This is a genomic window from Klebsiella sp. ZJOU C1, assembly GCF_035620215.1.
In the GTDB taxonomy this organism is placed as follows: domain Bacteria; phylum Pseudomonadota; class Gammaproteobacteria; order Enterobacterales; family Enterobacteriaceae; genus Klebsiella; species Klebsiella variicola.
Map to the genome: position 1 here is coordinate 4852107 of NZ_CP141644.1, position 56572 is coordinate 4908678.

Genomic DNA, 56572 nt, shown 5'->3' on the forward strand with positions numbered 1-56572 from the left:
GCCCGGGGTGTCCAGGAAGGTGATCATGCCGTTGTCGGTTTCTACGTGGTAAGCACCGATGTGCTGGGTAATACCACCCGCTTCGCCGGAGGCAACCTTAGTAGAACGAATATAGTCCAGCAGCGAGGTTTTACCGTGGTCAACGTGACCCATGATGGTCACGACCGGTGCGCGCGGTTCAGCCGCAGCGCCGGTGTCACGGTCGCTCATTACCGCTTCTTCCAGTTCGTTTTCACGACGCAGGATAACTTTGTGGCCCATCTCTTCGGCAACCAGCTGCGCGGTTTCCTGGTCGATGACCTGGTTAATGGTCGCCATGGCGCCCAGTTTCATCATCGCTTTGATGACCTGAGAACCTTTCACCGCCATCTTGTTAGCCAGTTCACCAACGGTGATGGTTTCGCCGATGATAACGTCACGGTTAACGGCCTGCGCCGGCTTCTGGAAGCCCTGCTGCAGAGCGGAACCTTTACGGTGCTTACCGCCTTTACCGCCGCGAACGGCCGCACGGGCTTCTTCACGATCAGCTTTAGATTCAGCGTGTTTGTTGCCTTTCTTCGCCGGACGCGCCGCTTTGCTGCTACGGCTACGGCCGCGACCGCCTTCAACTTCACGATCGTTATCATCTTCAGCCTGACGAGCATGCTGTGAAGTAGTGACGTGATAGTCGCTGCTATCTTCCGGGCTGTCTGAGGTTTCAGACCAATTTTTTTCGTTTTCTTCTGCCATACGGCGTGCTTCTTCCGCTACACGGCGCGCTTCTTCTTCAAGTTTGCGGCGTGCTTCTTCTTCCGATTTGCGCTTCAGTTCCGCGGCTTCGTTCTCACGGCGGATCTTTTCAGCCTGGGCGGTTTTGGTCATTTCGTCGGTATGTTGATTGCTCACTTTGTCTTTTTCCGCAGCTTCACGTTTCGCTTTATCAGCGACTTCACGTTTAGCTTGTTCTGCGGCCTCACGTTCAGCTTTTAATTGCGCCTCGCGTTTCGCTGCTTCTTCAGCTTCACGACGGGCCTGCTCTTCCGCTTCACGCTGCGCCTGCTCTTCCGCGGCCAGACGTTCAGCCTCTTGCGGATCGCGTTTCACAAAGGTGCGTTTCTTGCGGACTTCGATTTGTACCGATTTACTCTTTCCACCGGTACCTGGAATATTCAACGTGCTGCGGGTTTTACGCTGCAACGTCAGCTTGTCGGGCGCCGAGCCGTGTTCACGGTTCAGGTGCGTCAACAAAGTTTGTTTCTCTTGCGCGGTCACAGAATCATCAGCCGATTTGCGGATGCCTGCGTCAGCAAATTGCTGTATCAGGCGATCCACAGAGGTCTGAATCTCTGAGGCCAGCGCTTTAATAGTCACATCTGTCATGCTGTTCCTTCCTGCTACAGTTTATTACGCTTCGTCGCCGAACCAACAAATGTTGCGAGCGGCCATGATGAGCTCGCCAGCTTTCTCGTCGGTCATCCCTTCGATATCAGCCAGGTCATCAACGCCCTGCTCGGCGAGATCTTCCAGCGTACAAACACCACGGGCAGCCAGTTTGAATGCCAGGGCACGATCCAGACCTTCCAGATTCAACAAATCATCGGCAGGTTTGTTATCTCCCAGGCTTTCTTCCTGAGCCAGCGCCAGCGTAGTCAGTGCGTTTTTCGCACGCTCACGAAGTGCTTCAACGGTGGCTTCATCCAGACCGTCGATTTCCAGCAGTTCTTTCATCGGCACATAGGCCAGCTCTTCCAGCGAGGAGAAGCCTTCTTCAACCAGCACTGTCGCGAAATCTTCATCAATATCGAGATATTTGGTGAAGGTATCGATAGCGGCATGCGCTTCCGCCTGGTGCTTAGCCTGCAGGTCGTCAACGGTCATCACGTTGAGTTCCCAGCCGCTGAGCTGCGAAGCCAGACGAACGTTCTGACCGTTACGGCCAATCGCCTGCGCCAGGTTGCCCGCTTCTACCGCGATATCCATGGTGTGTTTATCTTCATCCACCACGATAGACGCGACGTCTGCCGGCGCCATGGCGTTGATCACGAACTGCGCCGGGTTATCATCCCACAGGACGATATCGATGCGTTCGCCGCCCAGCTCAGTAGAGACGGCCTGCACGCGCGCACCGCGCATACCGACGCAAGCGCCAACCGGGTCGATGCGCTTGTCGTTGGTTTTCACCGCGATTTTGGCACGAGAGCCCGGATCGCGAGCCGCCGCTTTGATCTCCAGCACTTCTTCACCGATTTCCGGTACTTCAATGCGGAACAATTCGATCAGCATCTCAGGTTTGGAACGGGTCACGAACAGCTGGGCGCCACGCGCTTCCGGACGGACAGCGTACAGTACGCCGCGGATGCGGTCGCCCGGACGGAAGTTTTCACGCGGCAGCATATCTTCACGCAGGATCACGGCTTCAGCGTTGTTGCCCAGATCCAGGGTGATGTTGTCGCGGTTCACTTTTTTCACCACGCCGGTGATGATCTCACCTTCGTGCTCGCGGAACTGATCGACCACCATCGCGCGCTCGGCTTCGCGGACTTTCTGCACGATAACCTGTTTAGCGGTCTGCGTGGTGATACGGTCGAAGGTAACAGATTCAATCTGATCTTCGACATAGTCGCCGACGTTCATGCTTTCATCTTCGTAACGCGCTGCTTCCAGCGTGATCTCGCGCGTCGGCTGAGTCACCTCTTCAACAACCAGCCAGCGACGGAAGGTGTCGAAATCGCCGCTCTTACGGTCGATTTCTACGCGAACGTCGATCTCTTGTTCGTATTTTTTCTTGGTGGCCGTTGCCAGCGCGCTTTCCAGCGCTTCGAAAATTTTCTCGCGCGGCAGCGCTTTTTCGTTGGAAACGGCTTCAACAACAGCCAAAATTTCTTTGTTCATCGGGGCCTTTCACCTCAATCCAGACTGTTAAAAGTGGGGAACCAGGTTCGCCTTCTGGATGTTACTCAGCGCGAACACTTCATCTTTGCCTTCGACGGTTACCGTGATCATTTCACCGTCTACCGCTTTGATAATGCCCTGCCATTTGCGACGGTTCTGAACCGCCATGCGCAGCACCAGCGCAACTTCTTCGCCAGTGAAACGTTGGTAGTGTTCGGCGGTGAACATCGGACGGTCGAGACCAGGCGAAGAGACTTCCAGGTTGTAAGCGACAGTGATCGGGTCTTCAACATCCATGACGGCGCTTACCTGGTGGCTCACATCAGCACAATCATCAACGTTGATGCCATCTTCACTATCAATATAGATGCGCAGTGTGGATGTGCGACCGCGAATAAATTCGATGCCGACCAGCTCAAAGCCAAGCGCTTCAACCGGCGCTGTGAGCATCTCTGTCAATTTTTGCTCTAATGTGGACAAACCCACCCCCAAGACATAAAAAAAGGGCGTATAGCCCAGTTATTCTGAAGTCAGATAACAAAAAACCCCGATAAATCGGGGCTTTAGATAACTGAACCCTGAGATCGCCATGGCGATCTGGAACACCTTCCGCAAGAATTCTTTCAAATTCGGCTACGAAGGACACTTAGTCCTCACAGTATATTTGAAAAAGTACTTAATGGGAAAGTGGTTGCGGGGGCCGGATTTGAACCGACGACCTTCGGGTTATGAGCCCGACGAGCTACCAGGCTGCTCCACCCCGCGCCTGAAACGTGGCATATTTTACTCTTATTGAGCAAAAGACGCAAATACTGCTGGGATTTGGTACCGAAGACGGGACATAAAATCGGGGTGAATTGTATCGGCAATTAGTATATTTTGTCAACATGCTTTTTATCGCCCCCGATTGCCGTTTGTGCTGGTATTTCAGGCTTTTTTAGCAAAAAGATGATGAAGCCCTTCCTGTCGCCAGTAAAAGATGGTTAAATGAATACTCACAATTAATGCATAAAAATGCAGTTAAGGTTGTTGAGTCGAACTCACCACAGTCTATCGAGCAGGGTTTTATTTTATGACGACGATTCTCAAGCATCTCCCGGTTGGTCAACGTATTGGTATCGCTTTCTCTGGTGGACTGGATACCAGCGCCGCGCTGTTATGGATGCGCAAAAAAGGCGCCGTGCCTTATGCATATACCGCTAACCTGGGTCAACCGGACGAAGACGACTACGATGCTATTCCGCGCCGCGCGAAAGAGTATGGCGCTGAAGGTGCCCGTCTGATCGACTGCCGCAAACAGCTGGTCGCAGAAGGGATCGCGGCGATTCAGTGTGGCGCTTTCCATAACACCACCGGTGGGTTGACCTACTTCAACACCACGCCGCTGGGCCGCGCGGTCACCGGCACCATGCTGGTGGCGGCAATGAAAGAAGATGGCGTCAACATCTGGGGCGATGGCAGCACCTATAAAGGCAACGATATCGAACGTTTCTATCGTTACGGCCTGCTGACCAATGCTGAACTGCAGATTTACAAGCCGTGGCTGGACAGTGATTTCATCGATGAGCTCGGCGGCCGTCACGAAATGTCCGAATTTATGATCGCCTGCGGCTTTGACTACAAGATGTCGGTTGAAAAAGCCTATTCCACCGACTCCAACATGCTCGGCGCGACGCACGAAGCGAAAGACCTCGAATTCCTCAATTCCAGCGTGAAAATCGTCAACCCGATTATGGGCGTGAAGTTCTGGGACGAAAACGTGAAGATCCCAGCGGAAGAGGTAACCGTACGCTTTGAGCAAGGCCATCCGGTGGCGCTGAATGGTAAAACCTTCGCCGATGACGTCGAGATGATGCTGGAAGCCAACCGCATCGGCGGCCGCCACGGTCTGGGGATGAGCGATCAGATTGAAAACCGCATTATCGAAGCGAAAAGCCGCGGTATTTATGAAGCCCCCGGGATGGCGCTGCTGCATATCGCCTACGAGCGTCTGCTGACCGGTATCCATAACGAAGACACAATCGAGCAATACCACGCCCACGGTCGTCAGCTGGGCCGCCTGCTGTATCAGGGACGCTGGTTCGATTCCCAGGCGCTGATGCTGCGTGATTCTCTGCAGCGCTGGGTCGCGAGCCAGATCACCGGCGAAGTTACCCTTGAGCTGCGTCGCGGTAACGACTACTCGATCCTCAATACCGTTTCAGACAACCTGACCTATAAAGCAGAGCGTCTGACCATGGAAAAAGGCGATTCCATGTTTACCGCCGAAGACCGTATCGGTCAGCTGACCATGCGTAATCTGGATATTACCGATACCCGCGAGAAGCTGTTCGGCTATGCCCAGTCAGGCCTGCTGAGCGCCTCCTCGGCAACCGGTTTACCGCAGGTTGAGAATCTGGAAAACAAAGGCAAATAATCGCCTGACGATGTTTGCTCCCCGCCGGCGGCCCTCCGCCGGCTTTTTATTTTTTGTTCCCTGTCAGCGCCAGAAAAATTGAAAAGAGGCATTTTTTCCTTATCGCCCGGTCAGCAAAATTGTTGACTATAATAGCCTCAATTGATTAATTCATATCTGGTGATAAACATCATGAATATTAAACCGCCGATCAGGCCGCAAAAGGCCATTGACCGACTGATCGATGTGCTTGAGCCACACGCGACGCCCGTTAACGCGATCGCCAGAAAAAGACTCACCTGGGAATATAAAGGCAAAACCCAGCTCTTTATTTTTAAAAAAGGCGAGCTATCGATTATTCGGAATTCCGACAAGCTATTGATGGTGACCGTCTATGAGCCCCACCTTTTCGGCGTGGCGGAAATGCTACAGCCCAGCCGCAGCCATAGCCTGCGAGCGGAAGTCTCTTCCGAACTGCTACGCATCGACTATGACCTGGCTTCCGCGCTCTTTCGTCAGCATAACCTGTGGGAGGAGGTGACCAGCCTGCTGGCCTATCATACTTCTTACCTGGTATATCGTGACGATCTGGTCCTGCAACAGCGAACCTATTCAGTGATCCGTAACCATCTGCTGGAAATGATGCTATTAACCGCAGAGACCCGACTGCGCGTGTCTATTCTTGAATATATTCAGGACAGGACCCACCTGTCGCGCAGCAGTATTCTCAATGTCTTGTCAGCATTAAAGAAAGGCGGTTATATTGCTTTCGCCCGCGGCGGTTATTTGCAAAGCATCACCTCACTTCCTGAAAAATTTTGACCGCGTCAGTCACCTTTATTTGTTGTTACTCGCCTCAATGTTGAAAATGTTTAAATTTAAATTAATAAACGCTAACGGTAAAAAAAGAAAAATTTTATGCTGAGCACCTGAATTTACCGGCGGACAACATGTCCCTGGGCTCGACCAGCAGGCAACCACTCACGGCGTTAACCGCCGGGCCTGCACCGGCTCAGGATATGCCCCGGAAATCGGCCAGGCGTGAGCAGCGGTAGCGGGAGTTGACCCCCTCGCCTGCCGTCTGCAGCGACCATAACGATGAGATCCAAGAACCCGTTAATTTTGCCCGAACGCCCGTATCGGGCTTTTTTTTATCTGAAGGAATTCAACAATGAAGTCGATTACTCCAAAATTGTTTGCCGTGATGATCGCCCTGGGGGCCAGCAGCGCCGTCTGCGCATCCGTTAACCTGCATGGTGAAGCCGGTGCCGAGTTCACCAATCTGTCCGCCAGCTTTGGCGCCGGGGAACCGGGTATGACGTTCAATACCCAGTGGGCTCACAGCGACAATGACGGGGACAGCGTAGGGCTGGGAATGGGCTACAACTTTAACCTTGGACCTTTTCTGATGACGCTGGGCGGTAAAGGCGTCTATCTGAATCCCAAAGATGGTGATGAAGGCTATGCCATCGCCGCTGGCGGCGGCGCAGAGCTGCCCCTCGGCCAGTACTTCACGCTCTTCGGTGAGGGGTATTACTCGCCGGACTCAATGTCCAGCGGCGTCGATGATTATGTGGAGGTCAATGCCGGATTACGTATTAACGTACTCCCGTCTCTGAATATCGAAGCAGGCTATCGTTATATCGATATGGCGGGGAAAGATGGCAATCGTGACAATACCCTTGCCGACGGGGCCTATGCCGGGGTTAATTTCCGCTTTTAATCCTTACACAGGGATTGCTGTCCGGCAGTCCCTGTCTTCTCTCAGCTGGCCAACGGCACGCTTTTCAGCACGCGGTTGATCTCCTGCAGACCGGCAACATTATTCTCTTTACGGTAAACATCATTCATGGACGCCATCTGCTCCAGACGGGTCAGGGCGCCATACACCTGGTACGCCTCACTATGTCTGTCAAACACATCGCGGCGCTCCACATCCTGCAAATAATGATTTTTCAACGAATGGTTAAGGCGACCAATCAGTGCCGTATTATCCTGGAAATAGCGCGTCACCGCCTGGGCATTATTCGCTGTCGCCCCAGGCTCACTGTGCGATACCGGTACCGTTAGCGCATTAATCGTCTCCACCGTTTGGGAGGGTGATGTTGAACTGCACCCTGCTAAACCGAGCACACCGGCGACGATAAGCAACCCGATCTTGTTCATTATGTCACTTCACCTCTGTTAATTTGACGAGGCGACTTTAACGACAGTAAAAGAAGGGAACCAGCAAAGAGATGTTTATAATTAAATGGCCGGAGGGGACAAAAACAAAAAAAGACGCTTTTCAGCGTCTTTTTTCTGGAATATTGGTACCGAGGATGGGACTCGAACCCACAAGCCCGTTAGGGCACTACCACCTCAAGGTAGCGTGTCTACCAATTCCACCACCTCGGTACAGAATACTTAGTGCGGGATGTCGCTGGTCGGCTGAGCCGGCGCAGTTGGCTGAGTTTGCTCCGTTTTCGGTGCACTCAGGTTATCCCACTCACTTCCTTTACTGGTCTTGTTGCTGTTGATATTACCCAGCGCCAGACTGATGATGAAGAACAGCGCAGCCAGGATGCCGGTCATACGGGTCATGAAGTTGCCAGAACCGCTGGACCCAAACAGTGTGCCGGAAGCGCCTGCACCGAAGGAGGCTCCCATATCAGCGCCTTTACCTTGCTGCAGCATAACCAGACCAACAAGGCCAATCGCTACAATAAGGAAAACAACCAAAAGAGCTTCGTACATAATCAACCTGTTCCTTGCGGATTTGCCGCATACCAAGTGCTTCGACCAATAAAGCGGGACGTTTTAACGTTTCCCACTGAAGCGGGTGTGAATACTAACCAAAGCGAATGACCTTCGCAAGGGCAATTTCGACACATTGTATCAACTGCAGAAAAAAACAGCAAAAAGCCGGTATTCGATCATAAAAAAGGCGGCAAGCGCCGCCTTTTTAACCACTTAGCCGGCAAGCTTAGACGCTTTTTACCGCTTCGGCGATGCGATGCGCAAACTCGTGCACCTGATCTTCATGCTCGCCTTCTACCATGACGCGGATCAGCGGCTCCGTTCCGGATTTACGCAGCAGGACACGGCCGCGTTTCCCTAACGCTGCTTCCACTTCTGCGGTCACCGCTTTGACATGCTCGTTCTCCAGTGGGTTACCGCTGCCTTCGGTAAAACGCACATTCACCAGTAACTGAGGGAACATCTTCATGCCACTGCAAAGGTCATGCAGACTCATATGGTTACGTACCATCGCCGCGACCACCTGCAGACTGGCGACGATGCCATCGCCGGTGGTGGTTTTATCCAGCAGGATCACGTGGCCTGAGTTTTCCGCACCAATGCGCCAGCCTTTTTCCTGCAGCATCTCCAGTACATAACGGTCACCGACCTTCGCGCGGGCAAACGGGATGCCTAACTGCTTGAGCGCCAGCTCCAGTCCCATATTACTCATCAGGGTACCAACGGCGCCGCCGCGCAGCTGCCCCTGACGCAGCCCTTCCCGGGCGATGATGTAGAGGATCTGGTCGCCATCGACTTTATTGCCTTCATGGTCAACCATGATCACCCGATCGCCATCGCCGTCGTAGGCAATACCCAGATCGGCTTTCTCCGCCAGCACGCGCGCCTGCAGCGCACGCACGTCGGTGGCGCCGACCTCTTCGTTGATGTTGAGGCCATCAGGCTCGCAGCCCATCGCGATAACCTGGGCGCCCAGCTCGCGGAAGACATTGGGGGCAATGTGATAGGTCGCACCGTGCGCGCAATCCACCACCACTTTCAGCGTGCCGAGGCTCAGTTCGTTGGGAAAGGTGCCTTTACAAAATTCAATGTAGCGCCCGGCGGCATCAACGATACGGCTGGCTTTGCCCAGCTCTGCCGAATCCACGCAGGTGAGTTCTTTCTCCATTTCGGCTTCAATCGCCTCTTCCACATCATCCGGCAGCTTGGTGCCCTCAATGGAGAAGAATTTAATACCGTTGTCGTAGAAAGGGTTATGCGAAGCTGAAATAACGATCCCCGCCTCGGCGCGGAATGCGCGCGTCAGGTAGGCGATGGCCGGTGTCGGCATTGGCCCGGTGAACGACGCAGAGAGCCCCGCGGCCGCCAGCCCAGCTTCCAGCGCGGACTCCAGCATATAGCCCGAAATACGGGTATCCTTGCCGATGATAATTTTACGCGAGCCGTGGCGCGCTAACACTTTCCCCGCCGCCCAGCCCAGCTTAAGCACAAATTCCGGAGTGATCGGCGCATCGCCGACGCGGCCACGAATACCATCGGTGCCAAAATACTTGCGGTTACTCATAACGTTTTTTTCCCTTAGCGGCGAGGGTGGCTTCCACCACGCGCAGCGCTTCTACCGTTTCTTTGACATCATGGACGCGGATTATCTGCGCGCCCTGCATTGCTGCAATGACGGCACACGCCAGGCTGCCGTTCAGCCGTTCCGACGGCCCGACGTTCAGCAACTGACCTACCATCGACTTACGCGACATACCGACCAGCAGAGGCAGCCCAAAGTGGTGAAATTCACCCAGCCTGGCCAGCAGTTGATAATTATGGGAGAGATTTTTACCGAAACCGAATCCCGGGTCGAGCAGCAATTTTTCTTTTGCGATCCCCGCCTGCTCGCAGCGCACAATATGTTCTGCAAAAAAACGCTCGACATCGGCGAAGACATCCTCATATTTCGGCGCCTCCTGCATGGTTTTCGGCTGACCCTGCATGTGCATCAGACACACCGGCAGCCCGGTTTCCGCAGCGGCCTGCAGCGCGCCAGGTTCGGTCAGCGAACGAATATCGTTAATGATATGCGCCCCGGCCCGGGCTGATTCGCGGATAACCTCCGGTTTGGACGTATCCACCGAGATCCACACTTCAAAGCGCTGAGCGATCGCTTCGACAACCGGGATCACCCGCGCGAGTTCCTCTTCTACGCTCACCTCAGCCGCCCCTGGCCGCGTGGATTCACCGCCGATATCAATGATGGTCGCCCCGGCGTTAATCATCAGATTGGCATGCTTCACCGCCTCAACCAGCGAGTTGTGAGCGCCGCCATCGGAGAAGGAGTCGGGAGTCACATTAAGAATGCCCATCACATGCGGATGAGAGAGATCGAGGGTTGAGCCCTGGGCTACAAGTTTCATCACAAAATCCCTGAGACTGAAGAGGTTAAAAAAAGAAAAACCCCGGAGCGGGCGCCCCGGGGTTTTTAAGGTTAAAACAAGACATCAACAGCGGTAGCTTACTTGTCGCCCAGCTGCTCTGACATGGTGTTGCCCGGGTTCGGCGTACGCGGTTCATCAACCGGACGCGGCGCACGAGGCGTGCCATTGTTGTCAGAGTTATTCGAAGAACCCGGTTCTTCCCAACCCGCCGGCGGACGAACATCGCGACGAGCCATCAGGTCGTCAATCTGCGGCGCATCGATGGTCTCATATTTCATGAGCGCATCTTTCATCGCGTGCAGGATATCCATGTTGTCGTTCAGCAGCTGGCGAGCACGACCGTAGTTACGCTCGATCAGCGATTTCACTTCCTGGTCGATAATACGCGCGGTTTCATCGGACATATGCTTCGCTTTCGCTACGCTACGGCCGAGGAAGACTTCGCCTTCTTCTTCCGCATACAGCAGCGGACCGAGTTTGTCGGAGAAGCCCCACTGGGTCACCATGTTACGCGCCAGGTTCGTCGCCACTTTAATGTCGTTGGACGCGCCGGTAGAAACATGTTCCGGACCGTAGATAATCTCTTCCGCCAGACGACCGCCGTACAGGGTGGAGATCTGACTTTCCAGTTTCTGACGACTGGCGCTGATCGCATCGCCTTCCGGCAGGAAGAAGGTCACACCCAGCGCACGACCGCGCGGGATAATCGTCACTTTATGGACCGGATCGTGTTCCGGAACCAGACGGCCGATAATGGCGTGGCCTGCTTCGTGATAAGCGGTCGATTCTTTCTGCGCTTCCGTCATCACCATGGAGCGACGTTCCGCACCCATCATGATTTTGTCTTTCGCTTTTTCGAACTCAACCATCGAAACAACACGTTTGTTGCCGCGAGCAGCAAACAGCGCCGCTTCGTTGACCAGGTTCGCCAGGTCCGCACCAGAGAAGCCAGGGGTACCGCGCGCAATGATCGCCGCGTCGATATCCGGCGCCAGCGGTACGCGACGCATATGCACTTTCAGGATCTGTTCACGACCGCGAACATCCGGCAGACCAACGACAACCTGACGGTCGAAGCGGCCTGGACGCAGCAGCGCGGGGTCCAGAACGTCCGGACGGTTAGTCGCCGCGATAACGATAATACCTTCGTTACCTTCGAAGCCGTCCATTTCAACCAGCATCTGGTTCAGGGTCTGCTCACGTTCATCGTGACCACCGCCAAGACCCGCGCCACGCTGGCGGCCGACGGCGTCGATTTCATCGATGAAGATGATGCAAGGCGCTGCTTTTTTAGCCTGCTCGAACATGTCACGCACACGAGATGCACCGACACCGACGAACATTTCGACGAAATCAGAACCGGAAATTGTGAAGAACGGTACTTTTGCTTCGCCAGCGATCGCTTTCGCCAGCAGCGTTTTACCGGTACCCGGAGGGCCGACCATCAGGACGCCTTTCGGGATCTTACCGCCCAGTTTCTGGAAGCGGCTCGGCTCACGCAGGTATTCCACCAGCTCACCGACTTCCTCTTTCGCTTCGTCACACCCGGCAACGTCGGCAAAAGTGGTTTTGATCTGGTCTTCCGTCAGCATACGGGCTTTGCTTTTGCCGAAGGACATCGCGCCCTTCCCGCCGCCGCCCTGCATTTGCCGCATAAAGAAGATCCAGACGCCGATCAACAGCAGCATTGGGAACCAGGAGATGAAGATGGAAGCCAGCAGGCTTGGCTCTTCTGGTGGTTCGCCAATAACTTTGACGTTTTTAGTCAACAGGTTATCGAGCAGCTTCGGATCGTTAACCGGAATGTAAGTCGTGTAACGGTTACTATCTTTCTTGGTAACGTTGATCTCACGTCCGTTGATACGCGCTTCGCGAACCTGGTCCTGATTGACCTCTTGCAGGAAGGTAGAATAATCCACCTTGCGGCCATTCGACTCGCTGGGCCCAAAGCTCTGGAATACTGACATCAGCACAACGGCAATGACCAGCCAGAGTATTAGGTTTTTCGCCATGTCACTCAAGGGATTAACCTCTTATTACAACTGTGTTAAAAACAGCGTCAGGATACTCTATATCCAGTTTCTTTCAAACTTTCGTTTGAAATCTGCCGGTTATGGTTTACGCCCGGTCGCTACAATATACACTTCACGCGAACGAGCGCGGGAAGAGTCCGGTTTACGAACTTTGACCTTCGTAAACAGGGAGCGAATTTCTCGAAGATACTCATCGAAGCCTTCGCCCTGGAACACCTTCACTACAAAACTACCACCTGGCGCTAATACATCACGAGACATTTCAAGCGCCAGTTCTACCAGATACATAGCCCGGGGAATATCCACCGCCGGTGTTCCGCACATATTCGGCGCCATATCGGACATGACAACTTGGACTTTACTGTCGCCCACTCGCTCAAGTAACGCTTTCAGGACTAATTCATCACGAAAATCGCCCTGAAGGAAGTCCACACCAACGATTGGATCCATTGGTAAAAGATCGCAAGCGATGATGCGGCCGCTGTTGCCGATCTGCGTGACCGCATACTGCGACCAGCCACCGGGAGCAGCACCGAGATCGACTATCGTCATCCCCGGCTTAAAAATTTTGTCACTTTGCTGTATTTCATCAAGTTTAAACCAGGCACGGGAACGTAACCCCTTTTTCTGTGCCTGTTGAACATATTTATCGCTAAAGTGTTCCTGAAGCCAGCGGCTTGAGCTGGCAGAACGCTTTTTACCTGTCATTTAACATTCCCGTTCGGGTTCATCGTACTTTACTGCGTAAAAATCGACGCGGTAGTTTGGCGATATATGGGAGATGGCGGTAGAATGACCCGTTTTCAATCCCAACGTAAGCAAAAAAACACGATGAATCTGAGTACTAAACAAAAACAGCACCTGAAAGGTCTGGCACATCCGCTCAAGCCGGTAGTTATGCTTGGCAATAATGGTTTGACCGAAGGGGTACTGGCCGAGATCGAACAAGCGTTAGGGCACCATGAGCTCATCAAGGTGAAGATCGCCTCAGAAGATCGCGAAACTAAAGCCTTGATCGTGGAAGCCATCGTACGTGAAACCGGCGCCTGTAACGTACAGGTCATCGGTAAAACGCTGGTTCTGTACCGCCCAACGCCAGAGCGTAAGATCTCGCTGCCACGCTAAGAATATCCTGAATCTCGACACAACTTTGTGTAAAACGAGGGATTTCTGCGGCCAGGCGAGCAAAATGCCATGCTCCTGACGTTGATAAAAGGCCGCTATGCGGCCTTTTTCCTTTCTTTACAATCTATAAACATCGTAGCGGGAAATACGCCTTACAGGTATTCAACCTTAGTAATTTCGTATTCCACTTCACCACCCGGGGTACGGATAGTCACGACGTCATCCTGCTCTTTGCCGATCAGACCACGGGCGATCGGCGAGTTCACGGAGATCAGATTCTGCTTAAAATCAGCTTCATCATCACCCACGATGCGGTAGGTCTGTTCCTCATCGGTATCGAGGTTGAGCACGCTGACGGTTGAGCCAAAAATTACCCGGCCATTGTTCGGCATTTTGGTGATATCGATCACCTGGGCATTGGACAGCTTCGCTTCAATATCTTTGATACGCCCTTCGCAGAAGCCCTGCTGCTCACGCGCAGCATGATACTCAGCATTCTCTTTCAGATCGCCGTGTTCACGAGCGTCAGCAATAGCGGCAATGATTTCAGGACGACGCACAGACTTCAGATAATCCAGTTCTTCGCGCAGTTTCTCAGCGCCACGTAAGGTCATCGGAATCGCTTGCATTAGTTATACCTCTTTATCATTCCTTCAGGGAACGGAGAGCTCCGCCCCGCCACCTGCCCTGCCCACAGGCAGGACACGAGCAAAAAGAAACCGACCCGGGAAACACTCCCCAGGTCAGCAGCAATTTTTCATTTGATAGGTATTTTACCCCGAAGTTCATTATGGGTCATCGTTTACTTTACTGGGCGTTGCACCGTAGTATGACGGCCTGGCTTCAGGTTGTTAGCGCGAGATTATGCGATTTCCCAGATTTATCATCGGATTGACTGCCGGTATAGCGCTTAGCGCTCAGGCGGCGAATATTGACGAGTACATCAACCAGCTTCCCGCCGGTGCGAACCTTGCCTTTATGGTGCAAAAGGTCGGCGCATCGACGCCGGAAATCGACTATCACAGCCAGCAAATGGCGCTCCCGGCCAGTACGCAAAAGGTTATCACCGCGCTGGCGGCTCTGCTGCAGCTGGGGCCCGATTTCCGCTTTACCACCACGCTGGAAACCAAAGGCTCACTTGACGGCGGCGTGCTGAAAGGCGATCTGATTGCACGCTTCGGCGGCGATCCGACGCTCAAACGGCAGGATATTCGCAATATGGTGGCGACGCTGAAAAAAGCTGGCGTGCAGCGTATCGAAGGCAATGTGCTCATCGATACCTCGGTCTTCGCCAGCCATGACAAAGCGCCGGGCTGGCCGTGGAACGACCTGACGCAGTGCTTCAGCGCCCCGCCGGCGGCCGCAATTGTCGACCGTAACTGCTTCTCTGTCTCGCTGTATAGCGCGCAGAAACCGGGCGATCTCGCCTTCATTCGCGTTGCGTCCTATTATCCGGTCACCATGTTCAGCCAGGTGCGAACGCTGGCGCGCGGCTCAGCAGAAGCACAGTACTGCGAGCTCGACGTAGTGCCAGGCGATCTCAATCGCTATACCCTCACTGGCTGCCTGCCGCAGCGTAGCGAGCCGCTGCCGCTGGCCTTCGCCATTCAGGATGGCGCCAGCTACGCCGGGGCGATCCTCAAAGCGGAGCTGACCCAGGCGGGGATCACCTATAGCGGCACGCTGCTGCGCCAGACGCTGGCCAATGACCCCGGAACGGTATTAGCCACCACCCAGTCGGCTCCACTGCACGATCTGCTGCGGATCATGCTGAAGAAGTCAGACAACATGATTGCCGACACCGTCTTTCGTACCATCGGCCACGCCCGCTTCGGCGTACCTGGCACCTGGCGGGCAGGATCCGATGCCGTACGCCAGATCCTGCGTCAACAGGCTGGGGTCGATCTCGGCAACACGATCATCGCCGACGGCTCTGGCTTGTCGCGCCACAACCTGATCGCCCCGGCGACCATGATGCAGGTGCTGCAGTATATCGCCCAGCACGATACCGAGCTCAACTTCATCTCCATGCTGCCGCTGGCGGGCCACGACGGGTCGCTGCAATACCGCGCCGGCCTCCACCAGGCGGGCGTGGATGGCAAAGTCTCGGCGAAAACAGGTTCGTTGCAGGGGGTTTATAACCTTGCAGGCTTTATCACTACCGCCAGCGGACAAAAGGTGGCCTTCGTGCAATATCTCTCCGGCTACGCCGTGGAACCCGCCGACCAGCGTAATCGCCGCATCCCGCTGGTCCGCTTTGAAAGCCGCTTGTATAAAGATTTGTACCAGAACAACTAAAACAAAAGGGCCGCATCAGATGCGGCCCTTTTTGATCCAGCGAAGTCAGGATTAGCGTTTGTAGATGAATTCGACGCCTTCTTCGTCGTCTTCGTCCCAGTCGTCATCCCAGTCTTCGTCATCTTCCACTTCGACTTCGGCTTCTTCAAGCTGCTGACGGTGATAGTCGTCCCACATGAACTCGACTTTCTCCGGCTTCTGCTCTTCTTCCACATGCACGATCGGGTTTTCGATGATAAAGGTCATCACGTCCCAGCACAGCTCTTTCACGCCCTGCTGGCTGGCCGCGGAGATCAGGTAGAATTTATCTTCCCAACCCAGCGCTTCGGCAATCGCCTTCGCTTTGGCTTCGGCTTCCGCTTTGTCCATCAGGTCAATCTTGTTAAAGACTAACCAGCGTGGCTTGGAGGCCAGCTTCTCGCTGTATTTCTCCAGCTCGCCAATGATAATGCGGGCATTCTCAACCGGATCGGAACCATCGATAGGCTCGATGTCGATGAGATGCAGCAGCACACGGCAGCGCTCAAGGTGCTTGAGGAAGCGGATACCAAGGCCTGCACCTTCCGCTGCGCCTTCAATCAGCCCCGGGATATCGGCGACCACGAAGCTCTTCTCGTTGTCCATACGCACCACGCCCAGGCTCGGCACCAGGGTGGTAAACGGATAGTCAGCCACTTTCGGCTTGGCGGCGGAGACCGCACGGATGAAGGTGGATTTGCCGGCGTTCGGCATCCCCAGCATCCCGACATCGGCCAGCAGCATCAGCTCCAGCTGCAGGTCGCGTTTATCACCCGGGGTACCCATGGTCTTCTGACGCGGGGTGCGGTTAACGGATGATTTGAAACGGGTGTTGCCCAGACCGTGCCAGCCACCTTTCGCCACCATCAGACGCTGACCGTGTTTGGTCATGTCGCCCATGGTCTCGCCGGTTCCCTGGTCGATAACCCGGGTCCCGACCGGCACTTTCACCGTCACGTCTTTACCACGCTTACCGGTACAGTCGCGGCTCTGGCCATTCTGCCCGCGTTCGGCGCGGAACGATTTTTCAAAACGGTAGTCGATCAGGGTGTTCAGGTTCTCGTCCGCTTCCAGCCAGACATCGCCGCCGTCACCGCCATCGCCGCCGTCCGGACCGCCTTTCGGAATATACTTTTCGCGGCGGAAGCTTACGCAACCATTGCCGCCGTCACCTGCTACGACCAGGATCGTTGCTTCATCTACAAACTTCATTTTACTCTCCGTAAATCATTCGCCTGAGCGGGGCAGCGGTACTACCGCCTCTCGCTTACGCCAACGCCCCCAAAGACGATGGCCGATGGCGGAATACATCGCGCCCGCAACCACGACAAACGCACCGAGATAACCAATCAGGTTTAACATCGGTCTGGCGAAAACATCGGGCCAGGCCATTGATAATAAATCAGAAAACAGTAGCGTAAACAGTGGCGTCAAGGTGATTAACGCGCTGACCTGCGCCGCCTGCCAGCGCGCCATGGCTTCCGCCAGCGCCCCGTAGCCGACCAGGGTATTTAGCCCGCAAAAAATCAGGCATGCCAGTTGCCAGTCGCTTAGCTGGGATATCACCCCGGGCTTAGCGAGCGGCAGTAATGCAATCGTACATAAAGTGTACAGCAAAAATAGTATCTGCTGTGATGCCAGACGGCGCAATAACACCTTTTGCGCGACGCCATAGCTTACCCACACCGTTGCAGCAGCAACGCCGAAAATTACCCCCCATGTGTAATCCGTCAGGCGGGTAAAGATTTCAATCAGGCTGGTGTTGAAAAACATCACCAGCCCGCTGAGCAACATCAACGCGCCCACCACCTGGGTACCGCGCATGCGCTCTTTCAGAATCACGACGCTTGCCACCATCATGCCCACCGGCGATAGCTGGCCGATGACCTGAGAAGCAGTGGGGCTGAGATATTGCAGGGAAGAACTGAACAGAATGAAGTTACCGAACAGGCCACCGGTGGCAATGGCTAACAAAACCAGCCAGCGCGGCTTGCGAAAAATTCGCAGCGGCGGCAGTTTGCCTTTGATCGCGAGGATCGCGCCAAGCCCAATGCTGGCCATCAGGAAGCGATAAAACACCACCGTAGGCGGCTCCATCACCTCAAGAACCTGTTTCATCGCAATCGGCAACGCTCCCCAACACATCGCGGTGGTAAGCGCCAGAATAATGCCAATCCCAGCCTGCTGCTTCATGCCTGTTTCCCTGCAAAATTTTCCAGTAGACGAATGTAAAAAGCCCCGCAACGTGTTGCGGGGCTTTCATCCGTTACCGGGACGCGAAAAACTTATTCAGCAACGATGCTGATGAATTTACGGTTTTTCGGGCCTTTAACTTCGAACTTGACTTTACCGTCAGTCAAAGCGAACAGAGTGTGGTCACGGCCGCAACCAACGTTGGTGCCAGCGTGGAATTTGGTACCACGTTGACGAACGATGATGCTACCTGCCAGAACTGCTTCACCGCCGAAACGTTTTACGCCCAGACGTTTAGCTTCTGAATCGCGACCGTTACGAGTCGAGCCGCCAGCCTTTTTATGTGCCATTTAAATCTACTCCTCAGGTCTTAGGCGCTGATGCCAGTGATTTTCACATCAGTGAACCACTGACGATGGCCCTGCTGCTTACGATAGTGTTTACGACGACGAAACTTAACGATTTTAACTTTCTCGCCACGACCGTGAGCAACAACTTCAGCTTTGATTACGCCGCCCTCAACGAAAGGAACGCCGATCTTGATTTCTTCACCGTTTGCGATCATCAGCACTTCAGCGAATTCAACAGCTTCGCCAGTTGCGATGTCCAGCTTTTCCAGGCGAACGGTCTGACCTTCGCTTACTCGGTGTTGTTTACCACCACTTTGGAAAACCGCGTACATATAAAACTCCGCTTCCGCGCACCTCTTTATGTGATTCAGAGTGCGCTATAAATATTCACAATAGGGCGCGAATATTACGCAAAACGCGAGCCTTTGACAAGAGCGATTAGCGATCAATGCAGAAAAAAAACACAACTTTCACGACAACGTTTATCTACGGCAATTTTTCAGTACAATCATATCTTCTTTTAATTCTGTCTTAATCCTTCTGTGATCCCACCTGGATTCATGGTAACAGGACATTTGGCCCGGCTTTTGCGATGAATTTAGAAAAAATCAATGAGTTAACCGCGCAAGATATGGCGGGTGTCAATGCGACGATTCTTGAGCAACTCAACTCCGATGTTCAGCTTATCAATCAGTTAGGCTATTACATCGTCAGCGGCGGCGGCAAACGCATTCGCCCGATGATTGCTGTGCTTGCCGCGCGCGCGGTGGGCTATCAAGGGAGCGCGCATGTCACTATTGCTGCGCTGATTGAATTTATTCATACCGCCACGCTACTGCATGACGACGTCGTCGATGAGTCTGACATGCGTCGCGGCAAAGCCACGGCCAATGCGGCGTTCGGCAATGCCGCCAGCGTGCTGGTTGGCGATTTCATCTATACCCGCGCCTTCCAGATGATGACCCAGCTAGGCTCACTGAAGATCCTCGAGGTCATGTCGGAGGCGGTGAACGTCATTGCCGAAGGCGAAGTGCTGCAGTTGATGAACGTCAACGATCCGGATATCACGGAAGAGAACTATATGCGCGTCATCTACAGCAAGACGGCGCGCCTGTTTGAGGCGGCCTCGCAGTGTGCGGGAATGCTGGCCGACTGCTCCGCGGAAGAAGAGCGCGCGTTGCAGGATTATGGTCGCTATCTCGGCACCGCTTTCCAGCTGATCGACGATTTACTCGACTACAGCTCCGACGGAGAGCGACTCGGTAAAAACGTCGGTGATGACCTGAACGAAGGCAAACCGACGCTACCGCTGCTGCATGCTATGCATCATGGCACCCCCGATCAGGCGGCGATGATCCGCGGGGCGATCGAGCAGGGCAATGGTCGCCATCTGCTGGATGCTGTTCTGGAAACCATGGCCACCTGCGGTTCGCTGGAGTGGACGCAGAAGCGTGCTGAAGAAGAAGCCGATAAAGCGATTGCAGCCCTGCAGATCCTCCCGGACACACCGTGGCGCGAAGCTTTGATTGGACTGGCACATATTGCGGTCCAGCGCGATCATTAACCCCCCCTCCTTTCCCGCGCGATGCGCGGGAAAGTTCCAGTAAAATGCCACTTCTCTCCCTAAACTTCCGAATATCTTGATAGATTCTGAATATTCTGGCGCCTTAACAGAACTTGTTAGAACCCTACATAGTACGCGGGTATAGTGTCCCCATCGCCCATGTGGACGATCTGGACCTTTAACACCAGGAGAATTTATGGATAAGTTCATCGACTGGCATCCCGCCGATATTGTTGCTGGGTTACGTAAACGGGGAACATCGCTGGCGGCAGAGTCGCGACGGCACGGCCTGAGTTCTTCAACGCTGGCGAACGCCCTGACCCGCCCCTGGCCGAAAGGCGAGTTGATTATCGCCACGGCGCTGGAAACGCAGCCGTGGGTCATCTGGCCGTCACGCTACCACGACCCGGTGACTCATGAGTTTATCGACAGAACGCAGATGATGCGTCAAAAGAAGACAGACAGGTGATGTGATAATCGACAGGGTCCCGAACCAACGCCCCGGGGCCCTGTCAGGACACGGTTACTCGCCCTTCACGCGCTGAATATTGGCACCCAACGCCTGCAGTTTATCCTCGATACGCTCATAGCCACGATCGATGTGGTAGATGCGATCAACGATGGTGGTCCCTTCAGCGATGCAGCCTGCCAGCACGAGGCTCGCCGACGCACGCAAATCGGTCGCCATCACCTGCGCGCCCGAAAGCTGCTTCACGCCGTGACAGATAGCGGTATTGCTCTCGATCTCCGCGTGCGCGCCCATACGGATCAGTTCCGGAATGTGCATGAAGCGGTTTTCAAAGATCGTTTCGGTGATCACGCCGGTCCCCTCCGCCACCAGGTTAAGCAGCGTGAACTGGGCCTGCATATCGGTCGGGAAGCCCGGGTGCGGCGCGGTACGCACGTTGACCGCTTTCGGACGGTTGCCGTGCATATCGAGGCTAATCCAGTCTTCTCCCGTTTCGATGTCAGCCCCGGCGTCACGCAGTTTCGCCAGAACGGCATCCAGAGTATCCGGCTGCGCGTTACGGCAGAGGATCTTGCCGCCGGAAATCGCCGCGGCCACCAGGAAGGTGCCGGTTTCGATACGGTCCGGCAGTACACGGTATACGCCGCCACCCAGACGCTGCACGCCTTCGATGGTAATGCGATCGGTGCCCTGGCCTTTGATTTTCGCGCCCAGCGCGTTAAGGAAGTTGGCGGTATCGACAATTTCCGGCTCGCGCGCGGCGTTTTCGATAATCGTCGTCCCCTCCGCGAGGGTCGCTGCGCTCATGATAGTTACGGTAGCGCCGACGCTCACCTTATCCATCACGATATGCGCGCCTTTCAGGCGACCGTTGACCGAGGCTTTGACATAACCTTCTTCCAGTTTGATCTCGGCGCCCAGCTGTTCCAGACCGCTAATGTGCAGGTCGACCGGACGCGCGCCGATGGCGCAGCCGCCTGGCAGAGAAACTTGTCCCTGACCAAAACGCGCCACCAGCGGGCCCAGCGCCCAGATGGAGGCACGCATGGTTTTCACCAGGTCGTACGGAGCACAGAATACATCAACCGGGCCGGCGTCAATCCATACCGAACCATTGCGCTCAACCTTCGCGCCCAGCTGGCTCAGCAGCTTCATGGTGGTATCGATATCTTTCAGCTTAGGTACGTTCTGGATCTCTACCGGCTCTTCGGCAAGCAGCGCGGAAAAGAGGATTGGCAGGGCGGCGTTCTTTGCACCAGAAATGGTGACTTCGCCCTGAAGGCGAGTCGGCCCCTGAACACGGAATTTATCCATTGATTCTGTTCTCTATTAAAAATTCACATACGCTGCAGGGGACCCCCCACAGCTTAGAAGCCATTTAGTTTGCGGTCTCGCGCCCACTCCTGCGGAGTGAAGGCCTTGATCGACAGCGCATGGATACGGTTGTCAGCAATATATTCCATCAGCGGCGCGTAGACGCTCTGCTGCTTTTTAACCCGACTCATGCCATCGAACATCTCACCCACAGCAATAACCTGAAAGTGGCTGCCATCGCCAGAGACGTGGACTTCCTGGAGGGGGAGTGCGTTCATCAGCACGGTCTGAATTTCATGATTTTCCATGGGCTCAAATTTATCTGATAGTGAAAACAGCCCAACATCTTAGAGGAAAGTGGCGCGGTCTTAAACAAGCAAAAAGCCCCGACGAAAAGATTGCCGGGGCTTTCGGAATAGCTTCAACGCTAAGGCACTGAAAAGATTATGGGATCATATCGACAGGCAGGTTGTAAAGACCGATCAGCGTTTGCAGATTTTCGCTCTTCGCGATCAGCTGCGCTTCCCGCCCCTGACGGCGGATCAGTGCCACAAAATGCACTAACAGCGCCAGGCCCGCCGTGTCCACGCGCGTAGTCTGGCTGAGATCGATGATCGTCGCCCCCTCCGTCGCCCTGGCGCGTGCTTCCCAGAGCGGGACCAGCAGATCCTGGTCCAGCTCTCCGTGCAGCGCCAGCGTCTCGCCCTCGCGAGTCCAGCTCAGCTGCCCGGTCATTATTTTTTCTGTTCCAGCGTGATCGGCTGAGCGGAGATCGCTTTCAGCTGCGCGGTCAGGCCGTCAACGCCCTTGGTGCGCAGCAGATCGCTCCACTCATTCTGTTTGGTGGTGATCATACTGACGCCTTCGGCGATCATATCGTAGGCCTGCCAGTTACCGGTCTGGGTATTTTTACGCCACTGGAAGTCCAGACGCACCGGCGGACGACCGTTCGGGTCGATGATAGTGACGCGGATCGGAACGATGGTTGCGCTGCCCAGCGGCTGCTCCGGCGCAATCTGGTAAGTCTGCCCGTGGTACATCGCCAGCGCCTGGCCGTAGGCCTGCTTCAGATATTCACGGAAGGCGGCAAAGTAGGCCTCACGCTGCGCGGGGGTCGCTTCTTTGTAATAGCGGCCCAGCACCAGCGCGCCAGCATATTTCACCTGCACATACGGCAACAGCTCCTGGTCGACGATGTCGCGCAGATAGTTAGGGTTGGCTTTGATCTTCGGCTGTTCATTCTTCAGGCGATCGAAGGTTTTCTGCGCCGCTTCATTCATCAGCTTATACGGGTTGGACTGGTCTGCCGCCTGGACAGCGGTCAGCGGGGCAATCACCAGCATGGCGACCATGAGTAAGCGTTTAAACATATCGTGTTTCTCCTGAAATTAATGCGTCGTGCCGGCTGCCGGCGTCGCGTCAGTATGACCTTCTGCCTCGGCCTTATCATTGCCAGAATTCTGATTGTCGCCGCCCTTGCTGTTATAAAGGAACTGACCAATCAGATCTTCCAGCACCATGGCGGACTTGGTGTCCTGGATAGTACCGCCGTCTTTAAGGATAGTCGTCCCAAGGTCCGGGTCTTCAAAACCGACGTTCAGCGCCAGATACTGTTCGCCCAGCAGACCCGAGGTGCGGATCGCCAACGAACTGGTATCCGGGATATGGTTGTAGCGCTCATCGATATCGAGCTCCACGCGTGGCAGATAGGTTTTCGGGTCGAGAGTGATGTCCGCTACCCGTCCCACAACCACACCGCCGATGCGTACCGGCGAACGCGCCTTCAGGCCGCCGATGTTATCGAAGGTCGCGTAAAGGCGGTAAGTCGGCTCAGTACGTAGCGAGGTGACGTTCGCCGCCTTCAGGCAGACAAACAGCGCCGCCAGCAGCGCCACCAGTAAGAACACCCCTACCCAGATTTCATTTTTTTTCGTTTGCATGAACTCAATTCCCAAACATCAGCGCAGTCAGCACAAAATCCAGCCCCAGAACCGCCAGCGACGCATGCACCACGGTGCGTGTTGTCGCCCGGCTAATCCCGGCGGAAGTGGGGATAGCGTCATAACCGTTAAATAACGCAATCCAGGTTACCGTAATGGCGAATACCAGACTCTTAATCAGGCAGTTCACCAGGTCCATTCGCCAGTCGACGGCATTTTGCATCGCGGTCCAGAAAAAACCACCGTCAATGCCTTTCCAGCTTACGCCTACCAGCGCACCACCCCAGATCCCTACCGCGACAAAGATAATCGTCAACAGCGGCAGCGAAATGACGCCAGCCCAGAAGCGTGGAGAAATCACGCGACGCAGCGGATCCACCGCCATCATCTCCATACTCGAGAGCTGCTCCGTGGCCCGCATCAGGCCAATCTCGGCGGTCAGCGCCGATCCGGCGCGCCCGGCAAACAGCAGCGCAGCGACCACCGGCCCCAGCTCGCGCAGCAGCGACAGCGCCACCAGCATGCCAAGACTGGTCTCTGCGCTGTAGGTGGTTAAGACCAGATACCCCTGCAGCCCGAGCACCATACCGATAAACAAGCCCGATACAATGATAATCAGCATCGACAGAACGCCAACGTTATAGAGCTGACGAACCAGCAGCGGCGCGTGCTTGCGAAACTCTGGTTTGCCCACAACGGCGTTGAAAAGCATTAATCCGGCGCGTCCAAACGTCGCGGTGGTTTTAATCCCGCGATGCCCTAGCGCGGCCAGCGCATTAAACAGCATGAGTCGCTCAACTCCCTATGCCTAATAAATCATGGTGATAGTCGCCAGCCGGATAACGGAACGGCACCGGGCCGTCGGCAATACCATCAATAAACTGACGAACCCGAGGATCGGTATTCTCCCGCAGCGACTGGGCGCTACCGTGGGCGACAATCTTTTTATCCGCCACGATATACGCGTAGTCCGCAATGCTAAGCACCTCAGGCACATCGTGCGAAACCACGATGCAAGTGACACCCAGCGTGTTGTTGAGTTCAGAAATCAGCTTCACCAGCACGCCCATGGTGATGGGATCCTGCCCGACAAACGGTTCGTCGAACATAATCAGATCCGGCTCAAGGGCAATCGCTCTCGCCAGGGCGGCACGGCGCGCCATCCCGCCGGAAAGCTCGGAGGGCATTAACTTCGCCGCCCCACGCAACCCCACCGCTTCCAGCTTCATCATCACCGTCGTATGCAGCAGCGCAGGCGGCAGCTGCGTATGCTCGCGCAGCGGATAGGCAACGTTATCAAAGACATTGAGATCGGTGAACAGCGCGCCAGACTGGAACAGCATGCTCATCCGCTTACGCACCGTATAAAGACGCGATCGCGTCATCTGCGGCACGTTCTCGCCATCAAACAGGATCTCTCCCCTGTCCGGCGGGATCTGGCCGCCGATCAGGCGTAACAGGGTAGTCTTGCCGATCCCCGAAGGTCCCATGATCGCAGTAATTTTACCGCGCGGCACCGACAGCGAGATGTCGTCGAAGATCACACGATCGCCGCGTGAAAAGCGGATACCGCGCACTTCAACTAAATTCGCCTGAGTTTGGCTCATAAAATCATCCTTACTAAACACCTGACGGGCAAGCATGGCCCTTTCTTGCGCCACAATCACAACATTTTTACAGAATCTTACCTGCACAGGTTAGCGAAAGCTGGCATTTGTTTTACTTTTGGCACACATAAAGTCAAAATTAAGAATTCGTTACGCTGCGTAGGGATAACCCAGCGAGGCGACGATTATACCTGAAGAAAGGACTTTAGATGCTCTTAGCGACGGCTCTGTTAATTATTGGTTTACTGCTGGTTGTCTACAGCGCCGATCGTCTGGTCTATGCCGCTTCCATCCTGTGTCGTATGTTGGGGATCCCGCCGCTGATCATCGGTATGACGGTGGTGAGTATCGGCACCAGCCTGCCCGAGATCATGGTTTCCACCACGGCCTCGCTGCATGGGCAGATCGATCTGGCGGTCGGCACCGCGCTCGGCTCCAACATTACCAATATTCTTCTGATCCTCGGACTCGCCGCCTTACTCAGGCCATTTACCGTGCATTCTGATATTCTGCGCCGCGAATTACCGCTAATGTTGCTGGTCAGTGTGCTGGCCGGGCTGGTGCTCTACGATGGACAGCTGTCCCGTCTCGACGGGCTGTTTTTACTGGCGTTAGCGCTTCTGTGGCTGCTGTTTACCATCAAAATCGCCCGTCTGGCGGAGCGCCAGGGCAGCGATAGCCTGACTCGCGAACAGCTGGCGGAGCTGCCGCGTGAAGGATCGCTGCCGGTCGCTCTGCTCTGGTTAGGGGTCGCGATGATTGTCATGCCCATGGCTACCCGTATGGTGGTGGATAACACCACGGTATTGGCAAACTTTTTTGCCATTAGCGAGCTGACCGTCGGTCTGACGGTGGTGGCGATAGGTACCAGCCTGCCAGAGCTGGCCACCGCTATCGCCGGGGCGCGGAAAGGGGAAGATGACATTGCTATCGGCAATATCATCGGCGCCAATATCCTCAATATTGCGCTGGTGCTGGGTTTACCGGCGCTGATCGCGCCGGGGAGCTTTGCGAGCGAAGCCTTCACTCGCGATTATGGCGTGATGCTGCTGGTCAGCCTGATCTTCGCGGTGCTGTGCTGGCGCCGCCAGCAGCAGCCGGGACGGCTGGTTGGCGCACTGCTGGTCGGCGGCTTTGTGGTTTGGTTGGCGATGCTGTTCTGGACAGCGCCGCTCTTCGTTGAATGACTCGGGATAACATCATGTCGCAAATAGATTTGCCCACGGATTTTGACTTTCAACAGGCAGGCCGTCAGGTGCTGGAAATTGAACGTGAAGGTCTGGCCCAGCTCGATCAATATATAAATGAAGACTTTACCCATGCTTGCGAAACGATTTTCCGCTGCGGCGGCAAAGTCGTGGTGATGGGGATGGGCAAATCCGGCCACATCAGCCGCAAAATGGCGGCGACGTTCGCCAGTACCGGCACCTCGGCTTTTTTTGTCCACCCCGGCGAAGCGGCGCACGGCGATTTAGGAATGGTCACTCCACAGGATGTGGTGATTGCGCTGTCGAATTCCGGCGAATCGAATGAAATTCTGGCGCTGATCCCGGTCCTGAAGCGCCAGCAGGTGAAGCTTATCTGCATCACCAGCCGGCCTGAGAGCAGCATGGCGCGCGCAGCGGATATCCATCTGTGCGTGAAAGTGCCCAAAGAGGCCTGCCCGTTAGGGCTGGCGCCCACCTCCAGCACCACCGCGGCGCTGGTGATGGGTGATGCCCTCGCCGTCGCTCTGCTGGAAGCCCGTGGCTTTACCGCCGAAGATTTCGCCCTGTCTCATCCTGGCGGCGCACTCGGTCGTAAGCTGTTGCTGCGCGTCAATGATATTATGCATACCGGTGATGAAATCCCGCACGTCGGCCTGCAGGCCACCCTGCGCGATGCGCTGCTGGAAATCACGCGTAAAAATTTAGGCATGACCGCCGTTTGCGATGACGATATGAACATCATCGGGATCTTCACCGATGGTGACCTGCGCCGGGTCTTTGATACCGGCGTCGATATGCGTAATGCCAGCATTGCCGATGTCATGACCCGGGGAGGGATCCGCATCCGTCCCGGCACCCTGGCGGTAGATGCGCTAAACCTGATGCAATCCCGTCATATCACCTGCGTGCTGGTTGCCGATGGCGACCACCTGCTAGGTGTGGTACATATGCACGATCTCCTGCGCGCGGGCGTAGTGTAAGTAAGGAAAAAATAATGAATAATGCTGATGCTCAGTTAGCGACATGCTATGGGCCGGTAAGCCAGGCGTTTCTCGATCGCGCGGCTAAGATCCGTCTACTGATCCTCGATGTTGACGGTGTATTATCCGACGGACTTATCTATATGGGTAATCACGGCGAGGAGCTGAAAGCGTTCAACGTCCGCGATGGCTATGGTATCCGCTGCGCGCTGACCTCCGGCATCGAAGTGGCGATTATTACCGGGCGAAAAGCTAAACTGGTAGAAGACCGCTGCCAGACGCTGGGCATTACGCATCTCTATCAAGGTCAGTCGGATAAGCTGTTGGCGTTTCGCGAATTAATCAGCAAACTGGCGGTTCGTCCGGATGAAGTGGCGTATATCGGCGACGATCTGATCGACTGGCCGGTGATGGCGGAAGTGGGTTTAAGCGTCGCCGTCGCCGATGCGCATCCGCTGCTGCTGCCGCGGGCGAATTATGTCACGCGCATTAACGGCGGACGCGGCGCGGTACGCGAAGTCTGCGATTTGTTACTATTGGCGCAGGGCAAGTTGGATGAGGCCAAAGGGCAATCAATATGAGTAAAACCAGACGTTGGGTTATCATTTTACTGTCGCTGCTCGCGCTGATCCTCATCGGCCTGAATCTGGCGAATACGGACGACACGGCCCAGCCGGAGGTCAATCCCAACGACCCGACGTATAAAAGCGAACATACCGACACCGTCGTGTACAGCCCGGAAGGCGCCCTGAGCTATCGGCTGATTGCCGAGCATGTGGAATACTTTTCCGATCAGGAGGTTTCCTGGTTTACCAAGCCGGTGATGACCACCTTTGATACCAATAAGGTGCCAACCTGGTCAATCAGGGCAGATAAAGCGAAGCTGACGAATGACCGTATGCTCTATCTTTACGGGCACGTTGAGGTGAATGCGCTCGCGCCTGACTCTCAACTGCGCAAAATTACGACGGATAACGCCCAGATAAATCTGGTCACACAGGACGTTACCTCCGATGACATGGTGACGTTATACGGCACCACATTTAATTCCAGCGGCCTGAAAATGCGTGGAAACCTTCGCAGCAAAAATGCCGAGCTGATTGAAAAGGTGAGAACCTCTTATGAAATTCAGAACAAACAAACTCAGCCTTAAGATTGCGCTCGCCGGCGCTTTACTGGCCGCCAGCCTGCCGGCCCTGGCCAAGACGGGAGATACCGATCAGCCGATCCATATCGAGTCCGATCAGCAGTCACTGGATATGCAGGGCAACGTCGTCACTTTCACCGGTAACGTGGTCGTCACCCAGGGGACGATCAAAATTAACGCTGATAAAGTGGTGGTCACCCGTCCGGGCAATGAGAAAGGTAAAGAGGTGATCGAAGGCTTCGGTAACCCGGCCACCTTCTACCAGATGCAGGATAACGGCAAGCCGGTAAAAGGCCGGGCGTCGAAAATGCGCTACGAGCTGCAGAATGATTACGTCGTGCTGACCGGCAACGCTTACCTTGAGCAGCTCGACAGCAATATCAAGGGCGATAAGATCACCTATCTGGTGAAAGAGCAAAAAATGCAGGCCTTCAGCGACAAAGGTCGACGCGTCACCACCGTTCTGGTGCCGTCTGAGCTGCAGGATAAAAGCGGCAATCAGCAAAAGAAGAGTAACTAATTCGTTATGGCAACCTTAACTGCGAAGAACCTCGCCAAAGCTTATAAAGGCCGCCGCGTGGTGGAAGATGTCAGTCTCACCGTTAACTCCGGAGAGATTGTCGGCTTGCTCGGCCCGAACGGCGCCGGTAAAACCACCACCTTCTACATGGTGGTCGGCATTGTGCCGCGCGACGCGGGCAATATTATTATCGATGACGAAGACATCAGTCTGCTACCGCTGCACGCGCGCGCGCGCCGGGGCATCGGCTATCTGCCGCAGGAAGCCTCTATTTTTCGTCGTCTGAGCGTCTATGACAACCTGATGGCGGTCCTGCAGATCCGTGACGATTTAACCAGCGAACAGCGGGAAGATCGCGCCAAAGAGCTGATGGAAGAGTTTCATATTGAGCACCTGCGCGACAGCCTCGGTCAGGCGCTCTCCGGTGGTGAACGCCGCCGTGTCGAAATTGCTCGCGCGCTGGCGGCGAACCCGAAATTTATCCTTCTGGATGAACCCTTTGCCGGTGTTGACCCCATCTCCGTTATCGATATCAAACGCATCATTGAACACCTGCGCGACAGCGGCCTCGGCGTACTGATCACCGACCATAACGTCAGAGAGACCCTCGCCGTCTGCGAACGGGCGTATATTGTCAGTCAGGGACACCTTATTGCTCATGGTACGCCGCAGCAGATCCTCGAAGATGAGCAGGTTAAGCGCGTGTATCTTGGGGAAGACTTCAGACTCTGATAGGGTAGAGGTTACAGACGTTTTAGCCGGAGATATTTACCCTGAACATGAAGCAAGGTTTGCAATTAAGGCTTAGCCAACAGCTTGCCATGACGCCGCAACTGCAGCAGGCTATTCGTTTGCTGCAGTTGTCCACGTTAGAACTCCAGCAAGAGCTCCAGCAAGCGCTGGAAAGTAACCCATTGCTTGAGCAAACCGATCTTCACGACGAGGTAGAGGCGAAAGAAGTGGAGGACCGCGAGTCCCTCGATACCGTCGATGCGCTTGAGCAAAAAGAGATGCCGGACGAGCTCCCTCTCGATGCCAGCTGGGATGAAATCTATACCGCCGGTACGCCGTCAGGCAACGGCGTGGATTATCAGGACGACGAGCTGCCCGTCTATCAAGGCGAAACCACTCAGACGCTGCAGGATTATCTGATGTGGCAGGTCGAGCTGACGCCCTTCACCGACACTGACCGCGCCATTGCCACCTCCATCGTCGACGCCGTCGACGATACGGGCTATCTCACCATTCAGATTGAAGACATCGTCGACAGCATTGGCGATGACGAAATCGGCCTGGAAGAGGTGGAGGCCGTTCTGAAGCGCATCCAGCGTTTTGATCCGGTTGGCGTCGCGGCGAAAGATCTGCGCGACTGCCTGCTGATCCAGCTGTCGCAATTCGCTAAAGAGACGCCGTGGCTGGAAGAGGCCCGGTTGATTATCAGCGACCATCTCGATCTGCTGGCTAACCACGATTTCCGCACCCTGATGCGAGTCACCCGCCTGAAAGAAGAGGTGCTGAAAGAGGCGGTGAATCTGATCCAGTCGCTGGATCCCCGCCCTGGCCAGTCCATTCATACCAGTGAACCGGAATATGTCATTCCCGACGTACTGGTCCGCAAGGTCAGTGGCCGCTGGACCGTGGAGCTCAACGCCGACAGCATTCCCCGGCTGAAGATTAATCAGCAATATGCGGCAATGGGCAACAGCGCCCGCAATGACGCCGACGGCCAGTTCATTCGCAGCAATCTGCAGGAAGCCCGCTGGCTAATCAAAAGTCTCGAAAGCCGCAACGATACGCTGCTGCGCGTCAGCCGCTGCATCGTTGAACAGCAGCAGGCTTTTTTCGAACAGGGTGAAGAGTATATGAAGCCGATGGTGCTGGCCGATATCGCCCAGGCTGTCGAGATGCATGAATCCACCATTTCCCGTGTCACCACGCAAAAATATCTGCACAGTCCGCGCGGTATTTTTGAACTGAAGTATTTCTTCTCCAGCCATGTGAATACCGAAGGCGGCGGCGAAGCCTCGTCGACGGCCATTCGCGCGTTGGTGAAGAAGTTAATCGCCGCGGAAAACCCCGCGAAGCCGTTGAGCGACAGTAAGCTCACCTCCATGCTGTCCGAGCAGGGTATCATGGTCGCGCGCCGCACTGTCGCGAAGTACAGAGAGTCTTTATCCATTCCGCCGTCAAACCAGCGTAAACAACTGGTCTGACACAACCGATAAGGAAGACACTATGCAGCTCAACATTACAGGACACAACGTCGAGATCACCCCCGCGATGCGCGACTTCGTCACGGCGAAGTTCAGCAAACTGGAGCAATTTTTCGACCGGATCAATCAGGTCTATATTGTGTTAAAAGTAGAGAAAGTGACGCAAATTGCGGACGCGAATCTGCATGTCAACGGTGGCGAAATCCATGCCAGTGCGGAAGGGCAGGATATGTATGCAGCTGTCGATGGTCTTATCGACAAGCTGGCAAGGCAGTTAACGAAGCACAAAGATAAACTAAAACAACACTAATTGTCCGGGCCCCCCTGCGTCCGTCGTGGTTTAACATCGGCGGCGGGCGCGGGGCGCTCAGGTGAAATTATGATGAACAACGATTCGGCTCTACAACTGAGCAACGTCCTGAACCAGGAATGTACCCGTAGCCAGGTTCACTGCCAGAGCAAGAAGCGTGCTCTGGAAATCATTAGCGAACTGGCCGCCAAACAGTTAAGTTTGCCGCCGCAGGTGGTGTTCGAAGCGATCCTCACCCGCGAAAAAATGGGCAGTACCGGGATTGGCAATGGTATTGCCATTCCTCACGGTAAACTGGAAGAGGATACGCTGCGTGCTGTCGGCGTTTTTGTCCAGCTGGAAACCCCCATCGCCTTCGACGCGATCGACAATCAGCCTGTCGACCTGCTGTTCGCGCTGCTGGTGCCAGCCGACCAGACAAAGACTCACCTGCATACGCTCTCCCTGGTGGCCAAACGGCTGGCGGACAAAGCGATTTGCCGTCGCCTGCGCGCGGCGCAGAGCGATGAAGAGTTGTATGAGATCATCACCGAAGCAGGAAGCAGCGATGACGCATAACGGCAGTCGCACCTTATCCTTTATCGTACTGAGGAGAAACGGTACATGGTACTGATGATCGTCAGCGGCCGCTCGGGCTCGGGGAAATCCGTCGCTCTGCGAGCGCTGGAAGATATGGGCTTTTACTGCGTGGATAACCTGCCGGTCGTGCTGCTGCCCGATCTGGCGCGGTCGCTGGCTGACCGCAATATCTCCGCGGCCGTCAGCATCGACGTGCGTAACATGCCGGAATCACCGGAAATCTTTGAACAGGCGATGCAGAACCTGCCGGAATGCTTTTCTCCGCAATTGCTGTTCCTTGATGCCGATCGTAATACCCTGATCCGCCGTTACAGCGATACTCGTCGCTTACACCCGCTCTCCAGCAAGAACCTGTCGCTCGAAAGCGCCATCGACGAAGAGAGCGACTTGCTGGAGCCACTGCGCTCCCGTGCGGATCTGATCGTCGATACGTCCGAAATGTCGGTGCATGAGCTGGCGGAAATGCTGCGTACTCGCTTGTTAGGCAAACGCGAGCGCGAACTGACGATGGTCTTCGAATCCTTCGGCTTCAAGCACGGTATTCCGATCGATGCTGATTACGTCTTTGACGTGCGCTTTCTGCCAAACCCGCACTGGGATCCGAAACTGCGTCCAATGACCGGTCTGGATAAACCGGTGGCCGCCTTCCTTGACCGGCACACTGAAGTGCACAACTTTATTTACCAGACCCGGAGCTATCTTGAGCTATGGTTACCGATGCTGGAGACCAACAATCGCAGCTATCTGACGGTGGCCATTGGCTGCACCGGCGGTAAACATCGTTCGGTTTATATTGCTGAACAACTGGCTGACTACTTCCGCTCCCGCGGCAAGAACGTACAGTCTCGTCATCGGACGCTGGAAAAACGTAAATCATGACCGTAAAGCAGACCGTTGAAATCACCAATAAGCTGGGCATGCATGCCCGCCCGGCGATGAAGCTGTTTGAGCTGATGCAGAATTTCGATGCCGAAGTACTGCTGCGCAACGATGAAGGCACGGAGGCGGAAGCAAACAGCGTGATTGCCCTGCTGATGCTGGACTCCGCGAAAGGGCGGCAGATAGAGGTGGAAGCCAGCGGTCCGCAGGAAGTTGAGGCGCTCGCCGCGGTGATTGCTCTTTTTAATGCCGGATTTGATGAAGACTAAGCGTCACGCTTCCCGGCGACGGCCGACTGGCGACAGTGCCAGCCCCGGCGCCGGATTCACGCGCTAATAGAGCTTATGCTCGCGCATAAACCCTTCCCCGCCCAGCTGTCGCATCTGGCGTAAGATCCAGGCCTGGCGGCTGCGCACATAGCCCGAAGGCGCGTCAGCGCGATAGCGGATCGGATTTGGCAGCACCGCGGCCAGCAGAGCCGCTTCCCCCGGCGTCAGCTGGCTGGCAGGCTTATGAAAATAGCGCTGCGCGGCCGCTTCCACACCAAATATCCCATCGCCAAACTCGGCAATATTCAGGTAGACGGTCAGGATCCGCTTTTTACTCCAGACGGTTTCTATACCGACCGTCAGCCCGGCTTCCAGCCCCTTACGCAACCAGCTGCGGCCATCCCATAAAAACAGGTTTTTCGCCGTCTGCTGCGACAGCGTTGACGCGCCGCGGATGCGGGTATCATGACGCTCATTGTGCGCCAGCGCTTTTTCTATCGCCGATACGTCGAACCCCCAATGTTCCGGGAACTTTTGATCTTCGGCGGCAATCACCGCCAGCCCCATCCATGGAGAGATCTCATCCATGCCGACCCAATCAGAGTGCGCCAGATAGTGGACATCTCCGGAGAGCCAGGCGCTCACCTGCCGCTCAAGCATCACCGCCGAAAACGGCACCGGCAGCACGCTAAACAGCGCGATCCCCCCGCCCCAGAAGACGGCGGCGATCAGCAGCAGACGCAGCGCCAGTCGTTTTAGCAGCGCAAAGGGCGCAACGCGGAGCCTCATGCGCTCAGCGCCAGCACGCGGGCGACCAGCTTTTCGATCCCGGTGGCGGCTTGAGCAATATTCTCTGCCAGCATATACGCCGGGGTGGTGACCACTTTGTTCTCTTCATCCACCACGATGTCGTCGACCGGACAAGGCACGTGCTCCGCCCCCATCTCTTCGACCACATCGGCAGTATCGAGATCGGTCCCGATGGTTATGCGCAGCGGAAACGCAAAAATCTTCGGCAGCAGCGCCGGGGCAATGCACATGAAACCCAGCGGTTTGCCGGCCTGATGCATCGCCAGTGCCAGAGCCTGCAGATCGCGGTCCACCTGACATTCGCTGCCCTCGGCGGCGAAGCTGCTTAAATTTTTCGCCGCGCCGAAGCCGCCGGGGACGATCAGCGCGTCCAGCGTCTCCGCACGCGCCTGCGTCAGCGGTAAGATGTCGCCGCGGGCAATTCGCGCCGCTTCCACCAGCACATTGCGTTGCTCCGTCAGCGGTTCCCCCGTCAGATGGTTGATGACGTCGCGCTGCGGTTTATCGGGTGCAAAGCACACCGCCTGCGCGCCGTTGCGCGCGATCGCCAGCAGGGTAATCACCGCTTCATGAATTTCACTGCCGTCGTACACGCCGCAGCCGCTCAGTACCACACCAATTTTTTTCATCGCTTTCGCTCCTCCATGCAACTCGCTGAAACCAGTCAAAAATGTCGATTTACTCGCTATGCTTCACATATTTTACTGATTCATGTAACAAATTAGTTAAGCTTTGCTATCTTAATGAGCGAGCAATCCACTTCTCAGGTTGCGCCACGTAACAACATCACTCAAATAACACTGGCTCAACCACCAGTTCCCTGGTGTTGGCGCAGTATTCGCGCACCCCGGTCTGTCCGGGGTCATTTTTTCCCGGCCTTCGCCACCCACGCCTTCAGTACCGCCACGTCGTTTTGCCACTCAGATTTCATCTCTTCAACCCATTCAGCGACATTATCAGACCAGGCTGGCAGATCCGGCGTCTGGATCTGCTGCCCCAGCTGCTGGATGTGGCGCAGACCAATAGAACCCGCCGCCCCTTTGATCTTATGCCCCTCTTCGACAATCCCTTTTTGATCGCGGGCGGTGAGATTGGACTCGAGGACAGACATATAGCCCGGCATCATCTTCTCAAACACCGCGAGGCCATCGTTGATAAGCTTCGGTCCCACCAGTTCGATATATTGCTCCAGCATATCGGTATCCAGCACCGCGTCGGCTTTATGCAGATCGGCCGCCGGCGCTTCCTGCGCTTCCTCTTCCGGCGCATCCCAGAATTTCTTGATCATGGCCGTGAGCGCTGGCACCGACAACGGCTTGCTCAGCACATCGTCCATCCCGGCGTCGAGATACTCTTTCTTATTCTTCAGTACGTTGGCGGTCAGGGCCACCAGCGGCGGCAGCTCATCCGCGGCAAAGTTCTGTTTTAGCTGGCGAGAGATATCCAGCCCCGTCATATCCGGCAATTGAATATCCAGCAACACCAGGTCGTACTCGCCTGGCTCAAACATCTCCAGCGCGGCTTTCCCGGTCATGGCGACATCCACGCTGTTGCCCAGCTTTTCCAGCACCGAACGGGCCACAATGACGTTGAGCTCAATGTCTTCCACCAGCAGCACGTTAAGCGCGGGTAATGGCATGTCGTCTTCCGCCAACGTATCTTCCACTTCTTCCGCAATGGCAGGCGCATGGACGGTGAGCGTAAAGGTCGCCCCTTTACCCGGCTGGCTGGTTACGCTGATATCGCCGCCCATATTGCGCGCCAGGCGACGCGAGACGGCGAGACCAATGCCGGTTCCGGTGGCTGGTTTGCCGCCGTGGCTGTCTTTGACCTGGTAATACATGGCGAAAATTTTGTCCTGTTCCGCTTCAGGAATACCAATTCCGGAGTCTTCCACTTCGAAGTGCAGGATATCGCCTTCGTCATAGCGCACGCGGACATTCACCCCGCCGCCCTGGGGGGTAAACTTCACGGCGTTGCTGATAAGGTTCCACAGGATCTGGCGCAAACGCGTACCGTCGGTGATCACTTTATGCGGTAGCGGCAGGCTCGGCTCCAGCACAAAGCGCAGGCCCTTCTGCTGGGCCTGCAGACCGGAGAGGTTTTCAAGGTCGGCAAGGAAGCTGGTGAAGTCCACCGGCTGGTTATCGAGCTGTACCTTACGGCGCTCCATTTTATCCATGTCGATAATATCATTGAAGATATTCCCCAGCGTCACCGCCGAGACATGGATGGTTTTCAGGTATTTCTCCTGCTCGCTGGTCAGTTCGGTATCCAGCAAAATACGGCTCAGCCCGACGATCCCGTTTAGCGGGGTACGCAGCTCATGGCTGATGGTCGAGATAAAGGTAGTTTTATCCCGGCTGGCGCGCTCGAGGGCATCCTGATAGCGTTTTCGTTCGGTGATATCGCGCCCGAAGCCCATCAGGCCGCGACGCTTACCGACGCGATCGTAGTACGGGACCTTGCGGATTTCGAAGCACGCTTTGCGGCCATCGGGATAGTCCAGCCACTGCTCATAGGTCAGCGATACATTGTGGCGGAACACCTTCTCGTCGGTTTCCAGCACCTTTTCTGCGGCCTCTTCGCTATAGACGTCCTGCGGTTTGAGATGGATCAGCTGTTTCTCACTTTTGCCGGTCAACAGCTCCATCGCCCGGTTACAGCCTGAAAACTCCTTATCCTCATTGCGGTAGAAAACCAGATCTGGCGAAGCGTCGAGGAAAGAGCGCAGAAAGGAGGATTGCTGTTCGAGTTGGATCTGCGTCTCTTCACGCTCTTTCATCTCGATCTTCAACTGCTCGAGAGTGGTCTCGCGCTCGGCTTCTGCTTTTTCACGTTCGCCTATCTCCTGATTCAACTGCGCGATGTTATCTTTCAGCTGCACATTCAGCTTCAGATCGCGCTCGCGCATCTCCTCCAGCTTGTCCACCAGCCGCGAAAGACGCTGGCGAGACTCTTCGAGTTGCTCCACCACCACCGAGAGAAAGTAGACCGCCCAGGGGGTAATCAACAGACCAAAGAAGATAGAGCGGATAACGTCGATACTTTCAACCTGGCCATGCAGCACCATAGTGACCGCCATCTGTACCACAATGGCCAGCACCACCAGCGCAAGAGCCAACAGCATCGAAAAGCGGACCAGACCCAGCTTCATCATCAGGTCGACATAATACTGCGCCAGCATACGAATTTGCTTCATAGGGGATTCCTTCACGACAACTCCGCACAATAATACTCAATTCTGAGCAATGCGCTGTAAGTTGTGCAAAAAATGCGGGAAGGAGCTGATATGACGGCTGGTCGCCAAGGCGAACCAGCCGCTAAAAAGAGGCAAGGTCAGGAGAACGGTTAGCGCTTGCTTAACGCCTCCCAGAGCCCCTTCAGGTAGGTCACGCCGAGAGCGCGGTCGTACAAGCCATAGCCTGGCCGTCCGGTCTCTCCCCAGATAAAACGGCCATGATCCGGGCGAATATAGCCGTCGAACCCGTTGTCATACAGCGCTTGCATCACCTTGTACATATCCAGGGAACCGTACTCTGACGGATGGGCGCACTCGTAAAAATCTTTATCTCGTATCAGCTTAATATTGCGGACGTGGGCAAAGTGGATCCGTTTGCGCCGGGTAAACTCTGCCAGGATGGCGTACACATCGTTATCCGGATCTTCGGCAATCGAGCCGGTGCAGAGCGTGATGCCGTTAGCGGGCGAATCGACGGCCCGGCAGATCCAGTCCAGATCGTCGCGGTTTTTGACCACCCGCGGCAGGCCAAAAATGGAGTACGGCGGATCGTCCGGATGGATCGCCATTTTCACCCCGACCTCTTCACAGACCGGGATCACCGCCTGCAGAAAATAAACCAGGTTCTCCCGCAGCTTGTGGTCATCCACCGCGCTATATTTGGCAAACAGGGTCTGCACCTCCGCCAGCCTTTCTGGCTCCCAGCCCGGCAAGGCGAAGCCGTTTGAGTTCTCCAGTACCTCTTTCACTACGTCTTCCAGCCGTTTATCGATATCTTTCTTCTCAAAAGCCATCGTCAACGAACCATCCGGCAGGACGTAGTTCATATCCGTCTTCATCCAGTCAAAAACCGGCATGAAGTTATAACAGATAACTTTGACGCCGAAGCGGGCAAGGTGGCGAATGGTCTGCTGATAGTTGGCAATATAGCGGTCACGGGAAGGAAGGCCGATTTTAATGTCATCATGAATGTTGACGCTCTCTATCACCTCCATTTTCAGGCCCGCGGCATGGGCCTGGCTGACCAGACGCTCAATTTTATCGACTGGCCATACCTCACCCACCGCGACGTCATAGAGCGCGCCGACGACCCCCTCCACGCCGGGCACCTGTCGTATATGCTCTAATGAAACCTTGTCTTCCTCTGGCCCAAACCAGCGCATTGTCATCTGCATCGTTATCACCTGCTTCATAATTTGTGTTTTTACCCTACTACCATACCAGCAATCATAATCGAATTGCCCTTTCCTGTCGTGATAACGATCACATTCCTGCACCGGGCAAGCCCATCCCGGCGCATTCATATTTTTTTTCAATTTATTTCAATAGATTAATAATAGTCTGGCTTTTTCTGACGACCTCTTCCAAATGTGATCCAGAGCTATTTATGATCAAATGCATACTTGTATGGTAATAAAAACAGGCGAAATTCGTTCGCGAAACAGACAATGGAAGGAACAGAAATGAGAAGCGTCATCGTCAAAGAGCCAGGCCAACTGAACATTGCATCACGTCCGGTTCCCGTTCCGGGCAGCCATGAAGTACGGGTGAAAATCGCCTTTGCCGGGATCTGCGGTTCCGATGTACACATCTATCAGGGCCACAACCCCTTCGCGAAATATCCCCGCGTTATTGGTCATGAATTCTTCGGCATTGTCGATGCCGTCGGCGAGCAGGTCTCTCCGGCGCGTATTGGCGAACGCGTCGCGGTCGATCCGGTGGTCAGCTGCGGCCATTGTTATCCCTGCTCGGTTGGTCGGCCGAATGTTTGCGCGCAGCTCCAGGTCATCGGGGTGCACCGCGATGGGGGATTCAGCGACTATGCCTGCGTGCCGGCCAAAAATGCCTGGCGCATTCCGGAGGCTATCAGCGATCGTCAGGCGACAATGGTTGAGCCTTTTACTATTGCGGCAAATATTACCGCCCAGCTGCAGCCCACGCCGCAGGATATCGCCCTGGTTTACGGCGCTGGCCCAATGGGCCTGACGGTGATCCAGGCGCTGAAGGGGGTGTATGGCGTTAAGCAGGTGATCGTCGTGGACCGCATTGCCGAACGTCTACAGATGGCACGGGACAACGGCGCCGATCTGACGCTCGATAACACCCATCAGCCGCTGGCGGATCAGCTGGCGCAGCGGCAGATAGCCCCCACGCTGGTCATTGATGCCGCCTGCCACCCAGCCATTCTGCAGGAGGCAATCCTCCTCGCCTCCCCTGCCGCCCGCATCGGCATACTCGGTTTCTCCGGCGAGGCGTCCACGCTGACCCAGCAAAGCATCACCAGTAAAGAGATCTCCATTTTCTCCTCGCGGCTGAACAGCGGGCGCTTTCCGCTGGTCATCGACTGGATGGAAAAAGGCCTTATCCATCCTGAGGCGTTAATCACCCACTGTATGCCGCTGGAGCAGGTGAAAGAAGCCATGGAGATTTTCGCCAACGATCGGAAGACCTGCTGCAAAGTGCTGCTGCAATTAGGCTAAGCCGACATTATTTTTAAATAACGGCCGACGGATATCTGTAGATCCGCCGCGCCTGATATAAATCATATAATGAGCATGGTGTTATCATGGGAAAAAATATTCGCTGGATTATCGTCCTGTTATTATTTTTAGTGTATATGATAAATTATCTGGACCGGGTGGCGTTATCCATTACGGTGCCGATGATTGAAAAGGACCTTGCACTTAACGCTGAACAATTTGGTATGATTTTCGGCAGCTTTTTCTTCGGCTACGCGGTCTTTAATTTTATTGGCGGCCTCGCCGTCGATAAATTTGGCGCCACATTGGTGATGGGCCTGGCGGTTGGGTTATGGTCGCTGTTTTGCGGCTTAACCGCGGTTGCCACCGGCTTTTATTCCATGCTGGTGCTCCGCGTGCTCTTCGGGATGGCAGAGGGCCCGATTTGCGCCTCAGCGAACAAGATGATTAACGGCTGGTTTCCTAAAAAGCAAGCAGCAACCGCAGTGGGGTTCCTCAGCGCCGGCTCTCCGCTGGGCGGCGCGGTCGCCGGACCTATCGTCGGTTATCTGGCCCTGGCTTTCGGCTGGCGTCCCGCGTTTATGATTATTTTCGCCATCGGTATTGTGTGGATGGTCGTGTGGTTTTTTATTGCCGCCAACTCGCCTGACAAACATAAGCATGTCAGTCAGGAAGAGCTCATGCTCATTAATAAAATGAAGCAAGAGGAGGACGCCCTGGAAACCGTAGAAAATCAAACGGCCCACTCACTGGGTTATTATCTCAAGCAGCCTATTATTCTGGTGACGGCATTTGCCTTCTTCTGCTACAACTATATTCTTTTTTTCTTTCTCAGCTGGTTTCCGTCCTATCTGGTCCAGCAGCACCATCTGGATATTAAACAGATGAGTCTCACCACCATGATCCCGTGGATCGTCGGTTTTGTCGGTCTGGCGCTGGGGGGTTATATATCCGATAAAATATTTAACCTTACCGGAAGGCTGCTGCTGTCGCGCAAAATCGTGCTGGTGGTATGCCTGCTAATGGCCGCGCTCTGCGTGGGGCTCGCCGGTACCGTTAGCAGCGTCGTTCCTGCCGTTCTGCTGATGTCGGTCTCCATCTTTTTCCTCTATGTGACCGGGGCGATCTACTGGGCGATTATTCAGGACGTGGTGCATAAATCCCGCGTCGGCGGCGCCAGCGGCTTTATCCATCTTATCGGCAGCGTCTCCGGCATCGTGGGGCCGATTGTCACGGGCTATATCGTGCAGTCCACCGGCAAATTCGACAGCGCCTTTATTCTCGCCGGCACTATCGCCGCGCTTGGCGCCGTGCTGGTGCTGCTGGTGATTAAAACCCCGCGGATGACGATGAAAGCCAGTCAGGCATAAATGGCTGAAGAGCGATGTCCGGCCTTGGCCCGGACATCGTCTGCTTCTACTTCTCCGCCAGGGGCACAGCCCAGCTGCGGCCTAGCGCCGAGCCCTGAGCGCCCTGCTCATTCAGATAGCGATCCAGTTCAACCATTCCGGTCCAGCGATTTTCGCACCACAGCGGCGCCAATAGCGTGGGTCGACGGGCGCTGGCCGATATCCGGTGATAGATCACCTCCGGCGGCGTATGGCGAATCATCTCCCCGGCGGTCACGGTATACGCCTCCAGCTCAATGCCATTGAGACGCCCGGCCTGCCACGCTTTGGCCATAATACTGCCTTTGACAATGTGCAGCGGGTGCAGCTTGATGCCGTCCACGCCGGTCGCCACCACCCGCTCTAGCGTCTCCAGGCAATGGCCCAGGGTCTCTCCGGGCAGGCCGACGATCAGATGTGCGCAGACCTTCAGCCCTCGCGCTCGCGCCAGACGCGCAGTACGCTGGTAGCAAGCGAAATCATGCCCACGGTTAATCCGATGCAGGGTTTTATCGTGCGCGGTTTGCAGTCCCAGCTCCAGCCATACCTCATATCCTTGCTCATGATATTCACTCAGCAGATCGAGGACCGCCTGCGGAACGCAGTCCGGGCGGGTGCCGACGCAGAGGCCGACAATATTCGCCTGGCTGATGGCCTGACGATACATCGAGCGGAGCACCTGCACTTCAGCGAAGGTGCTGGTATAGGCCTGGAAATAGGCCAGATAGCGCTTTGCCCGGTTGACGAGCTGCGCCTGATGAGCGAGCTGTTCGGCGATGGAGCGATGCTGCTGCGCCTCATCGGCAAAGGAAGCCACATTACAGAAAGTGCAACCGCCGCGGCCCAGCGTGCCGTCGCGGTTCGGGCAGCTAAAACCGCCGTGCAGCGTCAGCTTATGGACCTTTTCGCCATAGCGGCGCATAAGATCCCCACCAAACATATTGACTAATTTCTGTAACTGCATAATCTGATAGACCGGCCTCAACAAAGGGGGCCAAGCCTGCCACTTTTTGTCACCGACGGCGATGACCTGGATCAATCGTCAGCGCGGCGGCCACCCTCATTGCATAAACAATCATGATTACTGCAATTTCATTCACCTCTGTGGTGATGAGTTTTCCTTATATTTCACCTGCGGATAGCCCTAATCTTCTTCACGGCAAAAAACAGTATTAATATCCATTGAGAAAATATATGGCAGTCAAATATGCTAATGATGACATGCATTTCAGCGCATAACGGTAATGCAAAGCCGCGTGCACAGTGAGACAGATCACACTAGCCTGACCTTCCTGAGGCGTATTCATAGCACGAAAAATGGCACTATTTATTTTTAAAACAACAAGTTAACACCTGTATAGCACATTTTTGTATTAATAAGATTGCCATTTGACGTAAGTGTGGATTCCCGATAAGTTGGGAATCCGCTGGAAGCTTTCTGGATGAGCACTCTGCTCATCATATTTATGCAGTAATTGAGATTCCCTCTTAACAGCAAGTCCTCAAACTTGTGTACCGATGCGAAAAGGATTTAAAGAGGGCGAATGCGAGGTGCAAACCCCGTCGCCATACTCTTTCTGTGCCTGTGCGCAATCGGTATCGGAGGGTGTCCGCAGAGCCTGGGGAGGTTCACTGATATGTTGTACGACAAATCCCTTGAGAGGGATAACTGTGGTTTCGGCCTGATCGCCCACATAGAAGGCGAACCTAGCCACAAGGTAGTGCGAACCGCGATACACGCACTGGCCCGCATGCAGCACCGTGGCGCAATCCTTGCCGATGGTAAAACCGGCGACGGTTGCGGTCTGCTGCTGCAAAAACCCGATCGTTTCTTCCGCATCGTTGCTGAAGAGCGCGGCTGGCGTTTAGCCAAAAACTACGCCGTTGGGATGCTGTTCCTGAATAAAGATCCTGAGCTGGCTAAAGCGGCGCGCCGCATCGTTGAAGAAGAACTTCAGCTTGAGACCCTGTCGATTGTCGGCTGGCGCGATGTGCCGACCAACGAAGGCGTCCTCGGTGAAATCGCCCTCTCCTCGCTGCCCCGTATTGAGCAAATCTTTGTGAACGCCCCGGCTGGCTGGCGCCCGCGCGATATGGAGCGCCGTCTGTTTATTGCGCGTCGTCGCATTGAAAAACGCCTGCAGGAAGACAAAGATTTCTACGTTTGTAGCCTGTCCAACCTGGTCAACATCTATAAAGGTCTGTGTATGCCGGCGGATTTGCCGCGCTTCTACCTGGACCTCGCGGACCTGCGCCTGGAGTCGGCTATCTGCCTGTTCCACCAGCGCTTCTCCACCAACACCGTGCCGCGCTGGCCGCTGGCGCAGCCGTTCCGTTACCTGGCGCACAACGGTGAAATCAACACTATCACCGGCAACCGCCAGTGGGCCCGCGCCCGTACCTATAAGTTCCAGACCCCGCTGATCCCGGATCTGCACGACGCCGCGCCGTTCGTTAACGAAACCGGCTCTGACTCCAGTTCAATGGACAACATGCTGGAGCTGCTGCTGGCCGGCGGGATGGATATCGTGCGCGCCATGCGCCTGCTGGTGCCGCCAGCCTGGCAGAACAACCCGGATATGGATCCGGAGCTGCGTTCGTTCTTCGACTTTAACTCTATGCACATGGAGCCGTGGGACGGCCCGGCGGGCATCGTCATGTCCGATGGCCGCTACGCTGCCTGTAACCTCGATCGTAATGGCCTGCGCCCGGCGCGCTACGTCATTACCAAAGATAAGCTCATCACCTGCGCCTCTGAAGTCGGTATCTGGGACTACCAGCCGGACGAAGTGGTCGAGAAAGGCCGCGTGGGCCCAGGCGAGCTGATGGTTATCGATACCCGCGCCGGACGCATTCTGCACTCGGCGGAAACCGATGACGATCTGAAGAGCCGCCACCCGTACAAAGAGTGGATGGAGAAAAACGTTCGTCGCCTGGTGCCGTTCGAAGATCTGCCGGAAGAAGAAGTCGGCAGCCGCCAGCTGGATGACGACACGCTCGCCAGCTACCAGAAACAGTTTAACTACAGCGCGGAAGAGCTGGACTCCGTCCTGCGCGTGCTCGGCGAAAATGGCCAGGAAGCAGTCGGTTCGATGGGCGATGACACGCCTTTCGCCGTGCTCTCCAGCCAGCCGCGCATTATCTACGATTACTTCCGTCAGCAGTTCGCCCAGGTGACTAACCCGCCTATCGATCCGCTGCGTGAAGCGCACGTCATGTCGCTGGCCACCAGCATCGGTCGCGAAATGAACGTCTTCTGCGAAGCGGAAGGCCAGGCCCATCGCCTGAGCTTCAAATCGCCGATCCTGCTGTACTCCGATTTCAAACAGCTGACGACGATGGAAGAAGAGCACTATCGTGCCGACGTCCTCGACATCACGTTTAACCCGGCAGAGGCCTCGCTCAGCGAGACGGTGAAAGCCCTGTGTGACAAAGCAGAGCAAATGGTGCGCGAGGGTACCGTGCTGCTGGTGCTGTCCGACCGCAACATCGCCAAAGACCGTCTGCCGGTACCGGCGCCGATGGCCGTTGGCGCGATCCAGACCCGTCTGGTCGATAAAAGTCTGCGCTGCGATGCCAACATCATCGTTGAAACCGCCAGTGCCCGCGATCCGCATCACTTTGCGGTCCTGCTCGGCTTCGGCGCGACCGCTATTTATCCGTACCTCGCCTATGAAACGCTGGCGAAGCTGGTCGACAGCAAAGCTATCGATAAAGCCTACCGTGCGGTGATGCTGAACTATCGCAACGGTATCAACAAAGGTCTGTACAAAATCATGTCGAAGATGGGGATCTCCACCATCGCGTCCTACCGCTGCTCGAAGCTGTTCGAAGCCGTCGGTCTGCATCGCGAGGTTTCCGATCTCTGCTTCCAGGGCGTGGTCAGCCGCATCGGCGGCGCCGGCTTCGATGATTTCCAGCAGGATCTGCTGAATCTGTCGAAACGCGCCTGGCTGGCACGTAAGCCACTGGCTCAGGGCGGCCTGCTGAAGTTCGTGCACGGCGGTGAATATCACGCCTACAACCCGGACGTGGTTCAGACCCTGCAGAAGGCCGTGCAGAGCGGCGAATACAGCGACTATCAACAATACGCGAAACTGGTTAACGAACGTCCGGCGGCCACGCTGCGCGATCTGCTGGCGCTCAATCCAGGCGAAGACGCAATCAGTATCGACGACGTAGAACCGGCGAAAGAGCTGTTCAAACGCTTCGATACCGCGGCGATGTCGATCGGCGCGCTGAGCCCGGAAGCACACGAATCGCTGGCGGAAGCGATGAACAGCATCGGCGGTTTCTCTAACTCCGGTGAAGGCGGTGAAGACCCGGCGCGCTACGGCACCAATAAAGTGTCGCGCATCAAGCAGGTCGCGTCCGGCCGCTTCGGCGTCACGCCAGCCTATCTGGTCAATGCCGACGTCATCCAGATCAAAGTCGCCCAGGGGGCGAAACCGGGTGAAGGCGGTCAGTTGCCGGGTGATAAAGTCACCCCGTATATCGCCAAACTGCGCTATTCCGTACCGGGCGTGACGCTGATCTCCCCGCCGCCGCACCACGATATCTACTCTATCGAGGATTTGGCGCAGCTGATTTTCGACCTCAAGCAGGTCAACCCGAAAGCGATGATTTCGGTCAAACTGGTTTCTGAACCGGGCGTTGGCACCATCGCCACCGGCGTGGCCAAAGCCTATGCCGATCTGATCACCATCGCCGGCTACGACGGCGGTACCGGGGCGAGCCCGCTCTCATCGGTGAAATATGCCGGCTGTCCGTGGGAGCTTGGCCTGGTGGAAACCCAGCAGGCGCTGGTCGCTAACGGTCTGCGTCATAAGATCCGTCTGCAGGTGGACGGCGGACTGAAAACCGGCCTCGATATCATCAAAGCGGCGATCCTCGGCGCAGAGAGCTTCGGTTTCGGTACCGGCCCGATGGTCGCGCTGGGCTGTAAATACCTGCGTATTTGCCACCTGAACAACTGCGCGACCGGCGTGGCGACTCAGGATGACAAACTGCGTAAGAACCACTATCACGGTCTGCCGTTCAAAGTGACCAACTACTTTGAATTTATCGCCCGTGAGACCCGCGAGCTGATGGCCCAGCTGGGCGTCAAGCGTCTGGTGGATCTGATTGGCCGCACCGATCTGCTCAAAGAGCTGGATGGGTTTACTGCCAAACAGCAGAAACTGGATCTGGGTAAACTGCTGGAGACCGCAGAGCCGCATCCGGGCAAAGCGCTGTACTGCACCGAGAACAACCCACCGTTCGATAACGGTGTACTCAACGCGCAGCTGCTGCAGCAGGCGAAACCGTACGTGGATGAAAAGCAGAGCAAAACGTTCTGGTTCGATATCCGCAATACCGACCGCTCCGTGGGGGCCTCGCTGTCCGGGTATATTGCCCAGACCCATGGTGACCAGGGACTGGCCGGGGATCCGATCGTCGCCCACTTTAGCGGCACCGCAGGCCAGAGCTTCGGCGTGTGGAACGCCGGTGGCGTAGAGCTGCATCTGACCGGCGATGCCAACGACTATGTCGGGAAAGGCATGGCGGGCGGTCTGCTGGCCATTCGTCCTCCGGTCGGCTCTGCGTTCCGCAGCCATGAAGCCAGCATTATCGGCAACACCTGCCTGTACGGCGCGACCGGTGGTCGTCTGTACGCCGCAGGCCGCGCAGGCGAGCGTTTCGCCGTGCGTAACTCCGGCGCCATTACCGTGGTGGAAGGCATCGGTGACAACGGCTGTGAATATATGACCGGCGGCATCGTCTGCGTGCTCGGTAAAACCGGCGTCAACTTTGGCGCAGGGATGACCGGCGGCTTTGCTTATGTCCTGGATGAAGATGGCGACTTCCGTAAACGCGTGAACCCGGAACTGGTGGAAGTGCTGGACGTTGATTCTCTGGCAATCCATGAAGAGCACCTGCGCGGTTTAATCACCGAACATGTGCAGCTTACCGGTTCGCAACGTGGCGAAGAGATCCTCGCCAACTGGCCGGCCTTCTCCGCGAAGTTTGCGCTGGTTAAACCGAAGTCCAGCGATGTTAAAGCACTGTTGGGTCACCGTAGTCGTTCCGCAGCTGAGCTGCGGGTGCAGGCGCAGTAAGGGGTTAAGATGAGTCAGAACGTTTATCAATTTATCGACCTGCAGCGCGTTGATCCGCCAAAGAAACCGCTGAAGATCCGTAAAATTGAGTTTGTGGAAATTTACGAGCCGTTTTCAGAAGGCCAGGCCAAGGCGCAGGCAGATCGCTGCCTCTCCTGCGGCAACCCGTACTGTGAATGGAAATGCCCGGTGCATAACTACATCCCGAACTGGCTGAAGCTGGCCAACGAGGGGCGTATTTTTGAGGCGGCTGAGCTGTCGCATCAGACCAACACCCTGCCAGAAGTCTGCGGGCGCGTTTGCCCGCAGGACCGCCTGTGTGAAGGCTCCTGTACGCTGAACGATGAGTTCGGCGCGGTGACCATCGGCAACATCGAACGCTATATCAATGACAAAGCATTCGAAATGGGCTGGCGTCCGGATCTCTCCGGCGTGAAGCCGACCGGTAAAACCGTCGCGATCATCGGTGCTGGCCCGGCGGGCCTCGCTTGTGCCGACGTGCTGACCCGCAACGGCGTCAAGGCGGTGGTGTTTGACCGCCATCCGGAAATCGGCGGCCTGCTGACCTTCGGTATCCCGGCGTTCAAGCTGGAAAAAGAGGTGATGACCCGCCGCCGTGAAATCTTCACCGGCATGGGCATTGAGTTCAAACTCAATACCGAAGTGGGTCGCGACGTACAGCTCGACGACCTGCTGAAAGAGTACGATGCCGTGTTCCTCGGCGTCGGGACCTATCAGTCGATGCGCGGTGGACTGGACAACGAAGACGCCCCGGGCGTCTACGACGCGCTGCCGTTCCTGATCGCTAACACCAAGCAGATCATGGGCTTTGGCGAAACAGCTGATGAGCCCTACGTCAGCATGGAAGGCAAACGCGTGGTCGTGCTCGGCGGTGGCGACACCGCGATGGACTGCGTGCGGACCTCCATTCGTCAGAATGCGGCGCACGTGATCTGTGCCTATCGTCGTGACGAAGAGAACATGCCCGGTTCAAAACGCGAAGTGAAAAACGCGCGTGAAGAAGGCGTTGAGTTCCAGTTCAACGTCCAGCCGCTGGGCGTGGAAGTGAATGCCAATGGCAAAGTGTGCGGCGTGAAGATGGCGCGCACCGAGATGGGCCAGCCGGACGCGAAAGGCCGCCGTCGCGCGGAGATCGTCGCTGGTTCTGAACACGTGGTGCCGGCTGATGCGGTGGTAATGGCCTTTGGCTTCCGTCCGCACAGCATGGAGTGGCTGGCGAAGCACAGCGTCGAGCTGGACTCTCAGGGCCGCATCATCGCGCCGGAAGGCAGCGACAACGCGTTCCAGACCAGCAACCCGAAAATCTTCGCCGGTGGCGATATCGTTCGCGGTTCCGACCTGGTGGTCACTGCGATTGCCGAAGGCCGTAAAGCGGCGGACGGGATCCTCAACTACCTTGAAGTCTGATTAGGCTCTGAGCCTCAGCGCCTAAAAGCCCGATGGTTAACGCCATCGGGCTTTTTTATTGCTCATTCGCCGGGCAAACCGCCGCTTTCAGCGCCGAATTATACCAGCCGCAGATATGCTCTAAGCGGGTGATCGCCGATCCGACGGTCACCGCCCACGCGCCGCAGCGCATCGCTTCAGCCGCCTGCGCAGGCGTATTGTAGCGCCCCTCTGCGACCACTCGGCAGCCCGCGGCGCTCAGGCTTTTCACCAGCGCCAGGTCCGGTTCGTCCGGTGTCTCCTCTGCGGTATAGCCGGAGAGAGTAGTGCCAACCATATCGAAGCCCAACTGCCAGCATTCCAGGGCATCGTCGAGAGAGGAACAATCTGCCATCGCGTTTTTCCCCTGGCGGTGAATTGCCGCCAACAACGATGCGACAGAGGCCGGACGCTGGCGCCGCGTGCCGTCAACCGCAATGATATCGGCCCCCGCCTGCGCCAGGGCATTCACATCCTCAAGCCACGGCGTAATACGCACCGGGCTATCATGCAGATCGCGCTTAATCAGCGCGATAACAGGCACCGTCACTAACGGACGAACGGCCTGCAGGTTGGCCAGACCTTCTATGCGCAGCGCCACCGCCCCCGCCTGTTCCGCCGCCAGCGCCATCGCCGCGACGATGGCGGGGTTATCCAGCGGGCTGCCCGGCACCGGCTGACAGGAGACAATTAACCCACCGTAATAGCGAATACGCCGATCCAGTTGTGCAAGTAAAGACATGACTGCTCCCTGAAAGATAAGTGTGGCAATAACAGTACCAGCCGCAGGGGCGCGTCGTGTGTGGCGGGGTTAACAAAGCAGGCAGGAAAAAAAACAGGCCCCGGAGGGCCTGTCAGGCGTTACTTCACAACGCGGAGCGCCGGGCGACCACCGCGCGGCGGCGGCGTGTCGTCAGGATCGTCGTCGTGATTATCCGGCTTATCGCCATCGATCACCGACATCACCGTTTCGCTTTCACTCTCAGGCGCGACGTCATCATCGTTGAGGCTGCTGACATCTTCGTCATAGGCCGCTTCCGGTTCAAACATCGTGCCGGCGCCGTTCTCACGGGCATAGATGGCGAGTACCGCAGCCAGCGGAACAGACACGTTACGCGGCACGCCGCCAAAGCGCGCGTTAAAACGCACCTCGTCATTCGCCAGCTCCAGATTGCCGACCGCACGCGGGGCAATATTGAGAACGATTTGACCGTCGCGCGCGTACTCCATCGGTACGAGCACGCCCGGCAGAGTGACATCCACCACCAGGTGCGGCGTCAGCTGGTTATCCAGCAGCCACTCATAAAACGCCCGTAACAGATACGGGCGACGCGGCGTCAGCTGTGATACATCCATTATTTAGCCCCGACCGAGGCGCATTTCACGCTCGGCTTCAGTTAAAGAAGCGAGGAAGGAATCACGCTCAAATACGCGAGTCATGTAGCCTTTGAGCTCTTTCGCGCCTGCGCCAACCAGTTCCACACCGAGAACCGGCAAACGCCACAGCAGCGGCGCCAGGTAGCAATCCACCAGGCTGAACTCGTCGCTCAGGAAGTAAGGTTTCTGGGTGAAGACCGGCGCGATGGCCAGCAGTTCTTCACGCAGCTGCTTACGCGCAGCATCAGCTTGCGCTGCGGTACCGCTCTGGATGGTGTTCATCAGCGAATACCAGTCCTTCTCGATACGTTGCATATACAGGCGGCTTTCTCCACGCGCCACCGGATAAACCGGCATTAACGGCGGATGCGGGAAACGCTCATCCAGATACTCCATAATGATGCGAGATTCCCACAGAGTGAGCTCACGATCCACCAGCGTCGGTACGCTTTGATTCGGGTTGAGGTCAATCAGATCCTGAGGTGGGTTGTCCTTCTCCACGTGCTCTATCTCAAAACTGACACCCTTCTCAGCCAGCACAATGCGGACCTGATGGCTATAGATGTCAGTAGGACCAGAAAACAGCGTCATTACCGAACGTTTGTTGGCAGCGACAGCCATGAAAACCTCCAGGTATATTCAGAATTTTGTACTGCTGCCAGTCACTCATGACCGGCCAGATGTAAAAACCCCAGTAGCGCGATGTCACCTTCGTTCACGAATAAAACAAAAAATGAACAATCACCAGCATTTGGGCAGAAAATTGGATGATAGTTTACCAGATTTTGAAGACGTTGTGGTGAGGGGATTCTGGAAATGCTGAAAAAGTGGCGAAAACCGGCGGCATGATTGTGGATAACAGCCGTTTTATCCATAAAAAAACCCGCCGGAGCGGGTTTTTTCGCAAATTGTTCTGCGTGAGCAGAAGACAATTAACGTTTGGAGAACTGCGGACGACGACGTGCTTTACGCAGACCGACTTTCTTACGTTCAACCTGACGAGCGTCACGAGTAACGAAGCCTGCTTTACGCAGTTCGCCACGCAGGGACTCATCGTACTCCATCAGAGCGCGGGTGATACCGTGACGGATCGCACCAGCCTGACCAGAGATACCACCACCTTTAACAGTGATGTACAGATCCAGTTTCTCAACCATGTCGACCAGTTCCAGCGGCTGACGAACTACCATGCGGGCAGTTTCGCGACCGAAGTACTGTTCCAGAGAACGCTGGTTGATAACGATTTTACCGTTGCCCGGTTTGATGAATACGCGAGCTGCGGAACTTTTGCGGCGACCAGTGCCGTAGTATTGATTTTCAGCCATTGCCTATAATCCCGATTAGATGTCAAGAACTTGCGGTTGCTGTGCCGCGTGGTTGTGCTCGTTACCCGCGTAAACTTTCAGTTTACGGTACATAGCACGACCCAGCGGGCCTTTTGGCAGCATGCCTTTAACCGCGATTTCAATCACACGCTCAGGACGGCGGGCAATCATCTCTTCAAAGGTCGCTTCTTTGATACCACCGATGTGGCCGGTGTGGTGGTAGTACATTTTGTCTTCGCGCTTGTTGCCGGTTACAGCAACTTTTTCTGCGTTCAGAACGATGATGTAATCACCGGTATCAACGTGCGGAGTGTATTCCGCTTTATGCTTACCGCGCAGGCGACGAGCCAGTTCAGTAGCCAGACGGCCCAGAGTTTTACCGGTCGCGTCAACAACATACCAGTCGCGTTTTACGGTTTCTGGTTTAGCTGTAAAAGTTTTCATTAAAAGCTTACCCAAATAATAAGTTACACGTTGGTGAACACCCAAACGTTTAGTCAGTTGAGGTTCACACGACATTGTCCAGCAAACCTACCCCTTCGAATAGCCTATGCCGGCGCATAGAAAGTTTCGGGAAAAAAACCTTCTCGTAACGTGGGGTCGCAAGATTATAGAGAAGTCGGGGTCAAAGATCGACCCCTTTATGAGATTTTTCAGGCAGGCCCCGGGGTGGTCTTCCGGCTCTCAATCCGTCGGGAAAAAGCGCCCTGTCAGGGCATATGCGGACGCTTGAGATACTCTTCGCTCTGCATCTCCTGCAGACGCGACAGACAGCGCTGGAACTCAAACTTCAGCCGCTCTCCCTGATAAATGTCGTACAGCGGCACCGCGGCGCTGACCACCAGCTTCACGTGGCGCTCATAGAACTCATCCACCAGGGCGATAAAGCGCCGCGCTTCGCTCTCCAGCTGCGCGGTCATCACCGGCACGTCGAGCAGCATCACGGTGTGGAACAGACGGGAGAGGGCAATATAGTCATGCTGGCTACGGGCATCCACACACAGCGTGGCGAACGACGCCGCCAGCGTCTGGTTTTCGACGCCAAGCGTGGGCAGCTCGCGGTGATTGATCTCCAGCGTCGGCCCGGCAGCAGCGCGCGGCGCCCCGGCCAGCGCCAGCCACAGTTTATCCATCTGTTCGCGGGTTTCGCTGTTCAGTGGCGACAGCCACAGGTGCGCCTGCGTCAGCGTACGCAGACGATAATCGATGCCGGCATCGACGTTCATAATATCGCAATGCTGCTTGATGGCGTCGATCGCCGGCAGAAAACGGGCCCGTTGCAGGCCATTGCGATAGAGCTCATCCGGCGGAATATTGGAAGTGGCGACCAGGGTGATGCCGCGGGCAAACAGGGCTTTCATCAACCCGCCTAACAGCATGGCATCGGTAATATCAGAGACGAAAAACTCGTCAAAACAGAGCACATCCGTTTCCGCCTTGAAACGGTCGGCGACAATCTCCAGCGGGTCGCTATGTCCCTGCAGGGTGGTCAGCTCTTCGTGCACGCGCAGCATGAAGCGATGGAAATGCAGGCGCTGCTTACGCTCGCCCGGCAGGCTCTGGTAAAACAGGTCCATCAGCCAGGTTTTTCCCCGCCCCACGCCGCCCCACATATACAGGCCGCGGACAGGCGCCGCCTCGGCAGCCGGTTCGCGCTTACCCAGCAGTTTGCCGAATTTCGCGCGCAAACCGCCGCCTGACGCGACGGGCGCGGGCTGAGTCTGCAGTTCCTGGTAAATGGTATCAAGGCGGCTCACCGCTTCTTGCTGGACATCGTCGGGTTGATGGTTGCCCTCTTTCAGGGCTAAAAGGTAACGCGATGTTGGAGACAGGCTTTGCATGATCTAATTGTTATTCCTTGAAAACCGTAATGCCGAAGCTCACGATTGACGAAAAAAAGGCCGTTCTACACTACGCGATGATACGCCAGGATTCCACTTCTGTGGAATTAGCGGTTATAGTGGCACTATCGGGCGCAGGCGGAGAGCCTAAGAGCCACCCTACGGAACCACAAAACAACGGGAGATGTTCATGACCTGGGAATACGCGCTAATTGGGTTAGTCGTCGGTATCATTATTGGTGCCGTCGCCATGCGTTTCGGCAACCGCAAACTGCGCCAGCAGCAGGCGCTGCAGTTCGAACTGGAAAAGAATAAAGCCGAACTTGAAGAATACCGTGAAGAGCTGGTCAGCCACTTCGCGCGCAGCGCTGAGCTGCTGGATAACATGGCGCATGACTATCGTCAGCTGTATCAGCATATGGCGAAAAGCTCTAACAACCTGCTGCCGGACTCTATGGCAGACGCCAACCCGTTCCGCAACCGTCTGGAAGAGTCTGAAGCCAGCAACGATCAGGCGCCGGTCCAGATGCCGCGCGACTACTCTGAAGGCGCATCCGGTTTACTGCGCGGTGGCGCAAAACGCGATTAACTGATCGCGTCTGATAAAATATCTCCGGGCGCGCCCACCGCGCCCGCTACTTCCCCCACTTCCCGGCTACAATTTAAACCAGTACCCACATTGTTACCTGTGCAAAAATTCAATAACATCAGGTTATTCAGGACGTTTTTCCATACACCTCAGGTTACGAGAGCCAGCATCTAATGAAGAAACAGACTTTGCTGTTGAGTGCGTTAGCGTTAAGCATTGGGTTATCGTTGTCGGCCCTGCCTCCGGCAGCAGCATCCTTACCGACTCAGGTGCCCGGCCAGGGCGCGTTACCGAGCCTGGCGCCGATGCTGGAAAAGGTCCTGCCAGCGGTGGTCAGCGTGCAGGTGGAAGGCACCGCCTCGCCGACGCTCAATATGCCGGAAGAGCTGAAGAAATATTTTGGTGATAACGCCCCGCAGGAGCAGGCGCAGCCGTTTGAAGGGCTCGGCTCCGGCGTCATCATCGACGCAGCGAAAGGCTACGTGCTAACCAATAATCACGTCATCAATCAGGCGCAGAAGATCAGCGTCCAGCTGAACGATGGCCGTGAATTTGATGCCAAACTGGTCGGCAGCGATGAACAGAGCGATATCGCTCTGCTGCAGCTGATCAAGCCGGCGAACCTGACGCAAATCGCCATTGCTGACTCCGATAAACTCCGCGTCGGCGACTTCGCCGTCGCCGTCGGCAACCCGTTCGGCCTTGGCCAGACCGCCACCTCCGGCATTATCTCTGCCCTTGGCCGCAGCGGCCTGAACCTGGAAGGGCTGGAGAATTTCATCCAGACCGATGCCTCGATTAACCGCGGTAACTCCGGCGGCGCGCTGTTGAACCTCAACGGCGAGCTTATCGGGATCAACACCGCGATCCTGGCGCCGGGCGGCGGTAGCATCGGTATCGGCTTCGCCATTCCAAGCAACATGGCGAAAACCCTCGCCGACCAGCTCATTCAGTTTGGCGAAATCAAGCGCGGCCTGCTGGGCATTAAAGGCATGGAAATGAGCGCCGATATCGCTAAGGCGATGAATCTCGACGTTCAGCGCGGCGCCTTCGTCAGTGAAGTGTTACCAAACTCCGGTTCCGCCAAAGCAGGGATCAAATCCGGCGACGTCATTGTCAGTCTGAACGGCAAGCCGCTGAACAGTTTTGCCGAACTGCGCTCGCGCATCGCCACCACCGAACCGGGGACCAAGGTCAAACTTGGCCTGCTGCGCGACGGAAAACCGGTCGATGTCGAAGTGACGCTGGATAAGAGCACCTCCTCCACCGCCAGCGCCGAGCTGATTATCCCTGCCCTGCAGGGAGCCTCGTTCAGCGATGGTCAGATGAAGGACGGTACCAAAGGCGTGGTGATCGATAATGTCGATAAAGGCAGCGCCGCCGCCCAGGTCGGCCTGCATAAGGATGACATTATCATTGGCCTTAACCGGGAACGTATTCATTCGATTGCCGAACTGCGCAAAGTGCTTGAAGGCAAACCGCCGGTCATCGCCCTGAATGTGATCCGCGGCAACGAAAGCATCTATCTGCTGCTACGCTGATTGTCTTCCCGGACATCGCCGCCATGTGCGATGTCCGGACAACTCATGCTATGCTGCGTCTGACCATTCATTAACGATATTTGCATCATGCCTGGAAAGTTATTACGTTCGATACTCATCGGTTTGATTGTCGGGGGACTGCTGCTGGCCCTGATGCCATCGCTACGCCAGTGGCAGCTGACGCCGACCACCCAAAACGATACGGCAGACGACTCCCCTGTGAGCTATAACGCCGCCGTACGCCGCGCGGCGCCCGCCGTGGTGAACGTCTATAACCGCGCCCTGAACAGCACCAGCCATAATCAGCTGACGCTTGGCTCCGGGGTGATCATGGATCAGCGCGGCTATATCCTGACCAACAAGCATGTTATCAATGATGCCGATCAGATCATTGTCGCACTGCAGGACGGCCGCGTCTTCGAAGCGCTGCTGGTCGGATCCGACACCCTGACTGACCTCGCCGTGCTGAAGATCAACGCCACCGGCGGGCTGCCGGTGATCCCGATCAACCCGAAACGCACGCCGCATATTGGCGATGTCGTCCTGGCGATTGGCAATCCCTATAACCTGGGGCAGACCATCACTCAGGGGATCATCAGCGCCACAGGGCGCATTGGCCTCAACCCGACCGGCCGCCAGAACTTCCTGCAGACTGACGCCTCGATTAACCACGGTAACTCGGGTGGGGCGCTGGTGAACTCCCTCGGCGAGCTGATGGGGATTAACACCCTCTCCTTTGACAAGAGCAATGACGGCGAAACGCCGGAAGGCATTGGCTTTGCGATCCCGTTCCAGTTAGCGACCAAAATTATGGATAAGCTGATCCGGGATGGCCGGGTGATCCGCGGCTATATCGGCATTAGCGGCCGGGAGATCGCCCCGCTGCACGCACAGGGCGGCGGGATCGATCAGATCCAGGGGATCGTGGTTAACGATGTGGCGCCTGATGGCCCCGCAGCACAAGCCGGGATCCGCGCCAACGACGTGAT

58 protein-coding genes and 2 tRNA genes (2 of these 60 only partly in view) are annotated in these 56572 nt (G+C 55.8%); 25 read left to right on the forward strand and 35 right to left on the reverse strand.

Going from position 1 to position 56572, the window contains the following annotated elements:
- The 4 genes from infB to SPE70_RS23275 form a co-directional block, all read right to left on the reverse strand.
- Nucleotides 1–1359: the 5' portion of a translation initiation factor IF-2 gene (gene infB, locus SPE70_RS23260; RefSeq protein ID WP_008806629.1), read on the reverse strand. The gene continues 1332 nt to the left of window position 1, outside the view; 1359 of the gene's 2691 nt are visible here — the first part of the coding sequence; its start codon is at nt 1357–1359; its stop codon lies beyond the left edge, outside the window.
- Between the two features lie 24 nt (nt 1360–1383).
- Entirely contained in the window at nt 1384–2871 is a 1488-nt protein-coding gene (gene nusA, locus SPE70_RS23265) for a transcription termination factor NusA (protein WP_008806630.1), read from the reverse strand.
- Between the two features lie 27 nt (nt 2872–2898).
- Nucleotides 2899–3351 (reverse strand): ribosome maturation factor RimP, encoded by a 453-nt coding sequence (gene rimP, locus SPE70_RS23270; protein ID WP_002918364.1) that lies wholly within the window; start codon nt 3349–3351, stop codon nt 2899–2901.
- 208 nt (nt 3352–3559) lie between these two features.
- A tRNA-Met gene (locus tag SPE70_RS23275) sits at nt 3560–3636 on the reverse strand.
- A 307-nt stretch (nt 3637–3943) separates the two neighbouring features.
- Between SPE70_RS23275 and argG the strand changes: the two genes are divergently transcribed.
- The 3 genes from argG to SPE70_RS23290 all read left to right on the forward strand — a co-directional run bounded on the left by argG (nt 3944) and on the right by SPE70_RS23290 (nt 6989).
- Nucleotides 3944–5287: an argininosuccinate synthase gene (argG, locus tag SPE70_RS23280; protein ID WP_008806631.1), complete on the forward strand. Its 1344-nt coding sequence runs from the start codon at nt 3944–3946 to the stop codon at nt 5285–5287.
- Between the two features lie 171 nt (nt 5288–5458).
- Nucleotides 5459–6088, forward strand: a complete 630-nt coding sequence (locus SPE70_RS23285) for a winged helix-turn-helix transcriptional regulator (protein ID WP_012540476.1) — start codon at nt 5459–5461, stop codon at nt 6086–6088.
- Nucleotides 6089–6437: 349 nt separating this feature from the next.
- The gene (locus SPE70_RS23290; protein WP_064169985.1) at nt 6438–6989 is read left to right on the forward strand and encodes a YfaZ family outer membrane protein; all 552 of its coding nucleotides are present in this window, start codon (nt 6438–6440) and stop codon (nt 6987–6989) included.
- Nucleotides 6990–7030: 41 nt separating this feature from the next.
- Here the strand turns inward: SPE70_RS23290 and SPE70_RS23295 are convergent, their stop codons facing one another.
- The 7 genes from SPE70_RS23295 to rlmE form a co-directional block, all read right to left on the reverse strand.
- Nucleotides 7031–7279, reverse strand: a complete 249-nt coding sequence (locus SPE70_RS23295; RefSeq protein ID WP_162493299.1) for a hypothetical protein — start codon at nt 7277–7279, stop codon at nt 7031–7033.
- A 297-nt stretch (nt 7280–7576) separates the two neighbouring features.
- Nucleotides 7577–7663 (reverse strand) — tRNA-Leu (locus SPE70_RS23300).
- Between the two features lie 9 nt (nt 7664–7672).
- Nucleotides 7673–8002, reverse strand: coding sequence for a preprotein translocase subunit SecG (secG, locus tag SPE70_RS23305; RefSeq protein ID WP_002918369.1), 330 nt, complete (start codon nt 8000–8002; stop codon nt 7673–7675).
- Between the two features lie 229 nt (nt 8003–8231).
- Nucleotides 8232–9569 carry a phosphoglucosamine mutase gene (gene glmM, locus SPE70_RS23310; protein ID WP_002918370.1) on the reverse strand — a complete coding sequence of 446 codons (1338 nt, stop codon included), beginning with the start codon at nt 9567–9569 and terminating at the stop codon, nt 8232–8234.
- Nucleotides 9562–10410 carry a dihydropteroate synthase gene (folP, locus tag SPE70_RS23315; RefSeq protein ID WP_012540474.1) on the reverse strand — a complete coding sequence of 283 codons (849 nt, stop codon included), beginning with the start codon at nt 10408–10410 and terminating at the stop codon, nt 9562–9564. The genes glmM and folP overlap by 8 nt, the downstream gene beginning before the upstream one ends.
- Nucleotides 10411–10508: 98 nt before the next feature.
- The gene (gene ftsH, locus SPE70_RS23320) at nt 10509–12443 is read right to left on the reverse strand and encodes an ATP-dependent zinc metalloprotease FtsH (protein WP_008806637.1); all 1935 of its coding nucleotides are present in this window, start codon (nt 12441–12443) and stop codon (nt 10509–10511) included.
- A 99-nt stretch (nt 12444–12542) separates the two neighbouring features.
- Nucleotides 12543–13172: a 23S rRNA (uridine(2552)-2'-O)-methyltransferase RlmE gene (gene rlmE / locus SPE70_RS23325; RefSeq protein ID WP_008806638.1), complete on the reverse strand. Its 630-nt coding sequence runs from the start codon at nt 13170–13172 to the stop codon at nt 12543–12545.
- A gap of 123 nt (nt 13173–13295) precedes the next feature.
- Between rlmE and yhbY the strand changes: the two genes are divergently transcribed.
- Complete coding sequence (gene yhbY / locus SPE70_RS23330) at nt 13296–13589, forward strand: ribosome assembly RNA-binding protein YhbY (RefSeq protein WP_002918374.1); 294 nt, start codon at nt 13296–13298, stop codon at nt 13587–13589.
- Nucleotides 13590–13741: 152 nt separating this feature from the next.
- Here yhbY and greA read toward each other — a convergent pair whose 3' ends face one another.
- Complete coding sequence (gene greA, locus SPE70_RS23335; protein ID WP_008806639.1) at nt 13742–14218, reverse strand: transcription elongation factor GreA; 477 nt, start codon at nt 14216–14218, stop codon at nt 13742–13744.
- Nucleotides 14219–14453: 235 nt separating this feature from the next.
- Here greA and dacB point away from each other — a divergent pair, with 235 nt between their 5' ends.
- Complete coding sequence (gene dacB, locus SPE70_RS23340; RefSeq protein ID WP_064169984.1) at nt 14454–15887, forward strand: serine-type D-Ala-D-Ala carboxypeptidase; 1434 nt, start codon at nt 14454–14456, stop codon at nt 15885–15887.
- Between the two features lie 51 nt (nt 15888–15938).
- On the opposite strand, the gene cgtA is transcribed toward dacB, so the two are convergent.
- The 4 genes from cgtA to rplU form a co-directional block, all read right to left on the reverse strand.
- Nucleotides 15939–17117, reverse strand: a complete 1179-nt coding sequence (gene cgtA / locus SPE70_RS23345; protein WP_008806641.1) for an Obg family GTPase CgtA — start codon at nt 17115–17117, stop codon at nt 15939–15941.
- 15 nt (nt 17118–17132) lie between these two features.
- Nucleotides 17133–18098, reverse strand: coding sequence for a DMT family transporter (locus SPE70_RS23350; protein ID WP_008806642.1), 966 nt, complete (start codon nt 18096–18098; stop codon nt 17133–17135).
- Between the two features lie 92 nt (nt 18099–18190).
- Nucleotides 18191–18448, reverse strand: a complete 258-nt coding sequence (gene rpmA, locus SPE70_RS23355; protein WP_002434222.1) for a 50S ribosomal protein L27 — start codon at nt 18446–18448, stop codon at nt 18191–18193.
- Between the two features lie 20 nt (nt 18449–18468).
- Nucleotides 18469–18780 (reverse strand): 50S ribosomal protein L21, encoded by a 312-nt coding sequence (gene rplU / locus SPE70_RS23360; protein WP_002918379.1) that lies wholly within the window; start codon nt 18778–18780, stop codon nt 18469–18471.
- 260 nt (nt 18781–19040) lie between these two features.
- Here rplU and ispB point away from each other — a divergent pair, with 260 nt between their 5' ends.
- Nucleotides 19041–20012, forward strand: a complete 972-nt coding sequence (ispB, locus tag SPE70_RS23365; RefSeq protein ID WP_008806643.1) for an octaprenyl diphosphate synthase — start codon at nt 19041–19043, stop codon at nt 20010–20012.
- A 196-nt stretch (nt 20013–20208) separates the two neighbouring features.
- Nucleotides 20209–20481, forward strand: coding sequence for a DNA-binding transcriptional regulator SfsB (gene sfsB / locus SPE70_RS23370; RefSeq protein WP_008806644.1), 273 nt, complete (start codon nt 20209–20211; stop codon nt 20479–20481).
- Between the two features lie 54 nt (nt 20482–20535).
- On the opposite strand, the gene murA is transcribed toward sfsB, so the two are convergent.
- The 7 genes from murA to mlaF form a co-directional block, all read right to left on the reverse strand.
- The gene (gene murA, locus SPE70_RS23375) at nt 20536–21795 is read right to left on the reverse strand and encodes a UDP-N-acetylglucosamine 1-carboxyvinyltransferase (protein WP_008806645.1); all 1260 of its coding nucleotides are present in this window, start codon (nt 21793–21795) and stop codon (nt 20536–20538) included.
- Between the two features lie 53 nt (nt 21796–21848).
- Nucleotides 21849–22103, reverse strand: a complete 255-nt coding sequence (ibaG, locus tag SPE70_RS23380) for a BolA family iron metabolism protein IbaG (protein WP_004144910.1) — start codon at nt 22101–22103, stop codon at nt 21849–21851.
- A gap of 136 nt (nt 22104–22239) precedes the next feature.
- Nucleotides 22240–22530 carry a lipid asymmetry maintenance protein MlaB gene (mlaB, locus tag SPE70_RS23385; RefSeq protein ID WP_008806646.1) on the reverse strand — a complete coding sequence of 97 codons (291 nt, stop codon included), beginning with the start codon at nt 22528–22530 and terminating at the stop codon, nt 22240–22242.
- The gene (gene mlaC, locus SPE70_RS23390) at nt 22530–23165 is read right to left on the reverse strand and encodes a phospholipid-binding protein MlaC (protein ID WP_002918386.1); all 636 of its coding nucleotides are present in this window, start codon (nt 23163–23165) and stop codon (nt 22530–22532) included. The genes mlaB and mlaC overlap by 1 nt, the downstream gene beginning before the upstream one ends.
- Before the next feature lie 18 nt (nt 23166–23183).
- The gene (gene mlaD / locus SPE70_RS23395) at nt 23184–23735 is read right to left on the reverse strand and encodes an outer membrane lipid asymmetry maintenance protein MlaD (protein WP_004206195.1); all 552 of its coding nucleotides are present in this window, start codon (nt 23733–23735) and stop codon (nt 23184–23186) included.
- Nucleotides 23736–23739: 4 nt separating this feature from the next.
- Nucleotides 23740–24522, reverse strand: a complete 783-nt coding sequence (gene mlaE / locus SPE70_RS23400) for a lipid asymmetry maintenance ABC transporter permease subunit MlaE (protein WP_004150949.1) — start codon at nt 24520–24522, stop codon at nt 23740–23742.
- Between the two features lie 7 nt (nt 24523–24529).
- The gene (gene mlaF, locus SPE70_RS23405; protein WP_012540470.1) at nt 24530–25342 is read right to left on the reverse strand and encodes a phospholipid ABC transporter ATP-binding protein MlaF; all 813 of its coding nucleotides are present in this window, start codon (nt 25340–25342) and stop codon (nt 24530–24532) included.
- 209 nt (nt 25343–25551) lie between these two features.
- Between mlaF and SPE70_RS23410 the strand changes: the two genes are divergently transcribed.
- From SPE70_RS23410 to npr, 11 genes are all read left to right on the forward strand, one after another.
- Entirely contained in the window at nt 25552–26529 is a 978-nt protein-coding gene (locus tag SPE70_RS23410) for a calcium/sodium antiporter (RefSeq protein ID WP_008806648.1), read from the forward strand.
- Nucleotides 26526–27530 (forward strand): arabinose-5-phosphate isomerase KdsD, encoded by a 1005-nt coding sequence (gene kdsD / locus SPE70_RS23415; RefSeq protein ID WP_369815300.1) that lies wholly within the window; start codon nt 26526–26528, stop codon nt 27528–27530. Before SPE70_RS23410 ends, kdsD begins: the two co-directional genes overlap by 4 nt.
- A 14-nt stretch (nt 27531–27544) precedes the next feature.
- On the forward strand, nt 27545–28111 hold the full coding sequence (gene kdsC, locus SPE70_RS23420; protein ID WP_064169982.1) for a 3-deoxy-manno-octulosonate-8-phosphatase KdsC: 567 nt from the start codon (nt 27545–27547) through the stop codon (nt 28109–28111).
- Nucleotides 28108–28683: an LPS export ABC transporter periplasmic protein LptC gene (lptC, locus tag SPE70_RS23425; protein ID WP_008806651.1), complete on the forward strand. Its 576-nt coding sequence runs from the start codon at nt 28108–28110 to the stop codon at nt 28681–28683. Before kdsC ends, lptC begins: the two co-directional genes overlap by 4 nt.
- Entirely contained in the window at nt 28652–29197 is a 546-nt protein-coding gene (gene lptA / locus SPE70_RS23430; protein ID WP_002918415.1) for a lipopolysaccharide ABC transporter substrate-binding protein LptA, read from the forward strand. Before lptC ends, lptA begins: the two co-directional genes overlap by 32 nt.
- A gap of 6 nt (nt 29198–29203) precedes the next feature.
- The gene (gene lptB / locus SPE70_RS23435) at nt 29204–29929 is read left to right on the forward strand and encodes an LPS export ABC transporter ATP-binding protein (RefSeq protein WP_002918417.1); all 726 of its coding nucleotides are present in this window, start codon (nt 29204–29206) and stop codon (nt 29927–29929) included.
- 47 nt (nt 29930–29976) lie between these two features.
- A complete protein-coding gene (gene rpoN, locus SPE70_RS23440; protein ID WP_012540467.1) occupies nt 29977–31410 on the forward strand; it encodes an RNA polymerase factor sigma-54 in 1434 nt (477 codons plus the stop codon).
- Between the two features lie 22 nt (nt 31411–31432).
- The gene (gene hpf, locus SPE70_RS23445; RefSeq protein ID WP_004206206.1) at nt 31433–31720 is read left to right on the forward strand and encodes a ribosome hibernation promoting factor; all 288 of its coding nucleotides are present in this window, start codon (nt 31433–31435) and stop codon (nt 31718–31720) included.
- 69 nt (nt 31721–31789) lie between these two features.
- Nucleotides 31790–32278 carry a PTS IIA-like nitrogen regulatory protein PtsN gene (gene ptsN / locus SPE70_RS23450; RefSeq protein WP_004144926.1) on the forward strand — a complete coding sequence of 163 codons (489 nt, stop codon included), beginning with the start codon at nt 31790–31792 and terminating at the stop codon, nt 32276–32278.
- 45 nt (nt 32279–32323) lie between these two features.
- Entirely contained in the window at nt 32324–33178 is an 855-nt protein-coding gene (rapZ, locus tag SPE70_RS23455; protein WP_002918428.1) for an RNase adapter RapZ, read from the forward strand.
- Nucleotides 33175–33447, forward strand: coding sequence for a PTS phosphocarrier protein NPr (gene npr / locus SPE70_RS23460; RefSeq protein ID WP_002918431.1), 273 nt, complete (start codon nt 33175–33177; stop codon nt 33445–33447). The genes rapZ and npr overlap by 4 nt, the downstream gene beginning before the upstream one ends.
- Before the next feature lie 63 nt (nt 33448–33510).
- Here the strand turns inward: npr and mtgA are convergent, their stop codons facing one another.
- The 4 genes from mtgA to uxuA form a co-directional block, all read right to left on the reverse strand.
- Nucleotides 33511–34236, reverse strand: coding sequence for a monofunctional biosynthetic peptidoglycan transglycosylase (gene mtgA / locus SPE70_RS23465; protein ID WP_008806653.1), 726 nt, complete (start codon nt 34234–34236; stop codon nt 33511–33513).
- Complete coding sequence (gene elbB, locus SPE70_RS23470; protein WP_008806654.1) at nt 34233–34886, reverse strand: isoprenoid biosynthesis glyoxalase ElbB; 654 nt, start codon at nt 34884–34886, stop codon at nt 34233–34235. Before elbB ends, mtgA begins: the two co-directional genes overlap by 4 nt.
- A gap of 233 nt (nt 34887–35119) precedes the next feature.
- The gene (arcB, locus tag SPE70_RS23475; protein WP_012540466.1) at nt 35120–37459 is read right to left on the reverse strand and encodes an aerobic respiration two-component sensor histidine kinase ArcB; all 2340 of its coding nucleotides are present in this window, start codon (nt 37457–37459) and stop codon (nt 35120–35122) included.
- Between the two features lie 149 nt (nt 37460–37608).
- On the reverse strand, nt 37609–38673 hold the full coding sequence (gene uxuA / locus SPE70_RS23480) for a mannonate dehydratase (protein WP_064169981.1): 1065 nt from the start codon (nt 38671–38673) through the stop codon (nt 37609–37611).
- A 288-nt stretch (nt 38674–38961) separates the two neighbouring features.
- On the opposite strand from uxuA, the gene SPE70_RS23485 reads away from it, so the two are divergent.
- Nucleotides 38962–39978 carry a Zn-dependent oxidoreductase gene (locus SPE70_RS23485; protein ID WP_012967168.1) on the forward strand — a complete coding sequence of 339 codons (1017 nt, stop codon included), beginning with the start codon at nt 38962–38964 and terminating at the stop codon, nt 39976–39978.
- 86 nt (nt 39979–40064) lie between these two features.
- Nucleotides 40065–41348 carry an MFS transporter gene (locus SPE70_RS23490; protein ID WP_008806658.1) on the forward strand — a complete coding sequence of 428 codons (1284 nt, stop codon included), beginning with the start codon at nt 40065–40067 and terminating at the stop codon, nt 41346–41348.
- Between the two features lie 46 nt (nt 41349–41394).
- Here the strand turns inward: SPE70_RS23490 and SPE70_RS23495 are convergent, their stop codons facing one another.
- On the reverse strand, nt 41395–42330 hold the full coding sequence (locus SPE70_RS23495) for a tRNA modification radical SAM protein MnmL/YtqA (protein WP_064169980.1): 936 nt from the start codon (nt 42328–42330) through the stop codon (nt 41395–41397).
- 673 nt (nt 42331–43003) lie between these two features.
- Here SPE70_RS23495 and gltB point away from each other — a divergent pair.
- A complete protein-coding gene (gltB, locus tag SPE70_RS23500; protein ID WP_008806660.1) occupies nt 43004–47464 on the forward strand; it encodes a glutamate synthase large subunit in 4461 nt (1486 codons plus the stop codon).
- Nucleotides 47465–47473: 9 nt separating this feature from the next.
- Nucleotides 47474–48892 (forward strand): glutamate synthase subunit GltD, encoded by a 1419-nt coding sequence (gltD, locus tag SPE70_RS23505; RefSeq protein ID WP_008806661.1) that lies wholly within the window; start codon nt 47474–47476, stop codon nt 48890–48892.
- A 55-nt stretch (nt 48893–48947) separates the two neighbouring features.
- Here gltD and SPE70_RS23510 read toward each other — a convergent pair whose 3' ends face one another.
- The 7 genes from SPE70_RS23510 to zapE all read right to left on the reverse strand — a co-directional run bounded on the left by SPE70_RS23510 (nt 48948) and on the right by zapE (nt 53453).
- Nucleotides 48948–49652 (reverse strand): N-acetylmannosamine-6-phosphate 2-epimerase, encoded by a 705-nt coding sequence (locus SPE70_RS23510; RefSeq protein WP_032731321.1) that lies wholly within the window; start codon nt 49650–49652, stop codon nt 48948–48950.
- A gap of 119 nt (nt 49653–49771) precedes the next feature.
- Nucleotides 49772–50266: a ClpXP protease specificity-enhancing factor gene (gene sspB / locus SPE70_RS23515; RefSeq protein WP_008806663.1), complete on the reverse strand. Its 495-nt coding sequence runs from the start codon at nt 50264–50266 to the stop codon at nt 49772–49774.
- A 3-nt stretch (nt 50267–50269) separates the two neighbouring features.
- Entirely contained in the window at nt 50270–50908 is a 639-nt protein-coding gene (sspA, locus tag SPE70_RS23520) for a stringent starvation protein SspA (RefSeq protein WP_002918467.1), read from the reverse strand.
- A gap of 41 nt (nt 50909–50949) precedes the next feature.
- The gene (locus tag SPE70_RS23525; RefSeq protein ID WP_136047529.1) at nt 50950–51162 is read right to left on the reverse strand and encodes a hypothetical protein; all 213 of its coding nucleotides are present in this window, start codon (nt 51160–51162) and stop codon (nt 50950–50952) included.
- A 57-nt stretch (nt 51163–51219) separates the two neighbouring features.
- The gene (gene rpsI, locus SPE70_RS23530) at nt 51220–51612 is read right to left on the reverse strand and encodes a 30S ribosomal protein S9 (protein ID WP_000829815.1); all 393 of its coding nucleotides are present in this window, start codon (nt 51610–51612) and stop codon (nt 51220–51222) included.
- Nucleotides 51613–51627: 15 nt separating this feature from the next.
- The gene (rplM, locus tag SPE70_RS23535; RefSeq protein ID WP_002918559.1) at nt 51628–52056 is read right to left on the reverse strand and encodes a 50S ribosomal protein L13; all 429 of its coding nucleotides are present in this window, start codon (nt 52054–52056) and stop codon (nt 51628–51630) included.
- A 266-nt stretch (nt 52057–52322) separates the two neighbouring features.
- Complete coding sequence (gene zapE, locus SPE70_RS23540; protein WP_064169979.1) at nt 52323–53453, reverse strand: cell division protein ZapE; 1131 nt, start codon at nt 53451–53453, stop codon at nt 52323–52325.
- Nucleotides 53454–53643: 190 nt separating this feature from the next.
- Between zapE and zapG the strand changes: the two genes are divergently transcribed.
- The 3 genes from zapG to degS form a co-directional block, all read left to right on the forward strand.
- Nucleotides 53644–54042 carry a Z-ring associated protein ZapG gene (gene zapG, locus SPE70_RS23545; protein ID WP_012540461.1) on the forward strand — a complete coding sequence of 133 codons (399 nt, stop codon included), beginning with the start codon at nt 53644–53646 and terminating at the stop codon, nt 54040–54042.
- 173 nt (nt 54043–54215) lie between these two features.
- Nucleotides 54216–55583 (forward strand): serine endoprotease DegQ, encoded by a 1368-nt coding sequence (degQ, locus tag SPE70_RS23550; RefSeq protein ID WP_008806666.1) that lies wholly within the window; start codon nt 54216–54218, stop codon nt 55581–55583.
- An 87-nt stretch (nt 55584–55670) separates the two neighbouring features.
- Nucleotides 55671–56572, forward strand: partial view of an outer membrane-stress sensor serine endopeptidase DegS gene (gene degS / locus SPE70_RS23555; RefSeq protein ID WP_008806667.1) — the 5' portion only. It continues 157 nt past the right edge of the window; 902 of the gene's 1059 nt are visible here — the first part of the coding sequence; its start codon is at nt 55671–55673; the stop codon falls past the right edge of the window.

Coding starts and splice junctions, on each gene's coding strand:
- nusA (WP_008806630.1), bottom strand. CDS start 2,871: ATGAACAAAGAAATTTTGGCTGTTGTTGAAGCCGTTTCCAACGAAAAA.
- argG (WP_008806631.1), top strand. CDS start 3,944: ATGACGACGATTCTCAAGCATCTCCCGGTTGGTCAACGTATTGGTATC.
- SPE70_RS23285 (WP_012540476.1), top strand. CDS start 5,459: ATGAATATTAAACCGCCGATCAGGCCGCAAAAGGCCATTGACCGACTG.
- SPE70_RS23290 (WP_064169985.1), top strand. CDS start 6,438: ATGAAGTCGATTACTCCAAAATTGTTTGCCGTGATGATCGCCCTGGGG.
- secG (WP_002918369.1), bottom strand. CDS start 8,002: ATGTACGAAGCTCTTTTGGTTGTTTTCCTTATTGTAGCGATTGGCCTT.
- glmM (WP_002918370.1), bottom strand. CDS start 9,569: ATGAGTAACCGCAAGTATTTTGGCACCGATGGTATTCGTGGCCGCGTC.
- folP (WP_012540474.1), bottom strand. CDS start 10,410: ATGAAACTTGTAGCCCAGGGCTCAACCCTCGATCTCTCTCATCCGCAT.
- ftsH (WP_008806637.1), bottom strand. CDS start 12,443: ATGGCGAAAAACCTAATACTCTGGCTGGTCATTGCCGTTGTGCTGATG.
- rlmE (WP_008806638.1), bottom strand. CDS start 13,172: ATGACAGGTAAAAAGCGTTCTGCCAGCTCAAGCCGCTGGCTTCAGGAA.
- yhbY (WP_002918374.1), top strand. CDS start 13,296: ATGAATCTGAGTACTAAACAAAAACAGCACCTGAAAGGTCTGGCACAT.
- greA (WP_008806639.1), bottom strand. CDS start 14,218: ATGCAAGCGATTCCGATGACCTTACGTGGCGCTGAGAAACTGCGCGAA.
- dacB (WP_064169984.1), top strand. CDS start 14,454: ATGCGATTTCCCAGATTTATCATCGGATTGACTGCCGGTATAGCGCTT.
- cgtA (WP_008806641.1), bottom strand. CDS start 17,117: ATGAAGTTTGTAGATGAAGCAACGATCCTGGTCGTAGCAGGTGACGGC.
- SPE70_RS23350 (WP_008806642.1), bottom strand. CDS start 18,098: ATGAAGCAGCAGGCTGGGATTGGCATTATTCTGGCGCTTACCACCGCG.
- rpmA (WP_002434222.1), bottom strand. CDS start 18,448: ATGGCACATAAAAAGGCTGGCGGCTCGACTCGTAACGGTCGCGATTCA.
- rplU (WP_002918379.1), bottom strand. CDS start 18,780: ATGTACGCGGTTTTCCAAAGTGGTGGTAAACAACACCGAGTAAGCGAA.
- ispB (WP_008806643.1), top strand. CDS start 19,041: ATGAATTTAGAAAAAATCAATGAGTTAACCGCGCAAGATATGGCGGGT.
- sfsB (WP_008806644.1), top strand. CDS start 20,209: ATGGATAAGTTCATCGACTGGCATCCCGCCGATATTGTTGCTGGGTTA.
- murA (WP_008806645.1), bottom strand. CDS start 21,795: ATGGATAAATTCCGTGTTCAGGGGCCGACTCGCCTTCAGGGCGAAGTC.
- ibaG (WP_004144910.1), bottom strand. CDS start 22,103: ATGGAAAATCATGAAATTCAGACCGTGCTGATGAACGCACTCCCCCTC.
- mlaB (WP_008806646.1), bottom strand. CDS start 22,530: ATGACCGGGCAGCTGAGCTGGACTCGCGAGGGCGAGACGCTGGCGCTG.
- mlaC (WP_002918386.1), bottom strand. CDS start 23,165: ATGTTTAAACGCTTACTCATGGTCGCCATGCTGGTGATTGCCCCGCTG.
- mlaD (WP_004206195.1), bottom strand. CDS start 23,735: ATGCAAACGAAAAAAAATGAAATCTGGGTAGGGGTGTTCTTACTGGTG.
- mlaE (WP_004150949.1), bottom strand. CDS start 24,522: ATGCTGTTTAATGCGCTGGCCGCGCTAGGGCATCGCGGGATTAAAACC.
- mlaF (WP_012540470.1), bottom strand. CDS start 25,342: ATGAGCCAAACTCAGGCGAATTTAGTTGAAGTGCGCGGTATCCGCTTT.
- SPE70_RS23410 (WP_008806648.1), top strand. CDS start 25,552: ATGCTCTTAGCGACGGCTCTGTTAATTATTGGTTTACTGCTGGTTGTC.
- kdsD (WP_369815300.1), top strand. CDS start 26,526: ATGACTCGGGATAACATCATGTCGCAAATAGATTTGCCCACGGATTTT.
- kdsC (WP_064169982.1), top strand. CDS start 27,545: ATGAATAATGCTGATGCTCAGTTAGCGACATGCTATGGGCCGGTAAGC.
- lptC (WP_008806651.1), top strand. CDS start 28,108: ATGAGTAAAACCAGACGTTGGGTTATCATTTTACTGTCGCTGCTCGCG.
- lptA (WP_002918415.1), top strand. CDS start 28,652: ATGAAATTCAGAACAAACAAACTCAGCCTTAAGATTGCGCTCGCCGGC.
- lptB (WP_002918417.1), top strand. CDS start 29,204: ATGGCAACCTTAACTGCGAAGAACCTCGCCAAAGCTTATAAAGGCCGC.
- rpoN (WP_012540467.1), top strand. CDS start 29,977: ATGAAGCAAGGTTTGCAATTAAGGCTTAGCCAACAGCTTGCCATGACG.
- hpf (WP_004206206.1), top strand. CDS start 31,433: ATGCAGCTCAACATTACAGGACACAACGTCGAGATCACCCCCGCGATG.
- ptsN (WP_004144926.1), top strand. CDS start 31,790: ATGATGAACAACGATTCGGCTCTACAACTGAGCAACGTCCTGAACCAG.
- rapZ (WP_002918428.1), top strand. CDS start 32,324: ATGGTACTGATGATCGTCAGCGGCCGCTCGGGCTCGGGGAAATCCGTC.
- npr (WP_002918431.1), top strand. CDS start 33,175: ATGACCGTAAAGCAGACCGTTGAAATCACCAATAAGCTGGGCATGCAT.
- mtgA (WP_008806653.1), bottom strand. CDS start 34,236: ATGAGGCTCCGCGTTGCGCCCTTTGCGCTGCTAAAACGACTGGCGCTG.
- elbB (WP_008806654.1), bottom strand. CDS start 34,886: ATGAAAAAAATTGGTGTGGTACTGAGCGGCTGCGGCGTGTACGACGGC.
- arcB (WP_012540466.1), bottom strand. CDS start 37,459: ATGAAGCAAATTCGTATGCTGGCGCAGTATTATGTCGACCTGATGATG.
- uxuA (WP_064169981.1), bottom strand. CDS start 38,673: ATGCAGATGACAATGCGCTGGTTTGGGCCAGAGGAAGACAAGGTTTCA.
- SPE70_RS23485 (WP_012967168.1), top strand. CDS start 38,962: ATGAGAAGCGTCATCGTCAAAGAGCCAGGCCAACTGAACATTGCATCA.
- SPE70_RS23490 (WP_008806658.1), top strand. CDS start 40,065: ATGGGAAAAAATATTCGCTGGATTATCGTCCTGTTATTATTTTTAGTG.
- SPE70_RS23495 (WP_064169980.1), bottom strand. CDS start 42,330: ATGCAGTTACAGAAATTAGTCAATATGTTTGGTGGGGATCTTATGCGC.
- gltB (WP_008806660.1), top strand. CDS start 43,004: ATGTTGTACGACAAATCCCTTGAGAGGGATAACTGTGGTTTCGGCCTG.
- gltD (WP_008806661.1), top strand. CDS start 47,474: ATGAGTCAGAACGTTTATCAATTTATCGACCTGCAGCGCGTTGATCCG.
- SPE70_RS23510 (WP_032731321.1), bottom strand. CDS start 49,652: ATGTCTTTACTTGCACAACTGGATCGGCGTATTCGCTATTACGGTGGG.
- sspB (WP_008806663.1), bottom strand. CDS start 50,266: ATGGATGTATCACAGCTGACGCCGCGTCGCCCGTATCTGTTACGGGCG.
- sspA (WP_002918467.1), bottom strand. CDS start 50,908: ATGGCTGTCGCTGCCAACAAACGTTCGGTAATGACGCTGTTTTCTGGT.
- SPE70_RS23525 (WP_136047529.1), bottom strand. CDS start 51,162: ATGGATAAAACGGCTGTTATCCACAATCATGCCGCCGGTTTTCGCCAC.
- rpsI (WP_000829815.1), bottom strand. CDS start 51,612: ATGGCTGAAAATCAATACTACGGCACTGGTCGCCGCAAAAGTTCCGCA.
- rplM (WP_002918559.1), bottom strand. CDS start 52,056: ATGAAAACTTTTACAGCTAAACCAGAAACCGTAAAACGCGACTGGTAT.
- zapE (WP_064169979.1), bottom strand. CDS start 53,453: ATGCAAAGCCTGTCTCCAACATCGCGTTACCTTTTAGCCCTGAAAGAG.
- zapG (WP_012540461.1), top strand. CDS start 53,644: ATGACCTGGGAATACGCGCTAATTGGGTTAGTCGTCGGTATCATTATT.
- degQ (WP_008806666.1), top strand. CDS start 54,216: ATGAAGAAACAGACTTTGCTGTTGAGTGCGTTAGCGTTAAGCATTGGG.